The organism is Desulfovibrio sp. (assembly GCF_047607245.1).
Taxonomy (GTDB): Bacteria; Desulfobacterota; Desulfovibrionia; order Desulfovibrionales; family Desulfovibrionaceae; genus Desulfovibrio.
Genome location: NZ_JASGDK010000009.1, coordinates 1 through 45,902, shown reverse-complemented (window position 1 = coordinate 45,902; position 45,902 = coordinate 1). Strand labels below are relative to the sequence as shown.

General features: G+C 56.0%; 42 protein-coding genes. 21 read left to right on the top strand and 21 right to left on the bottom strand.

Translation table 11 applies throughout. The features are described from left to right. The 6 genes from QM579_RS01035 to QM579_RS01010 all read right to left on the bottom strand — a co-directional run. Window positions 1-520 (bottom strand): DVU0298 family protein (locus QM579_RS01035; protein WP_414997377.1); only part of this gene is annotated, 520 nt, incomplete at its 3' end. A gap of 144 nt (window positions 521-664) precedes the next feature. Further along, window positions 665-1,264, bottom strand: coding sequence for a lysine exporter LysO family protein (locus tag QM579_RS01030; RefSeq protein WP_414997376.1), 600 nt, complete (start codon window positions 1,262-1,264; stop codon window positions 665-667). Next, the gene (locus QM579_RS01025) at window positions 1,261-1,617 is read right to left on the bottom strand and encodes a LysO family transporter (RefSeq protein WP_414997375.1); all 357 of its coding nucleotides are present in this window, start codon (window positions 1,615-1,617) and stop codon (window positions 1,261-1,263) included. The genes QM579_RS01030 and QM579_RS01025 overlap by 4 nt, the downstream gene beginning before the upstream one ends. 461 nt (window positions 1,618-2,078) lie before the next feature. Further along, window positions 2,079-2,951: a hypothetical protein gene (locus QM579_RS01020; RefSeq protein WP_414997374.1), complete on the bottom strand. Its 873-nt coding sequence runs from the start codon at window positions 2,949-2,951 to the stop codon at window positions 2,079-2,081. Continuing rightward, window positions 2,933-4,186 carry a bifunctional phosphopantothenoylcysteine decarboxylase/phosphopantothenate--cysteine ligase CoaBC gene (coaBC, locus tag QM579_RS01015; RefSeq protein ID WP_414997373.1) on the bottom strand — a complete coding sequence of 418 codons (1,254 nt, stop codon included), beginning with the start codon at window positions 4,184-4,186 and terminating at the stop codon, window positions 2,933-2,935. Before coaBC ends, QM579_RS01020 begins: the two co-directional genes overlap by 19 nt. After that, a complete protein-coding gene (locus QM579_RS01010; RefSeq protein WP_414997372.1) occupies window positions 4,183-4,818 on the bottom strand; it encodes a hypothetical protein in 636 nt (211 codons plus the stop codon). The genes coaBC and QM579_RS01010 overlap by 4 nt, the downstream gene beginning before the upstream one ends. A gap of 128 nt (window positions 4,819-4,946) precedes the next feature. Between QM579_RS01010 and queA the strand changes: the two genes are divergently transcribed. From queA to QM579_RS00985, 5 genes are all read left to right on the top strand, one after another. Further along, on the top strand, window positions 4,947-6,044 hold the full coding sequence (gene queA / locus QM579_RS01005) for a tRNA preQ1(34) S-adenosylmethionine ribosyltransferase-isomerase QueA (RefSeq protein WP_414997371.1): 1,098 nt from the start codon (window positions 4,947-4,949) through the stop codon (window positions 6,042-6,044). A gap of 201 nt (window positions 6,045-6,245) precedes the next feature. Further along, on the top strand, window positions 6,246-6,470 hold the full coding sequence (locus QM579_RS01000) for an indolepyruvate ferredoxin oxidoreductase subunit alpha (protein WP_414997370.1): 225 nt from the start codon (window positions 6,246-6,248) through the stop codon (window positions 6,468-6,470). Next, the gene (gene vorB, locus QM579_RS00995) at window positions 6,467-7,582 is read left to right on the top strand and encodes a 3-methyl-2-oxobutanoate dehydrogenase subunit VorB (RefSeq protein ID WP_414997369.1); all 1,116 of its coding nucleotides are present in this window, start codon (window positions 6,467-6,469) and stop codon (window positions 7,580-7,582) included. Before QM579_RS01000 ends, vorB begins: the two co-directional genes overlap by 4 nt. Window positions 7,583-7,584: 2 nt before the next feature. After that, complete coding sequence (locus tag QM579_RS00990) at window positions 7,585-8,400, top strand: thiamine pyrophosphate-dependent enzyme (RefSeq protein WP_414997368.1); 816 nt, start codon at window positions 7,585-7,587, stop codon at window positions 8,398-8,400. Beyond that, a complete protein-coding gene (locus tag QM579_RS00985; protein ID WP_414997367.1) occupies window positions 8,393-8,932 on the top strand; it encodes a 2-oxoacid:acceptor oxidoreductase family protein in 540 nt (179 codons plus the stop codon). The genes QM579_RS00990 and QM579_RS00985 overlap by 8 nt, the downstream gene beginning before the upstream one ends. A gap of 428 nt (window positions 8,933-9,360) precedes the next feature. Here the strand turns inward: QM579_RS00985 and QM579_RS00980 are convergent, their stop codons facing one another. The 3 genes from QM579_RS00980 to QM579_RS00970 all read right to left on the bottom strand — a co-directional run bounded on the left by QM579_RS00980 (window position 9,361) and on the right by QM579_RS00970 (window position 13,774). Then, a complete protein-coding gene (locus tag QM579_RS00980; protein ID WP_414997366.1) occupies window positions 9,361-9,831 on the bottom strand; it encodes an OsmC family protein in 471 nt (156 codons plus the stop codon). Between the two features lie 12 nt (window positions 9,832-9,843). Further along, window positions 9,844-11,439 carry a sodium:solute symporter family protein gene (locus tag QM579_RS00975; protein ID WP_414997365.1) on the bottom strand — a complete coding sequence of 532 codons (1,596 nt, stop codon included), beginning with the start codon at window positions 11,437-11,439 and terminating at the stop codon, window positions 9,844-9,846. Between the two features lie 610 nt (window positions 11,440-12,049). Beyond that, window positions 12,050-13,774, bottom strand: coding sequence for a sigma 54-interacting transcriptional regulator (locus QM579_RS00970; protein ID WP_414997364.1), 1,725 nt, complete (start codon window positions 13,772-13,774; stop codon window positions 12,050-12,052). 645 nt (window positions 13,775-14,419) lie between these two features. Between QM579_RS00970 and QM579_RS00965 the strand changes: the two genes are divergently transcribed. Next, window positions 14,420-16,435, top strand: coding sequence for a methyl-accepting chemotaxis protein (locus tag QM579_RS00965; RefSeq protein WP_414997363.1), 2,016 nt, complete (start codon window positions 14,420-14,422; stop codon window positions 16,433-16,435). Between the two features lie 197 nt (window positions 16,436-16,632). Here the strand turns inward: QM579_RS00965 and QM579_RS00960 are convergent, their stop codons facing one another. The 9 genes from QM579_RS00960 to QM579_RS00920 all read right to left on the bottom strand — a co-directional run bounded on the left by QM579_RS00960 (window position 16,633) and on the right by QM579_RS00920 (window position 25,383). Next, the gene (locus tag QM579_RS00960) at window positions 16,633-17,307 is read right to left on the bottom strand and encodes a YoaK family protein (RefSeq protein ID WP_414997362.1); all 675 of its coding nucleotides are present in this window, start codon (window positions 17,305-17,307) and stop codon (window positions 16,633-16,635) included. Window positions 17,308-17,403: 96 nt separating this feature from the next. Further along, window positions 17,404-18,420 (bottom strand): type I glyceraldehyde-3-phosphate dehydrogenase, encoded by a 1,017-nt coding sequence (gene gap, locus QM579_RS00955; protein ID WP_414997361.1) that lies wholly within the window; start codon window positions 18,418-18,420, stop codon window positions 17,404-17,406. A 205-nt stretch (window positions 18,421-18,625) separates the two neighbouring features. After that, window positions 18,626-19,180, bottom strand: a complete 555-nt coding sequence (locus tag QM579_RS00950) for a GAF domain-containing protein (RefSeq protein WP_414997360.1) — start codon at window positions 19,178-19,180, stop codon at window positions 18,626-18,628. Window positions 19,181-19,383: 203 nt separating this feature from the next. Next, window positions 19,384-19,725 (bottom strand): bactofilin family protein, encoded by a 342-nt coding sequence (locus QM579_RS00945; RefSeq protein WP_414997359.1) that lies wholly within the window; start codon window positions 19,723-19,725, stop codon window positions 19,384-19,386. Window positions 19,726-19,750: 25 nt separating this feature from the next. Further along, window positions 19,751-20,857 (bottom strand): rod shape-determining protein RodA, encoded by a 1,107-nt coding sequence (gene rodA, locus QM579_RS00940; RefSeq protein ID WP_414997358.1) that lies wholly within the window; start codon window positions 20,855-20,857, stop codon window positions 19,751-19,753. A 103-nt stretch (window positions 20,858-20,960) separates the two neighbouring features. Then, window positions 20,961-22,877 (bottom strand): penicillin-binding protein 2, encoded by a 1,917-nt coding sequence (gene mrdA, locus QM579_RS00935; RefSeq protein WP_414997357.1) that lies wholly within the window; start codon window positions 22,875-22,877, stop codon window positions 20,961-20,963. Then, the gene (locus QM579_RS00930) at window positions 22,861-23,331 is read right to left on the bottom strand and encodes a hypothetical protein (RefSeq protein ID WP_414997356.1); all 471 of its coding nucleotides are present in this window, start codon (window positions 23,329-23,331) and stop codon (window positions 22,861-22,863) included. Before QM579_RS00930 ends, mrdA begins: the two co-directional genes overlap by 17 nt. Beyond that, the gene (gene mreC / locus QM579_RS00925; protein ID WP_414997355.1) at window positions 23,328-24,218 is read right to left on the bottom strand and encodes a rod shape-determining protein MreC; all 891 of its coding nucleotides are present in this window, start codon (window positions 24,216-24,218) and stop codon (window positions 23,328-23,330) included. The genes QM579_RS00930 and mreC overlap by 4 nt, the downstream gene beginning before the upstream one ends. A gap of 124 nt (window positions 24,219-24,342) precedes the next feature. Beyond that, complete coding sequence (locus QM579_RS00920) at window positions 24,343-25,383, bottom strand: rod shape-determining protein (RefSeq protein ID WP_183719210.1); 1,041 nt, start codon at window positions 25,381-25,383, stop codon at window positions 24,343-24,345. A gap of 243 nt (window positions 25,384-25,626) precedes the next feature. Between QM579_RS00920 and QM579_RS00915 the strand changes: the two genes are divergently transcribed. The 7 genes from QM579_RS00915 (at window position 25,627) to QM579_RS00885 (ending at window position 33,444) form a co-directional block, all read left to right on the top strand. Continuing rightward, entirely contained in the window at window positions 25,627-26,643 is a 1,017-nt protein-coding gene (locus tag QM579_RS00915; RefSeq protein WP_414997354.1) for a TIGR01212 family radical SAM protein, read from the top strand. A gap of 482 nt (window positions 26,644-27,125) precedes the next feature. After that, window positions 27,126-29,180 (top strand): TonB-dependent receptor, encoded by a 2,055-nt coding sequence (locus QM579_RS00910; RefSeq protein WP_414997353.1) that lies wholly within the window; start codon window positions 27,126-27,128, stop codon window positions 29,178-29,180. 60 nt (window positions 29,181-29,240) lie between these two features. Beyond that, complete coding sequence (locus QM579_RS00905) at window positions 29,241-29,849, top strand: class I SAM-dependent methyltransferase (protein ID WP_414997352.1); 609 nt, start codon at window positions 29,241-29,243, stop codon at window positions 29,847-29,849. A gap of 8 nt (window positions 29,850-29,857) precedes the next feature. Then, entirely contained in the window at window positions 29,858-30,676 is an 819-nt protein-coding gene (locus QM579_RS00900; protein WP_414997351.1) for a metal ABC transporter substrate-binding protein, read from the top strand. A gap of 10 nt (window positions 30,677-30,686) precedes the next feature. Continuing rightward, window positions 30,687-31,463 (top strand): metal ABC transporter ATP-binding protein, encoded by a 777-nt coding sequence (locus QM579_RS00895; protein ID WP_414997350.1) that lies wholly within the window; start codon window positions 30,687-30,689, stop codon window positions 31,461-31,463. A 40-nt stretch (window positions 31,464-31,503) separates the two neighbouring features. Continuing rightward, window positions 31,504-32,325: a metal ABC transporter permease gene (locus QM579_RS00890; RefSeq protein ID WP_414997349.1), complete on the top strand. Its 822-nt coding sequence runs from the start codon at window positions 31,504-31,506 to the stop codon at window positions 32,323-32,325. A gap of 267 nt (window positions 32,326-32,592) precedes the next feature. After that, window positions 32,593-33,444 (top strand): TonB family protein, encoded by an 852-nt coding sequence (locus QM579_RS00885; RefSeq protein WP_414997348.1) that lies wholly within the window; start codon window positions 32,593-32,595, stop codon window positions 33,442-33,444. 99 nt (window positions 33,445-33,543) lie between these two features. On the opposite strand, the gene QM579_RS00880 is transcribed toward QM579_RS00885, so the two are convergent. From QM579_RS00880 to QM579_RS00870, 3 genes are all read right to left on the bottom strand, one after another. Further along, window positions 33,544-35,349 (bottom strand): methyl-accepting chemotaxis protein, encoded by a 1,806-nt coding sequence (locus QM579_RS00880; protein WP_414997347.1) that lies wholly within the window; start codon window positions 35,347-35,349, stop codon window positions 33,544-33,546. A 296-nt stretch (window positions 35,350-35,645) separates the two neighbouring features. Further along, the gene (locus QM579_RS00875; RefSeq protein ID WP_414997346.1) at window positions 35,646-35,885 is read right to left on the bottom strand and encodes a hypothetical protein; all 240 of its coding nucleotides are present in this window, start codon (window positions 35,883-35,885) and stop codon (window positions 35,646-35,648) included. A 356-nt stretch (window positions 35,886-36,241) separates the two neighbouring features. Next, window positions 36,242-37,366 carry a TOBE domain-containing protein gene (locus QM579_RS00870; protein WP_414997345.1) on the bottom strand — a complete coding sequence of 375 codons (1,125 nt, stop codon included), beginning with the start codon at window positions 37,364-37,366 and terminating at the stop codon, window positions 36,242-36,244. Between the two features lie 155 nt (window positions 37,367-37,521). Here QM579_RS00870 and modA point away from each other — a divergent pair, with 155 nt between their 5' ends. From modA to QM579_RS00830, 8 genes are all read left to right on the top strand, one after another. Then, window positions 37,522-38,274 (top strand): molybdate ABC transporter substrate-binding protein, encoded by a 753-nt coding sequence (gene modA / locus QM579_RS00865; RefSeq protein ID WP_414997344.1) that lies wholly within the window; start codon window positions 37,522-37,524, stop codon window positions 38,272-38,274. 426 nt (window positions 38,275-38,700) lie between these two features. Next, entirely contained in the window at window positions 38,701-39,381 is a 681-nt protein-coding gene (modB, locus tag QM579_RS00860) for a molybdate ABC transporter permease subunit (RefSeq protein WP_183719200.1), read from the top strand. Continuing rightward, the gene (locus QM579_RS00855) at window positions 39,378-40,154 is read left to right on the top strand and encodes an ATP-binding cassette domain-containing protein (RefSeq protein ID WP_414997343.1); all 777 of its coding nucleotides are present in this window, start codon (window positions 39,378-39,380) and stop codon (window positions 40,152-40,154) included. Before modB ends, QM579_RS00855 begins: the two co-directional genes overlap by 4 nt. Then, entirely contained in the window at window positions 40,144-40,554 is a 411-nt protein-coding gene (locus QM579_RS00850) for a hypothetical protein (protein WP_414997342.1), read from the top strand. The genes QM579_RS00855 and QM579_RS00850 overlap by 11 nt, the downstream gene beginning before the upstream one ends. A gap of 247 nt (window positions 40,555-40,801) precedes the next feature. Next, window positions 40,802-41,647, top strand: a complete 846-nt coding sequence (locus QM579_RS00845) for a fumarate hydratase (RefSeq protein WP_414997341.1) — start codon at window positions 40,802-40,804, stop codon at window positions 41,645-41,647. Between the two features lie 9 nt (window positions 41,648-41,656). Beyond that, entirely contained in the window at window positions 41,657-42,220 is a 564-nt protein-coding gene (locus tag QM579_RS00840) for a Fe-S-containing hydro-lyase (protein WP_414997340.1), read from the top strand. Between the two features lie 745 nt (window positions 42,221-42,965). Continuing rightward, a complete protein-coding gene (gene alr, locus QM579_RS00835) occupies window positions 42,966-44,081 on the top strand; it encodes an alanine racemase (RefSeq protein WP_414997339.1) in 1,116 nt (371 codons plus the stop codon). A gap of 221 nt (window positions 44,082-44,302) precedes the next feature. Continuing rightward, a complete protein-coding gene (locus QM579_RS00830) occupies window positions 44,303-45,694 on the top strand; it encodes an amino acid permease (RefSeq protein WP_414997338.1) in 1,392 nt (463 codons plus the stop codon). Window positions 45,695-45,902 lie beyond the last annotated feature (208 nt).

Here is a 45,902-nt window from a genome sequence, read left to right as displayed (position 1 = left end):
TGCCCCGGCATATATTATCTTCGTCTTCCAGGCCTTTAATCAGCCATTTACGTGCGCCAAGGCACTGTTGCGGGCGGTCTTGCGCAAGCCGCCCGATGGCCCAGTAGCAGGAGCGGCGCAGGATGGCGTGGTCGCAAAAGTTGTCGTCGTGGCCGAGATCAATAATGTAGGAAATGAGGATGCGGTGAAAATCTTTGGCAAGGGGCTCGCTGGCTGCCAGAATTTCGCCAAAGGCGTCCGGGATGCCCCAGCCGATATTGCCGGATTCTTCATTGAGGTGCCACATGAGGCGGCGAATTATGTTTTTGGCCACTTCGGGCTGGCTTTTGGCAAGGCGGGCTGTCACCTGCCCCAGAGCCACGGCGGACCTGTGCATGGTCTGTGGGCCAAGCAGCAGGAATGAAAACAGCGGTCCTACATTTTCAAGGCCGCCTTGAGCAATTTCGTCCAGATGGCTGCGCCATTCCGGACTATTAATGCAATCCTTCAGTTTTTGTTTGGCTGAGCGCATTCGGGCCATGATCCATATCCTCCGGGGGCAGTGTTCTGGCTCCGCTTATATAGTTATAGTTTTTTTCCATTCTGGCAAGGCGGTGCGTCACATTGCGTTTATGACAGATGCCAGACCTCGCCGACGTCAGCGTAACTCCTGCCTGTTATTACCTCAAATGCCGCAAAAGAAAGTCACCCAGAAGGGCACGCTGAAGTCCAGCACCAGCGCATGTACAATGGCGATGAATATCCACTGGTTTCCGGCATAGCGTGTAATGACGGGCAGGGTTGTGTCCATTGTGGAAGCACCACCGCAACTGATGGCCGCCGTTGGGCCGATAAAACGCACCATAAGAGGTGTGAAAAGCAGCGTTATCAGTTCGCGGCTGATATTGCTGAGAAGGGCAATGGTGCCCAGTTCCGGCCCTTTGTACTGCGTGATGAAAATGGACGAGAGCGAATAATAGGCAAAGCCCGCGCCCACGGCCATGCATTCGGCGGCGCTGTATGCGAGAAAAAGGCTGACCAGGGCTGTTCCCGCAAAGGTGCCCGCCGTGGTGGCCAGGGGAAGCAACAGCACGCGTGGCCGCAGGGTGCGCAGCATCTCGCCAAGCCGTCTGTCCGACCCCATTGAAATGCCCACAAGAACCATAAGCAGCCACAGCACATAGAGCGTCATGTCATGCTCAATGAAATAATCAGGCACAAATCCCGCGCGGGCCAGTATCAGCCCTGCAATAAAAAAGCCCATAATAACGAGGCTGCCGTTCATGACCGCGCATCCTTGTTACTGGAGGCGGGCGAGGCGATGCCGCCAGAAGGCGCGTCGGCAGAAAGCAGCGTAAAGGCGGCAGGTTCCGGCGGCTGGCGGAAGAAGCGGCGGATGCAGAGCACGCAGACAAAAGACCCCGCTATGCCTGCAAGAGTCAGCACGATGGCAGTGCCGCCCAGTTCCGGCAGGGCGGCCATGAGGGCGCTGTTGCCTCCCACTGAAATGCCAAGGGCAAAAAGCAGTAGAATAATAGTTGGGGAAATGCAGCGCGCAAGCATGGCAGCCAAGGGTTTGCCGCGCAGCAGAAAGCCCACGGCAATGCCCATAAACATGAGGCCGATGGCAATAAACACAAAATCCTCCGAAACCTGAAAAACATTGACGGCAGCTTGCACCGAAAATCGCCGCAGGGCCGTGCCCGGTACCAGACATGCCTGCCTTTATGTGGCCGTGACTGAATATACGCGGGCAGATTAACGCTGAAATGCTTCACATTTCAACATTGTTGATCTGCGCAAAATGCAATTTTCGGCAAAATACTTGCGTGTTGCGACGCACTGCATTCTCATGCCGCGTTGGAGCATTAAAATTTTCTCAAGGGTAGCATGCTCCAGGCATGGCGCCACGGGCGGCCCGCTGGCAGAAGCTTCGCGGCCCGCCTGTTGGATCAAATCAGAGAATATTCATTTGAAAAAAACTGGCTTCGCAGTAGGTCATTTGGGAAGAACGTGATTTTCGCCCGGGGCATGCCCAGTCGGCTGGCGGCTTGCTAAAGTTGCTGCCGCGAACCGAACCCTTGAAAGGCTAAAATACGTTAGCGGGCGACCTGTCGCAGGGCCTGCCGCAGAAAGGCCAGCATGGAGGCATAGCGCTGATCTTCACGCTGCATATAGTCCACATCCCACAGCACCCACACCATATGCCCCTTGTAACGCGTTTGTTGCAGTGGGCGCAGGCCGGGGGGCAGCCCCAAAGCCTTCACCGCAGCCGAACCCATAACCACCACGCCGCGCGCGCCAAGGCCCGAGGCACCTGACCAGAAGGCGTCCGCATGGGGCATAAGGGCATCTTCCTGATCGGGCGTGCGGTCTTCCGGCGCGGCTGGCAGGCCAGCGGGCCAGAATGTGTGGGTTCCGGCAGGGTGCGCCAGATCCTGAAGCAGTTTTTGTAAAAAGCCCCTGCGTTCCAGACGGCCTTCGGCTTGAGGGTCGCTGAGGTCAAGGCCGAGATTCCAATACGTCCACAGGATCAGGCCGGGCCGGGTTTTTTCCAGTTGCTGACGCCAGGGGGCGGGCCAGACATGCGGCGGCAAGGGTTTCCACAGGCGGCTGTCAGACGCGGTTTCCGGCGCCGTGGCTTCAGTGCGGGGCGCAATGCCTGAAGGCGCTGTGCGGGCTGCGCCCTGAGAAGGCTGTGCGGCTCGGTGCGGCGGTCTCGCTGCCTGCCCGGCCTGTCCGGTTTGTCCGGCCGGGCCAGTTTGGCCTGCTTGCCCGGAGGCCTCGGGACGAGCGCCCTGCCTGCCAGCATAGGCTGTTGCGGTGCCTCCCGCAGCCCCGCGCACTGGCGGGCGGGCAACGCTTTCAGGCTGCGGCGCCGCAAAGGCGTCAAACCCTTGGGGCATGAGCAGGCTGGATAACCCGCGGCGCTGCCAGAGGGCGGACAGGGGGTTTACATACGCAAAAGCCACGAACATAACTCCCAGGCCACGTCGGCCTTGCTCTGGTTGGGCCAGATTTCTTCGCGCCCGTTGGCGTCCACCACAGCCATGCTGTTGGTGGGGGAACAAAAGCCGCTGTCTGCACAGTTAACAAGGTTCCCCGCCAGAAGGTCGGCCTTTTTGCGGGCAAGCTTGGCGTGGGCCAGGGGCAGCAGGGCATGCATGTCCGGTGCGGTTTCTGCGGCAAAGGCCAAAATTTTCTGGCCGGGCGCGCGTTTTTCCGCAAGGCTTTGCAAAATATCAGGGTTGGGCTGGAAGTCCAGGCTGAATCCCTGAGGGGCTTCGGCCTTTTTAAACTTGCGCCCGCCAATGGGCTTGGGCGAAAAATCCGCCACCGCAGCGGTGAACATGCCCACATCCATCTGCGCCCACAGGTTGGCGGCCACAGCATACATGTCTCTGGCGCTGACCACGTCGCGCCGGGCGATGCCCTGCGGCATGCGGGCACGGACGCCGGGGCCGCATATGGCTGTCACTTCCGCGCCGCGCAGCCATGCGCAGACGGCCAGTGCCGCGCCCATGAGGCCGCTGGAAGGGTTGGACCAGAAGCGCACGCCGTCCCAGGCTTCACGCGTGGGGCCAAGGGTGACCATAACGCGTTTTCCGGTCATGTCTTGCGGGGTCAGCGCCCGCAGGGCGGCCAGAAAAATGTCGTGCAGGGGGGCAAGCCTGCCCTCGCCTTCGTCGCCGCAGGCCGTGCCGCCGCAACCGGGCGCAACAACGCAGGCTCCCCGTTCGCGCAACAGGGCCACATTGGCCTGAGTGGCGGGGTTGGCCCACATCCGTGGATTCATGGCCGGGGCAATGACCAGGGGGCCGTCAAAGGCCAGAGCCTGTGCGGCCAGCATGTCGTTCGCGGCGCCGTGGGCAAGGCGAAAGAGCGCGTCAGCCGAGGCAGGGGCCACGACCATTGCATGGGCGTGCTGTCCCGGTTCCAGATGGGCGAAAATTTCCTGTCCCTGAGTGAACATGTCTTCGTAGACAGGTGTTGCCCCCAGAGATTCAAAGAGCATGGGAGTCACAAACCGCCGTGCTCCGGGCGTGAGTGTGGCCGAGACGTGGATGCCGATGCCGCGCCACGCCCGCAGAAGATCCGCAGCCCGGTAGCAGGCCACGGAGCCGCACACGCCGAGATGCAGCCGTTTGTGCTCAAAGCGGGTGCTGTGGTCAAAGGGCGTTTTCAGGCCGCTTTTCTGATCGTTCATAGGCTTCGCTCCTGTAGACCACCGCCGCTGCTGCTGTTGCCGCCGCCGTACGAACCGCTGCCCTGGCTCGAATGCCCGCCCTGCGGCGTGGTATTCATGCCGCCGGAATCGCTCGAGCCGCCAAGGCCGCCGGAATCGCCGCCGCCAGTGCCGCTGTTGCCCGTGTTGGCGGCATCCTGCATGGGCAGAGCCGCGCCGTCGGGCAGGCGGTCTGCAACCCAGATATTCAGTACAGTCAGCATGGTCTGGCTTTCAAAGGTCAGCACAGCCATAGTTGCGCCTCGGTCATAAACATAAACGGCGCGGGCCCCCTTGCGCAGGGCCATGCGCAATTGCCAGCCCTGACCTTGCAGGCCGGAGTACATGATCTGCGCCGCAAATCCTGTATCTACCTGCCCGCGCAGAACTTCCATTCCCTGACGTCCACCGCCGGGGCCAAAGTCCTGAAAGCCATGCGAGCCGTAGCGCTGCATGCCCGCAGGTGTAGGTACGCCAAGCAGCAGGCTTGTAGTAGTATCCGTGCCGCCAGTCAGAGGGTCGTTGGAAAAAGGATTTTCCAGCCCAATAGAGGCGCAGCCCGGCAGGGTAGCGAGAAGTGACAGTAACGCAAGGATGACAAGAGGCCGCCGCATGGCTATACTCCTTCCCTCCCTTCGTCATACCGAGGGGAGCAATCACGTCACCCTAGCCTCAACGCCCTGCGCTGACAAGAGCAGCAGGGCCGGAAAGGGCGGGAACATATAACCAAGGCTCGGAAGCCATGCATATTGAGGAAGCGGATTTTTTACTGGAAAATTATAATTTTGACCTGCCGCAAGAGCAGATAGCCCAGTTTCCCCCCGACGAACGGGGCGGTTCACGGCTTCTGGTCATGCCGCGCACCGGCGCACTGGATTTGCGCCACGAAAAATTCAGCGACTTGCCGGACTGCCTGCCCGAAGGGGCATTGTTGATAGCAAATAACTCCCGTGTCTTGCAGGCGCGTCTTTTGGGTACGCGCTCCACGGGCGGCAAGGTGGAATTTCTGTTGCTCACGCCCCTGCCCCTGGTGGTGGAACGGGCCAAGACCGACAAAAAGGGCGGCTTTTCCGCTGAGGCTGAAGGGCTTGTGCGTTCCGGCGGCAGCATTCGTGAAGGGGAATCTTTTGACTTTGGCGCGGGCATCAGCGTGACCGTGCTGGAATCCGGCCCGTTCGGGCAGCGCCGTGTGCGTCTGGCCTGGAAGGGGGATCTGGCGGCGGCCTTTGCGGCAACCGGGCATATTCCCTTGCCGCCCTATATCAAAAGGCCCGATGCCGAGGATGATCTGAGCCGCTACCAGACCGTCTATGCCCGTCAGGACAAGACAGGTTCTGTGGCCGCGCCCACGGCGGGGCTGCATTTTACCCCGCCCCTGCGGGAAAAATTGGCCGAAAGGGGCTTCCAATGGGCGGAAGTGACCCTATATGTAGGGTATGGCACCTTTAGCCCAGTGCGTAACGCCGACATCCGCAGTCACCGTATGCATCGGGAGTATGTGGAAATTCCCGAATCCACAGCCCTTGCCATCGCCGAGGCGCGCGCGCAAAAAAGGCCCGTCATCGCTGTGGGAACCACCAGCCTGCGCGCCCTTGAGGGCGTGGCAGAACTGTGCGGCCGCGTGCAGGCCTATACGGGCTGGACAGATATTTTTCTTTATCCCGGCAGGCCGTTTCGTGTGGTTGATGGTCTGGTGACCAACTTCCATCTGCCGGAATCTTCGCTGCTCATGCTGGTATCTGCCTTTGTGGGGCGCAAGCGCATGCTTGATGCTTACCAAGAGGCCATTGCCCAGGGTTACAGATTTTTTTCATATGGGGATGCCATGCTGATCCGCTGAAGCCCTTTGCCGCAGGTTGTTCGCTTTTCCGGCATGCCGGAACGGCGGCTGCCTGTGGCCGTTTTGCCTCACGGGGTTGTCCCGCCGAGGCATGACAGGGCATTGACGAGGCTTTGACGGCAAAGCTTCGCGGAACGGGCCCGTCGCCAGACTGTCCGTTTCCCTCCCCCCGCTGCGGGCAAGGCACCTCAAGGAGCATACATGTCACGAGTCGTTTTTCTGGAAGAACGCTGCAAAGGCTGCCGCCTGTGTGTGGAAGCCTGCCCCGTGCATATTCTGCGGCCTTCTGGCCGATTTAATCGTCAGGGTTACGAGGTTATGGAAATGGACGGGCGGTGCATTGGTTGCGCATCCTGTGCTATTATGTGCCCCGATGTGGCCATTCGCGTGTTCAAAGGTCCAAACAAAAAGGGAGACGAGGCATGAGTCAGGGCCAAAACTCCTCTGAACGTATTCTTATAAAAGGCAACGAAGCCGTGGCCTTTGGCGCTGTGGACGCAGGTTGCCGCTGTTACTTCGGCTACCCCATCACGCCGCAAAATGAAATTCCCGAAGTGCTTTCCTCACTGCTGCCGGAAAACGGCGGCCAGTTTGTGCAGGCCGAAAGCGAAGTGGCGGCCGTGAACATGCTGTTGGGCGCTGCTGCCTGCGGTATTCCGGCGCTCACGTCTTCTTCAAGCTGTGGCATTTCCCTTATGCAGGAAGGCATTTCCTACATGGCGGGCAGCCATATCCCCGGCGTTATGGTCAACATGCAGCGCGGCGGGCCGGGCCTTGGTGATATTGGCCCCTCACAGGGCGATTATTTTCAGGCCGTCAAAGGCGGCGGTCACGGTGACCACCGCAATCTGACGCTGGCTCCGGCCACGGCGCAGGAATGCTATGACTTCATGTTTCGCGCTTTTGCCCTGGCCTTCAAGTACGCCAACCCGGTCATGGTGCTTGGCGACGCCATTGTGGGCCAGATAAAGGAACCCGTGCGGCGTGTGGCCCCGGCTGACGCGGTATCGCCGGAAGCTCTGGCGGCCATGAGCAAGGACTGGAGGCTCGAAGGTTTTGGCAAGCGCGGCGCAGGAGCATCCCCGCGTCTGCTCAAGTCTGTGTACCTGGCTGAAGGTGCGCTGGCCGAGCGCAACCGCATGCTTATGGCAAAGCATGAGGCAATGAAAGCCGAATGCGCATGGGAATGCGTGGACGTTGAAGACGCCGAGCTTGTGGTGGTGGCCTTTGGCTCCATTGGCCGCATAGCCCGCAGCGCCATCCGCCAGTTGCGGGCCGAAGGGCACAAGATAGGCCTGTTCCGTCCCATCACGCTCTTTCCCTTTCCTGAAGAGGCCCTGCGCGCCATTGCGCCTGGCCGCCGCTTTCTGGTTATGGAACAGAATACGGGGCAGATGGTGGAAGATGTCCGGCTGGCACTCTTTGCCCAGCCCGGCATAACCGCGTCTTCCGTGCTCTGGCACGGCATCATGCCCGGCCTTTTCATCGGGGCTGACGCTTTGCGTGATCCCATGCTACAGGCCCTCAAGGAGAAATAGCCATGTCAGTTCAGCAAATAGACGCCCAATGGCTGCCGCAAGAGGGCGAAACTCTGGTTTTTGACGTAAATCCCGTGCTCAACGAGCGCCATACCCATTACTGCCCCGGCTGTCATCACGGCATCGCTCACAGGCTGGTGAGTGAGGTGCTGCACGAGCTGGGCGTGGCAGACCGCACCATTCTTGTGGCTGCTGTGGGCTGCGCCACCTTTACCTATGACTATTTCAATGTGGACGGTCTTGAGGCCCCGCACGGGCGCGCCTGCGCCGTAGCCACGGGTGTGCGCCGCGCCCGGCCCGAATCTGTGGTATTTACCTATCAGGGCGACGGCGACATGGCCGCCATCGGCATGGCCGAATCCCTGCACGCCGCCAACCGGGGTGAAAAGATCACAACTATTTTCATCAATAATACGGTGTACGGCATGACGGGCGGGCAGATGGCCCCGACCACCCTTTTGGGGCAAAAAACCACCACCACACGTCAGGGCCGCGACATCAACAATGAAGGCGGGCCCATCCGCATGGCCGAAATTATGGCCCAACTGGACGGCGTAGCCTATTCCGCGCGCTGCTCGCTGGATTCCGTCAAAAACGTGCGCGCCGCAAAAAGCGCTGTGCGCAAAGCTTTTGACGTGCAGTTGCAGGGGCTTGGTTTTGGTTTCATCGAACTGCTTTCAGGATGCCCTACCAACTGGCATCTGGACCCCATTGCTGCCAACAAACGCATTGCCGAAGCTATGATTCCTGTGTTTCCGCTGGGTGTGTACAAGGACGTAACGGCGGGGCAAACAGCCGGGGAGGCAGGCCGTGAGTAAGTACCAGGACGTTATAATCGCCGGGTTCGGCGGCCAGGGAGTCATGCTGATAGGCAACCTTCTGGCCCAGGCAGGCATGGAGCACGGCCTTGAGGTAAGCTTCATCCCTGTGTACGGCGCGGAAATGCGTGGCGGCACGGCCAACTGCACCGTGGTTATGGATGAGCACGCCATTGGCTCGCCGCTGGTGCGTGAACCTTTGTCCACCATTATTCTCAACGAACCCTCGCTGACCAAGTTTCAGCCCCGCCTGCACAAGGACGGGGTGCAGGTGGTCAATTCTTCTCTGGTGGACAAGGGGCTTCTGGACGCCGCCCTGCGCACAGTCTATATCCCGGCCAACGATATGGCGCATGAACTGGGCAATGTGAAAATGGCCAATATGGTGGCTCTGGGCGCATGGCTCAAGGCCACGGGCGGGTTGCCGCTTGCAGTAGTGCAGGAAGCGCTTAACCGCGTGATAAGCGCCCACTATGCCAAGCTTATTCCCCCCAACATAAAGGCTCTTGAAGCTGGCTATAACTTTGCCTGAGTATTCCGCGCAGAGCTGATCAACTTTGAAAATGTATATTCTTAAAGTTGATTTGCGCTAACGATACACTGCACAACAAAATCCCCGTGAATTTCACGGGGATTTTTTAGTATAAAAAACCGCCGCGCGTCCTTGTGCAGGAGGCGCGGCGGCGGGCCCGGAAAGACGGGGGCATGCATCCGGCAGATGTTGATGGCGGCAGGGGCTTAACTGCCGCCTGACGGGAGTCTGTCAGGCGTGGCGCTGCCGTCTTTCCGTGGTAGTGGTCCCGTACGGTTCTAAAGACAGTTTCAAAATAATTCTTTTGTCCAGCTGGCTGTATCAAAAGGCCATTCTTACTCTCGTCATGTACCGCAAAAGTACATTCCTTTCATAAAAAAGCCTTTTTCCTTGCCCTTGGCGCAAAACCATTTATTGAGAAACAGCCCCTAGCCCTTGGCGCTTTCCCCGGTGGTTTCTCCGGGCAGGGGGTAGGTATGGCGCTGGCCGTTAAGAACAAAGCTGTAGTTGATCTTGCTGCAAGCCTTGAGCATGTTGGCTACGGAGCAGTATTTCACCGCACCGAGTTCAAAGGCGCGCACAAATCTGTCAAGGCTTATGCTCTCGCCTTCAACAACGTACTCAACGTTGATTTCAGTGAAGATCTGGGGAATTTCTTCCCGGCGCACCGCATCTGCGGTGATATTGAAGCTTGTGTATTCAAGGCGCATCTTGTTCAAGGCGTGACCCACTTCAATACCCGTGCAGCCAGCCAGAGATATGAGCAGCATTTCCATAGGCCGCACGCCCTGATTGCTGCCGCCATAAATAGCCGAGGCATCCATGACCAGACTGTGGCCGTCTGAATCCTTGCCTTCGAAGGTCATGTTTCCTTTCCATTCCACGTGAATCTTGGGCATGATGCAATATCCTTATATCGTAGTGGTTTTTTGACGTTCTGTGCTGAATATAAGCGCAACCCAGGCGCAGAGGATGGTCAGGAAGGCTGTCATGCCCCAAAGGCCTGTCTGGTAGAACCACGAACCAGCCGCCATAAGGGCAATGCAGAGCACAATGGCAAGAACTACAGCGGCATTGCGCAATCCCTTGAGGGCGCCGGAGGGGCTTATGAAGCTCCAGCCCTTTTCCGCCAGCGAAACTATGGTCATGCCTATGATGTTGGCCGCCATAGCTACCCACACAGGATGTATCTTGAGGTAGAAGCTGTTGACGGCCCATCCGCCAAGCCAGTTCCAGACAAGACCTGCACCGCAGCCCGCGATAAGGGCGGTCAACGCGCCGCGCGGCGTTGCCACGCTCCAGAAAAGAGCCGCCACCATAGGAGCGAAGGTTGCGCCGTTGCGGGCTGTCCAGGCGAAAATATTCCACCACGCGGCCTGTTCTGAGCGCAGGTAGCCAAACAGGATCATAAGGCAGGTGAGAACCAGCAGCGAAAGGCGGGTAAGCTTGACGAGCTTGGCGTCGCTGGCGTCAGGCCAGATGGCCGAACCCACGTCACGTCCAAGGCTGGTCGCGCCGGAGAACTGGCAGGGCGCGCCCCAGCCCAGGGCGCAAGCCCAGATGCCCAGGGTAAACAGCCCAACCATCGGGGCAGGCAGGGTTTCCATAAGATACTTGGGCACGGCCACAAGGCCGCGCGCGTTGCCCGGCATGGCAATGGCTGCCGCAGCGCCCACAAGCACGCCCATAGCGATGAATATGACGTTGAAACCGCCAGCGATAAGCAGCCCCTTGCGGCCTTCGTCAGCGGTCTTGCACGAAAGGGCCATCTGAAACGCGGCCTGAGCCAGCAGCACGTTGATAAGAAAGGTGCCGAACCATGCCAGGATGGTTTGCAGGCCCACGCTGGTAAGGTTGCCGTATTTGGCGTCCTTGGTCAGCAGCTCGGTCACTGCGCCAAAGCCGGGGTTGACCCCAATGGCATAAATGGCCACGGCAAACATGATCATGAATACAAAAAAGTTGGCGGTCTGCGTCATAGCCACCGACCACATGCCGCCCGCGCTGAGAAAGACGTACATGAGCGCGGCCGTGAGAACTACGGAGAGCAGCATGTCCATGCCAGTGATGGCGTTGATGCACGAGGCGAAGGCCAGAGCCGTGGCCACCGACCACATGGGAAAGGTGATGGCCGTGATGCCCCCGGCAATGCCCTTGGCGGCCCTGCCGTACTTGTCGCCGATCAGGCCGGAAATCGTGACCATCATGCGCTTGCGGAAGGGGCCGATAAGCACCAGCGCTATAATGAGCACATGGGTCAGTTCGGCCACGCCATACCACAGGGAAGAAATGCCCGTGAGGTAGGAAAGCTCAAGAATGGCAATATAGGTAGAACCGGAAAACAGGCCCGTGATACAGAAGGCCACGGTCCAGCGGCTGAACTTTCGTCCGCCCACAAAGAAATCTTCACCAGCCTGCGCCTTTTTTTTGGCGATCTGGCTCATGACAATGAGCAAGAGCGTGTAGGCCAGGGCGAGCCCGAACATCCAAATGGCCGAAGATGACATGACTACTCCTCATATTTTTCACGAGCGTTTCAGCAGAAATACTCTGGCGTGTGCACACGGTGCGGCAATGCCCGCAACATTGGACCAGCAAGACATGCTTGCCGTGATGATGATCGTAACCCGAACTTGTTCTTGAATGGAATAATGACCGTCTTCAGGCCGCAGGGCGGCGCTCTTTTCTGATCATGGCCGTCCGGCATGTTGCCCCATGCCGGACGGTCTTATGACAACAGGACCTCTAAGCCCTCTCTGCTTCCTCCAGAGACGGATTACATCACCTCGGTCGGCTGCAGAAGTCTCTGGGGGCTCCGGGGATCCCCGAAAGCCAGATTCACGTTAGCAAACATTGTTCCAAAAAGTTTTATTAATGATTTTAGCGTGCTAAGGACCTGCGTGTGAGCGCAATATAAGGGTACTGGTGGTGTATAGTGTTTTGTGTATTCAATTATGTAGCTTGATTTATTGATGTTTTACAAAAAAGATCAGCGATGGAAAAAACAGGGCGATGGTTCAAAGACAAACCATGTGGTTTATTTTTGAACCACCGCCTTTGACGTGAAAAACAGAGCCTACAGCTAGGAACTGGCGGTTGGGAGCATTGTCTGGTGGTCTATTTTTGAACCATTATGTTGTGTTCCCGCATCTTGCGCAGCAGGGTCGCATGCGAAACGCCAAGCTCGCGGGACGCCCCCCTGATACTGGCTGCGTTACGCAGGGCGGCTTCAAGGCATTGCCGTTCAAAATGCCGCATCTGCTCACGCATGGAAGAGGTTTTGGAGGGATCAGGCTGGTCGCCTTGACGGGTAATGCTTTCCCATACCAACGCCGTATTGCCCGATGACAGGTTCGCAATGGTCAGGCGTTCCATAAAATTTGCGAGTTCGCGCACGTTGCCCGGCCAGGAATATTTAAGCAGCATTTCTTTTTCTTTTGAAGTCATGTGCAGATGGCAGGAGTATTTTTTGCCAAAGCAGGACAAAAAGTGCTGTGCCAGGGGCAAAATGTCTTCATTACGCTGGCGCAGGGGCGGCACGGCAAGGGGAATGACATTGAGGCGGTAGTAAAGATCCTCGCGAAAGGTGTTTTCGCGCACCATTTTGAGAAGATCACGGTTGGTCATGGCAATGATGCGCACGTCAAGTCTGACAGGTTTGCGCCCACCAATGCGGTAGATAACGCCTTCCTGAAGAGCGCGAAGCAGTTTGACCTGAAGGGGCAGATCCATTTCGCCCACTTCGTCCAGCATAAGTGTGCCCTCGTGGGCCACCTCCAGCATGCCCACGCGGCTGGCGTTGGCGCCGGTGAAGCTGCCTTTTTCATAACCAAACAGCTCTGCTTCCTGAAGATGCTGCGGGATGGTGCCGCAGTTGATCTGCACCAGCGGGCCGTGGCGGCGCTTGCTGTGGTTGTGGATGCTCATGGCCACAACCTCTTTGCCTGCCCCGGTTTCTCCTGTGATAAGCACTGTTGAATCCACCTCGCCCAAGCGGGCGGCTTCGTTCAGCAGGCGTTGCATGTCGGGATTGTGGGCGATGACCTTGGTGCCCTTGAGGCTGGCCTCTTGAAACGCGGCCAGTTTGCGGCGGCTGTTTTCTGCCTCTTCCTGCAAGCGCGTGATTTCCGTCATGTCCTGGGCAGACAGCACACAGCGGAAAAGCCGCTGGTTTGCGCCAAAGATTGGGGTAATGGTGAATACAACCTGCTTGCCATTGCACTCTTCCAGCAGGGTGCTGCCCGCCTTGTGCGAAGCAATGGTTTTCTTGAGCAGCCCGGTCACTGCCGTCATGGCTGGCGAGGCGGGATTTTGCATGTTGTCGCAGTCTGGCAACAGAGAGCGGATTTTATCATTGGTGTACAGGGGAATACCATCTTGGTCGAAGATGATGATTCCGTCGGTGGCGCAGTTGATGACCGCGTCCAGTTCCCTGTTATGGCAATCTACATTGCAGAAGGCGTTGTAGATTTTATGGATGAGCTCCTTCTTGGTCAGCACGCCAACCAGTTTGTCCTCATGATCGAGAACCAGCATCCTGTCTATGGGCAGGCTGCATGCCGCGCCAAAGGTTGCGTCGTTGCGGATGCTCACAAGGTCCATATCCATCACTTCGGCAATGGGGGTATCAAAGGACTTGCCTTGCCGTATGGCCTGCACAAGCCGAAAAATGGTAAGAATGCCGCGAACTCTTTTGTCCGTATCCAGAATGGGAACGCAGTTGACCCCGTGCCGCTCGTATACCGGCAGGGCATCCTTGAGCCTGTGTTCGGGCGTCAGGGTTTCCGGATTGTCGTGCATGACCTGTTCGACAAGCATGCTTTCTTCGGGCAGTGCGGGCATGGATTCTACCTGTGCTGTGGTGGCGGCGGACTGGGAAGGTCATCGGGCCGCGGCTGACCTGAATAAACCGAAGGTTGGCGGCGGTGCGCCCCACAGCCTTCAATGTGCCTGAAACGCATGTTGCCGGGTAAAAATGGGGCCGCACCTGTTCGAGGCAGGCGTGAGGCGTGCCTGCCCTGAATTTAGTGAAGCCTCAGCAAACTTGTAGCGCCTTATATTGGTTCTGTCATATTTGGATGTTAATTTCAAATTCTTTTGTGATCTATAGTTCTCATATGACAAGTGACTGTTTTTGTAATGCATTGCATGGCAGTTGATGCAAAAAATGGTATTTTAAAGAATAGACAAGATATATTTTTGATAAAAATTATATTGCATAATGTTATATTGTTAATATTGAACATTGAATAATGTTGTACGATTGCATCATGGTAGGATTATATGCAGATGCAATAAATAAAACTGTTTCTGATTATGTTGTTGCATTTTTGCAACTTGATATTGCACCTTTACATATTAGTCATATGATATTAGTTTTTTGAAATTGACAAAACTTCCCCTTTATCAAGCCTGTTCTTTTCGACAACCGTTGGTTGGCAATAGGTTGTCTCGTCATTTTTTTACACCAAGGAATGTGACGTAGTCATGAGCGCAAAAAGTAAGATAGTTTTAAGTGTTTTCGCATTTTTTTCGTTGGTTATTCTGGCCATGACGGTCAATTCGTACAGAAGCTTCAGTTCGTCATCCAACGACGCCAAAATTGAGCAGTTGGACACCATTTCACGGTCAGTGGGCAAGGCCGTTGCCGAAAAAATGGACGTGTATTTCAACATGCTTGAATTGTCAGCCAAAATGCTGGCTACCCCTGTGGGCGTGACTGGTGAAGACCAGTACGAATACCGCCGGAATGTGCTTATCCAGCTGTTGCAGCAGACAAAGCTTGTTGAAGCCTATTATTGCCTTGAAAATGGCGAAACACATAATAACAAGGGCATGATCCAGAACTTTAACGCCAAAAGTCTTGGCCGTGAATGGTATAAGCGCCTCTTTGGCGGTGAAAAGCGCGTTGTCACCACTCCTTATACCTCATCCATCGGGGCCACGGTTATGGCCGTGGGCGTGCCCATGCTGGACGGTAACAAAGTGATAGGCACGTTGTGCATCAACCTGGGGCTCACCGACATCACAACCTTTGCCAATGGTGTGCTGGATTTCAAAAACGTCTTTCTGACCCGCGCCGACGGCTACATCATGGCCAACAGCAATGAAAAGCGCATTGGCAAAAGCCTGTGGGAAGAGATTTCCGGGCTGGACAAGTATCGCAATCAGCGTTCGGACGGCAGAATATCCTTCACCCACAACAACAAGCAGTTCGAGGGCAGCCTTTACGTTATCGATGGACTGGACTGGAAGGTGTGGACCTACGAAGACGTGGACGTCATTCATCAGGATTCGGACAAGAACCTGCTGCACAGTTCCATCGCTGCGGTGGTGGCTCTGGTGCTTTCGGCCCTTATGGTAAATTTTCTTGTCTCGCGATTGATCTTCAAGCCTCTTGGCAAGTGTGTGGGCTTTGCCGCCTCAGTATCAGAAGGCAAGCTGGACGAGTCGCTGGACGTTAAAAGCAGAGATGAAGTTGGCGTGCTTGCCGATGCCCTGCGCACAATGGTGAGCAGACTCAAGGAAATGATAACCACCACAGAAGAAAAAGAAAAACTTGCCAATCAGGAAGCCGAACGTGCGCGCATGGCCGTGGCCGAGGCTGAAGAGGCCCGCAAGGAGGCCGAGCTGGCCACCCAGCGTGGCATTCTTCAGGCAGCTTCACAAATTGAGGGTGTGGTGGAGCGCATAGCCTCAAGTACCGAGGAACTGGCCGCACAGTCGGAGCAGATATCCAAATCCGCTGCAATACAGCAACAGCGCATGGCCGAAACAGCCACCAGCATGGAGCAGATGAGCGTGTCTGTAGTGGAAGTGGCGCGCAATTCAGGCGATGCCGCAACCAATGCCGTAAATACGCAGAACGAGGCCGGGCGCGGCGCGGATCTTGTGCGTCAGGTCATCACCTCGGTCAACCACGTGCAGGAGCAGAGTCTTGCAATGAAGGAAGATCTCACGGTGCTGGGGCATCAGGCCAACAGCATCGGAGCCATCATGGATGTCATCAACGACATCGCTGACCAGACCAACCTGCTGGCGCTCAATGCCGCCATTGAAGCGGCCCGCGCGGGCGATGCCGGGCGCGGTTTTGCCGTGGTTGCTGACGAGGTTCGCAAGCTGGCCGAAAAAACCATCGGCGCCACAAAGGAAGTGGGAGAGAACATTTCAGCCATTCAGGTGGCCGCACAAAAAAGCATCCGCTCTATGGACGCCGCAGTGGACGCGGTGGGCACAACCACGGGCCTGTCGCGGGATTCGGGAGCGGCGCTTGATAATATCCTCTCCTACGCCAAGGACAACGCCGATCAGGCGCAGTCCATAGCCACAGCGGCTGAAGAACAGTCGGCGGCTTCAGAACAGATTTCGCAGGCCATTGAGGAAGTTACAAGAATTACAGATGAAACCTCAAAGGGGCAGGCAGAATCCGCTCAGGCCATTCAGCAGCTCGCGGCCATGTCTGGCGATTTGCGGGCCATTGTGGATCAGCTGAAGAGGTCATAGGTCTGGCTGGAACATTTTTACTTTGAAATGTTCCAGTAACGGCCAAATATCTTTGTTGGACATAGCAAACAGGCCCGTTGCCGCACCAAGCAGGTGTGGCAACGGGCCTGTCGCATTACGGCAAGCGGATTAACTGCTCATCATGATGCAGTCAATCACTTCAATGGCAGGCTGCTCTGGCTGGAGGCAAGGCCCGGTTATGGGCGCGAAAAGAATCGGCAGCAAAGGGGCATGGCTGTGAGCAGCGGGGCCATAAGCCCAAGAACGCCCAGCACGCCATGATGGTATGTCAGAAAGGCTCCGGCGGCTCCGCCCAGCACAAAACTGCACAGCACCGTGGCGAACATGCCTCTGTCGTGCCTTTTGGCGGCGCTCTGCTCCGGCCCGTAGAACAGGGTGTTCAACAGGGAGGTCGTTACCCCGGTAATATAGGTGGTGTGCACCTTGGATGCTCCCACCGTGGCGTAAACGCCATTCTGTATGCCCAAAGCCAGGCTGAGGCAAAGGGCCAGCCCATAGCCGCGCAGGGATGCGTTCAGGTTTTCGTAAGCCAGAACGCCCATGCCCACCACAAGAATTTCAAGCCCAAGAGGCAGGGACATGCCGCGCGCGGTGCCAATGCGCCTGCGCCACAGCACTCCAGTGACAGTGCCGCTCACAAAGCCGCCCACAGCCGTGAGTATGGCCCACAATTGCGTAAAGCTGCCCTCAACAATGCTGATGCCGCTCAAGATGCTGTTGCCAGTGAGGTGCCCGCTGAAAACACCTAGCAGCACAAAAGAAGCCGCGTCTGCAAAGCCTCCGGCCAGGGCGAGGCTGGCAGCCAGAAAAAATGGCAGAAAGGATGGTGCTGCATCCTGCTTGTCGGGCATGGCGTGCTCGTTTCCGGTATAAAAAGCGCTTGCGGGCGCGCTTTGCGCAGGGCAGGCGCGCCCGCAAGGGGCTATTAGCTTTTGTGTGGTCCGGGCCTAGAGGCCTTTTTCAGCCATGAGGCAGGCAAGGTCGCAGACGCGGCAGGAATAGCCCCACTCGTTGTCGTACCATGCCACCAGCTTGACCATTTTGCCTTCCTGCACCGTTGTGTAGGAAGCTTCAAGGATGGATGAAGCTGGATTGCCCTTGAAATCCATCGAAACCAGGGGCTTGTCGTTGTATTCAAGAATGCCCTTGAGGTAGGTTTCAGAGGCATGCTTGAGCTTGCCCAGCAGGGTTTCGGTGTCGGTTTCCTTTTCCAGAATGCCGGTAAAGTCCACCACAGACACGGTGGGCGTGGGCACGCGCAGCGAATAGCCGCTGAACTTGCCCTTGAGCGCGGGTATAACCTTGGCCACGGCCTGAGCCGCGCCAGTGGACGTGGGAATGATATTGCACGCAGCGGCGCGGGCACGGCGCGGGTCTTTGTGGGCCATGTCCAGAATGCGCTGGTCGTTGGTGTAGGAATGGATGGTGGTCATGTTGCCGATCTGGATGCCAAACTCGTTTTGCAGCACCAGGGCCACAGGGGCCAGGCAGTTGGTGGTGCATGAGGCGTTGGACACGATGTGGTGCTTGGCCGGATCGTAGTCGTTATGGTTCACGCCCATAACGATGGTGATGTCTTCTTCCTTGGCCGGAGCGGTAATAATGACCTTTTTGGCTCCGTTTTCAATGTGGACGGAGCACTGGGAAGCCTTGCGGAAAATACCCGTGCTTTCCACAACGATGTCCACGCCGTAGTCGCCCCAGGTAAGCTGTTTGGGGTCGCGCTCGGCAAAGCAGTGCACTTTCCAGTCGCCAACGGTCACTTCAGTGCCGTCGATCTTGGCGTCCAGGTGGGCGCGCCCATAAACGGAATCGTATTCCAGCAGGTGAAAGTTGGTTTCAGCGTCAAACAGGTCGTTGATGGCTACCACTTCCACGCGGTCGCGATAGCTCTGGTGCAGAGCGCGAAAAACCTGTCTGCCGATGCGGCCAAAGCCGTTGATGCCTACTTTAATTTTGCTCATATGCGAAATCCTCACGAAATAGAGGGGGTGTCGTCTGGGTACCTCGCGCTGTTGCATGCGCAGGAACGTCATCTGCCGGGCACGGTTGTATGTGGAGAATCATTCTCCAACGTGGGCAGGCTGCTGACTTGCAGGGTTTGCTTGCGCTTCAACCGGCATACGCCGTTGGTTTGCGCCGAAAGCAAACAGGCCCGCCCGGTGCGCCCTAGTCTTCGTAGACCGAGTAAGCGTGCTTGGTCATCAGCTCGTAATTGTTGCGCAGTGCTTCATGCAGGCGCGCGTTTTCAATGGCCAGGGCCGAGATGGCGGCTACAGCTTCCATAAAGGTCTGCTCGTCGGCTGTGAAGTCACGTTCCTGGGCGGAGTATACGCGGATAAGGCCGATGGCCTTGCCGTCCACCATAAGCGGGGATGACAGAACGGAAACAAGGCCTTCTGCCTTGGCTGAGTCGGGATACTGAAAACGGCCATCAGCGGCGGCGTCTTTGAGGTGGATGGTCTTGCCAGCCAGAACCTCGCCGTCCATGCCGCTTCGTTTTACTTCTACCGAGCCCTTGCGCAGGTAGGTGGCGGAAAGGCCAAAGGCCGCGCTGGGCAGCAGAAAGCGGCCAGTGCTGTCCAGCAGGCGGATGGTGCTTGCCTTGCAGCCCATTGTAACAGCGGTCTGTTCCGTTATTTTATGCAGGACATCCTTGGGCTCAAGGCTGGAGTTGATAACCAGCGCAACATCTCTGAGAGCGCGAAAATAGTCTTGTGCCATGTGTGCCTCCTTGAAGAAAGCGGTGCAAAATAGTCTGCCTGTACAGTGACCAGGGGGTCACGAAGGATCATATCCGTATTGCAATATGCCAGACTATGAGTATGCGCTATTTTTCCAACCGGGGCAAATAGTGGCGGCGGCGGTCTCCAGACAGCCAAAATGGCGAATAATAAAACTTGCGGCGTCTTCTTCGGGTTTTGACCTCAGGCTTTGACCTTGCCAGAACTTTGCATGCTGACCTGCCCTTCGATTATGCCGCCTTCTTCCGTCAGCAGCACCGGGGTTTGCACATGGCCTTCCAATATGCCCGAACCATAAATCACCACACGGCGGCGGGCCGTAACTTCGCCGTTAAAGCGGCCGGAAAGCAGCAGTTCGCCCACATCAAGCGTGCCGGTGACCTGGGCGTCCTTGCCCACATTCAGCGTGCCTTCGCTGACGATTTCACCATTGTACTTGCCTTCAATGCGCACAGTGCCTTTGAAATGCAGCTTGCCTTCATAAACAGTATCGGAACCCAGGTAGGCTATTTCGTCCTTGGCCACAGTGGTCTCCCCATTGGATTTTCAATTATCCCTTGAACATGAATCGCCGCATGGACACATTGAGCACAATGCCCAGCAGCGTGAAATTGACCACGGTGGCGCTGCCGCCGTAGCTGATGAAGGGCAGTGGAATGCCCACCACTGGCATGATGCCGATGACCATGCCCATATTTATCAATATTTGCCAGAAAAAGTAGAAGAACACACCGACCACCAGCATGCTGCCAAAGCGGTCTTTGGCCTGTGCGGCGGTGGAAAATATGGAAAGCAAAAAGAGGCAGAACAGGGTCACCAGGGCCACGCAGCCCACAAAACCCCATTCTTCACCAAAGACAGCCACGGCAAAGTCCGAATGGCGTTCAGGCAAAAAGCGCAGCTGGCTTTGCGTGCCCTCTTTGAAGCCCTTTCCCCACAACTCGCCGGACCCGATGGCTATGCGCGACTGGATGATGTGGTAGCCAGTGCCGCGCGGGTCAGTGGTGGGGTCAAGAAACGTCAGGATTCGCTGGCGCTGATAGTCGTGCATGCCCACGAACCACATGAAAGCGCCCACGCAAGGTACGGCCAGAAGGCATGTTTTGAGCACATAGCCCCTGAGCCCGTGAAACAGGATCATGCCCGCCAGAATAAGCAGGATAAGCATGGTGGTGCCCAGGTCCGGCTGGGTAATGATGAGGGCGCAGGGCAGCAGACAGATAAAAAGGACGGACATGAAGTCCTTCCAGCCGAGGGGCTGGCTGTCACGCGCAAGCAGCCGGGCGGCCAGCACCAGTACTGAAAGCTTTGCCAGCTCGGAAGGTTGAATGCTCATGAAGCCCAGCGATATCCAGCGTTTGGCTCCGTAGACGGTTTTTCCCGCAATGGGCACGAGCAGTAAAAGAAGCATGGTAAGCAAAAAAAAGGGCCACGCCAGATTGCGCAACTGACGGTAGTCAAAGGTCATAGCCAGCAGCATGCAGGCCAGGCCGCACAGCCCCCAGATAATCTGCCGCTGATAGAAGCTGTTGAAGGCCAGTCCCGTCTCAACACGGGTGCCGCTGGCTGAATACAGATTGCCCACGCCTACAATATAGAGCAGGAGCATGCAGGCCAGCAGGCCCCAGTTGATGTAGCTGAGAAGACTTTTATCCATGCGGTTCTATCCGGTCAGAGCATGAGCCCTTACGGGCCATAACGCGCCTGGGCGCGTAAACAACGCCTGGCGCTGCGCAAAGCTTTGCGGCGATGCGGCGCGGTTAATCGGCCCGTTCTTCCGGGCTGGCCGGAGCCTGAACCACAGGAGCCGCCGGGGCGTTGGGGTCGGGACCAAAAAGGTGGTCGTATACTTTTCTTGCTACGGGGCCAGCCACACTGGAGCCGCCGCCGCCGTGTTCCACCATCACCACAACCACATAGGACTTGCCGTCCTTGACGCCCCAGGTGGTTATCCATGCGTGGTCACGCTGGGCATATTCCATTTCGTGGGTGCGCAGGCGGCGGTCGTTGGCGGCCATTTTGAGCTTGACCACCTGGGCTGTGCCCGTTTTGCCGCCCATATCGGCGTCCTTGCGGCCCACCACTCTGGCTGTGCCGCCACCCGCGGTTTTTCGCATGGCTTCAACCACAAAATTGAGCGTGGAGGCCTTGGCCGGTATGCGGCCTTTGACTTCGCGCTGGGCGTCGTCCAGCAGTTGCGGCTTGAGCAGTTCGCCGCCGTTGAGTATGCCTGATACGAACACGGCCATCTGCACGGGCGTGACCAAGGTATACCCCTGGCCAATGGAGACGTTGTAAGTTTCGCCTCGTACCCAGGGGCGTCCAAAGCGGCGTCGCTTCCATTCCTTGGAAGGGACTAGGCCGGATTTTTCGTGCGGCAGGTCAATGCCGGTGGGGCGTCCGAAGCCGCTAGCCTTTGCAAATTCTTCCAGCTTGTCAATGCCCATGCGCTCGCCCATCTGGTAAAAATAGACGTCGCATGAATTGATCAGGGCGTTCTGCATGTCCTGTGCGCCGTGCCCGCCACGCTTCCAGCAGCGGAATATCTGGTTGCCCAGTTTTACCTGCCCGCTGCACTGCACGGATTCGCGCGGGTTGACGCCGCGTTCCAGCAGCATGGCGGCCACCACCAGCTTCCAGACGGAGCCAGGGGGGTACACGCTCTGGATAACGCGGTTTTGCAGGGGATAACGGCTGTTGGTGCGCAAGGCGTCCCAGTCGCGCTGGGAAATACCCGCTGCAAAAAGGTTGTTGTCATAGGCTGGCGAGGTGACAAGCGCGCGCAGTTTTCCGGTGTCCGGCTCCATAACGACTACGCAGCCAGCTTCGCCGCCAAGAGCGTTCCAGGCGGCTTCCTGAAGATCTCTGTCCAGCGAAAGGCGTATTTCCTTGCCGCCGCGCGGTTCTTCACGCAAAAATTTGCCCAGCACGCGGGAGTGGGCGTCCACCTCAACGTCATAGAGGCCCTTGCGGCCACGCAGCTGTTTTTCGAGCTCCAGTTCCAGCCCCTGCTTGCCCACAAGGTCGCCCATAGCAAGGGCGCTGTCTGCCGCCATTTCCTGTTCGTTGGCTTCAGCCACATACCCCAGCACGTGCGCAAAAAGATCTTTTTCAGGGTAGCTGCGCTTGGTGCGTACCACGATTTCAAGGCCGGGCCATGCATAGATTTCTGACTCAATGCGCGCCACGAGATCAAAATCAATGTCAGTGATCATCAGGAGGGGTTCAAATGATTTGACCTTGAACCTGTCCTGCCGGAATTTGTCCCATATCTGGGGCAGGGGAATGCCTGACCATGCGCTGATCTGGGCAAGGGTGGCGGGGATGTCGGGGCAGTCTTCACGTACCAGTGAAAGGCCGTAGGCAGTGCGGTTGTCGGCGAGCACCTTGCCCTGATCGTCCATAATACGGCCGCGCGGGGCAAAAATGCGTTCGATGCGCAGGCGGTTGTTCTGCGCCTGCTGCGCAAAATCCGCCCCCCGGTGCATCTGCAAGTACCAGAAACGCACCACAAAAACGAAGAACAGCAGGCCAACCAGCACCTGCAAAAGGATGACCCCGCCGCGCGGGGGCTGATAGCCTTCACTCTCAACCTGGATTTTGAGCCAGGAGCGTATGCCTTTACGGGCGGGTTTTTCTCCCGCGCCGAGCAGACTTTTTTTAGTTTTCCGAAGCATGGCCCTTCCCGTGGCGGGTTGCCACCAGTATTTTCCAGGCAACGGGTATGAAGATTGCCTGGATCAGGCTTTTATCCAGTATGTCCTGCACATTGAAGGGCAGGTCCTGCAATGGGGCCATAAGCCAGGCAACGCCATAATACGCCGCGCCCAGACAGGCCGAAAGCAGAAAGATGAAAAGAAAGTTTTCCGCCTCAAACAGCCATCGGCCCATGCGAAAGAGCGCAATGACGGCTACATACCATACGATGACGCCGCCAAAGGTTCTTGTGCCCATTCCTTCCTGCAAAAGGATGAAGAGGGGCAGCAGCCAGAACATGTTTTTGTAGTCACGCTCTTGCAGCAGAATAATAAGGCCCACTGTCATGACGTCCAGCCCCGGAACCGCAGCCTGTATGCCCACGGCGGCAGCCAGAAAGCACAGCCACCAGATGATATTGCGCAGGGTGCTCATGAGCCGGGGCGGGGGGGCACAGGTGGCCCGTGAATTTCTTTGGGCGGCGCGCCCAGGTCGGGCGGCGGCGCTACGCCTGTGGGTTCCAGAAGCAGCACTTCTTCCAGATGGTGCAGGTCTACCAGCGGTTCAGCCTTGATGGCCATGAACTGGGTATAGTCGGAAGGGGCGACGCTGAGAACTCTGGCCACGGGTATGCCCTTGGGATATTTGCCGTCCAGGCCGGAGGTAATGAGTATTTCGCCTTCGCGTACTTTGGCTGCGCGCTGCACGAAGTTCACTTCCATCGGCTGGTCTGTGCCGTGCCCGGTGAGAATACCGGGGGCGCGGGTTTCCTGTGAGAATATGGCAATGCGGCTGCCCGGATCAGTGAGCAGCAGGGCGATGGCGCTGTGGGCGCTGGCCTTGAGCACGCGGCCCACAAGGCCGAGATGTGTTACGATGGGGGTGCCGGGGCGTCCGCCCGTACTGTAGCCGCGGCTGATCGTGATACTGTCGAGCACGGCATTGGGGCCCATACGCCCGGCCAGCACTCGCGCTCCAAGGGGCCTCCAGCTCTGGTCTACAGGCAGCTGGATGAGTGTGCGCAGGCGCTTGAGTTCGGCCATGTCTTCGCCGTTGGCCAGCAGGCGGGCCTCAAGCTCGTTGACGCGCTGCCTGAGGTCCTCATTCTCTTCACGAACGGCCACCAGGTCAAAATAGCGGTCCCACATGTCCTGACCGGAATCCTGAATGCCACGCAGAGGCTTGAGCACAGCCCCGGTCAGCTCAAGGCCAACTTCAGCCGCCAGGTCGTCAAGCGCGCGCGTGCGCTGGTTCCACGAATACATGGCCAGAAAAAGGATGAGCATGACGCCCGCAAGTATGAGAATGCGCCGCAGAGTCACAGGCAGGGGCTCCCGTTGAGCAGACCGTCTAAACACGAGAGACGCCGCGCTGGAATAGTTTCTTCCAGCGCGGCGCCGTCAGCAATCCGGCATTGAAGCTGGGTGCGCGCGTATGCCGCGCAGATTAGTCGATACACACTTCTTTAAGAATATGCAGGTTGTCCATAGCGCGGCCCGTACCCACAACCACGGTGGACAGGGGATCGTCCACTACCGTGATGGGCAGCGAGGTTTCTTCGCGCAAAAGCTGGTCCAGACCCTTCAGCAGCGCGCCGCCGCCCGTGAGGACGATGCCGCGGTCCACAATGTCTGCCGCCAGTTCGGGCGGGGTCTGTTCAAGGGCGATGCGCACGGCCTGCACTATGCTATCTACCTGTTCGGAAATGGCTTTGCGCACTTCTTCGGAGGTGATGATGATATTCTGGGGAATACCCGTCACAAGGTCGCGGCCTTTGACTTCAATCTGCTGTTCAGGATCAAGGGGGTACGCCGAGGCGATCTTGATCTTGATTTCTTCAGCGGAGGATTCACCGATCAGCATGTTATACTTGCGTTTGACGTGGGTCATGATGGCTTCGTCCATCTTGTCGCCGCCAACACGAACCGAGCGCGAGTACACAATGCCCGAAAGGGAGATGACTGCCACTTCCGTGGTGCCGCCGCCGATGTCTACCACCATGTTGGAGGTAGGTTCCTGAATGGGCAGATCCGCGCCAATGGCTGCTGCCATCGGTTCCTCGATGAGGTAAACCTCGCGGGCACCAGCGGATTGAGCCGATTCTTTCACGGCGCGCTTTTCCACCTGGGTGATGCCCGTGGGCACGCAGATCATGATGCGCGGGCGCACCAGCCGGCGGGAGTTGTGTACCTTGGCGATGAAGTGGCGCAGCATGGCCTCGGTCACTTCAAAGTCGGCGATAACGCCGTCCTTCATAGGACGGATGGCCCAGATGTTGCCGGGCGTTCTGCCGAGCATGCGCTTGGCGTCCTGGCCCACGGCGAGAACCACATTGTTACCGCGCTGGTCCTTTTTGACGGCCACCACTGACGGCTCACGCAGCACGATACCGTGTCCCTTGACGTAGACGCAGGTATTGGCCGTGCCGAGGTCGATGGCCAGGTCATTGGAAAACATGCCTAATGCGAAATCCAGAATTTTGGACATTACTCTAACTTGCCTCACTGTGCTGGTATGCGTATCTTCGTCTCAAGCGAAATTGTCCGTCAAGTTCAATAAAACAACGCCCCGCGCCCGGAGTGCGGATAAGGCGGAGGGCGGTAAAAATCGGTAACGTCAGGCTGAAAACTGTTCTGCTAAATCGGGCGTGAAGTCAAGATGGCTGGAGCGAGGTTCAAAATCTTTGTCCCCGCCGCCAGATGGCTTTTTTCGCCGTCAAGGCTTGTAAACATGCTGCGTTGGCATACTCTGGCCGTGTATTTTCGTCGTAAATACGGTACACGGGTGCAAAAAATTCCACTTGACGCGGGAGCCTCCTGCCCCAATCGCGATGGTTCGCTCTCGCGTCACGGCTGCACGTTCTGCAACGCTGCCGGATCTGGCTCCGGCCTCGGGGAACGCGGGTTTTCTCTGGCCAGCCAATGGCAGGCGTGGTTTGAAAAATACCGCGCAACCGACTCTGACAGGGCCTTTATGGCCTATCTTCAGTCCTACTCGAATACCTACGGTTCCCCAGAACGCTTGCAACATTTGCTCCAACAGGTCGCCGCCCTGCCCGGTTGCCTGGGCGTGGCCGTGGGGACGCGCCCGGACTGCCTTAGCCCGAGCAAGCTGGACTTGCTGGCCGCCTGTCAGACGGGCCTTCCCGTCAACGTGAGCTCTGAAGAACAGTATACGCAAAATGCGAACAGAGACAATGGGCATAAGCATGCCCTTGCCGAGGTGTGGCTGGAGTTGGGGTTGCAAAGTGTTCATGATGCCACGCTCCAGCGCATAAACCGTGGGCACGACGCCGCCTGTTCCGAGCGCGCCGTGCGTGAAGCCGCAGAGCGGGGACTTGCCGTATGCGGGCATCTTATGGCCGGGTTGCCCGGCGAGGATGAAAAAGATTTTCTTGAGAGTCTGGACTGGGCGCTTTCGTTGCCGCTGCGCGGGCTGAAGCTGCACAATGTTTATGTACCGCAGGGCACGGCTCTGGCCCGCCAGTATGAGGCTGGCGGCTATAGCCCCCTGGCCCGCGACGAATATGTGGACCTGCTCTGCGCAGCCTTGCCGCGCATACCTTCGGGCATCGTCATGCACCGGGTGCAGAGCGACCCGGCCCCCGGTGAACTGCTGGCTCCTGCCTGGGCTGCGGAAAAACGCGGCGTCATCACTGATCTGCGGCGTGCCCTGACCGCACGCGACCTGTGGCAGGGCAAGGCGGCGGATGTGCCGCTGGCAAGGCCGGAGTGGTATGGGGGGTAACGCTGCATATGATTTCGCGTGGTTGAACTCACTAATTGAGCATCCCTTTCCGGCACAGGCGGGAAGGGATGTTTTGTTTTCACAAGTGATTCACAGGCAGTTACGAAAAACTGGTTTCTAAAATTGCACACTTTTTTAGATATGGCTTGACGCGCGTTCATTGAATTTATAGTCTGTGTTACTTTTTTATAAAAAATAACACGAAGTGGCGTGTTGTCGGTACTGCCTTGCCGATTTTTTGAATAACCTTCTGAATTTAAAATATATCTATTGAACTTGTCCCGGTCAGTATGAGCTTTCATACTGAAAAAGTGCGCGCTACTGGTGTTACTTTTTAAAAAATAGTGCTATTGCGGGTGGGTTTGGGGACCCTCCTGCCAAAAATAAGCAACGAACAGAACAAGCCGTTCATCCATGCGAAAGGGAGGTTTCGGATGAGGAAAGTGCTTTTCATTGCAGGCATGCTGTTTGCGTGCGCTTGCATGTGGTGTCCTTCAACGCAAGCGGAAGATGCCTTGGCATCTGGGCAAGCCGCGTCACAGCAGAAGGGAGAGGAACGTAAAAGCGGTCTTACACAGGGAAGTCTGACCGCCTTTACGTTGCCAGCAATAACAGCGTACGGCGTGGCGGACCAACCCCCTTCGGTTCCCGTGCAGACCCGTTTTGGAACCCAATTCAACGTGGTGACCGAAGAGCAGATTAAAAGGCAAAACTCTCTGGATTTTTATGATGCCCTTCGCAACGTGCCCGGCGTCATGTACCAGAAGAAGAACATAATTGGCGGGCAGACGTCGCACAGTCTTTATATCCGGGGGCGCGGTGCAAGCCATCCCAGCCCTGACCTCAATATCTTTTTTGACGATGTGCCTCGCAGCGGGGTGCTTTATGGGCAGGCCCTGGCTGATGGTATTCCCGTATATGCTCTGGGCGGTATGGAGATATACAAGGCTCCGCAGCCTTCGCGCTTTGGCAGCGGTTATGGCATGATAAACTTTATTCCCAAGTATATGACTGAAGACGGGTATGAATTGCGAGTAGGTTCAGAAGCGGGCAGCTATGGAACCGTTGCGGAAAATGTAGGCATGGGGGCCAAGAAGGACAATGTCGACATCTACGCAGCGCAAAGCTGGATCAGCACCCTTGGGCACGTGGACCACAGCGCCGGGCATCAGGCCAGTTATTACGGCAATTTGGGCATTGCCTTTGGCGACAACTGGGGCATGCGGCTTATGGCAAACCGCGTGGATGCCAAAACCCAGGTTCCCAATAACCCCATAACCAACACGCGCACCACAGACCGTTATGACACGGAAACCAGCCTTGCCACGCTTTCACTGACCAATAGCTACAATAACGCCTCGGGTTATCTTAAAGGTTATTATAACAATACCTTGTTTCATATAAAAGGCGAGAACAGCGGTACAGCCATGTCTCGTCAGACCAACGATCTGTATGGCATACGCGGCCGCGAAACATTTTCCCTGTGGCAAGGAAGTGAATTTGTCGCTGGTTTTGATCTGGATATGTCGCGTCTGCAAAACTATCAGGAACAGTTTAAAACGCGTACGTCAACAAGCTGGGATTTTCCGGATCAGACGTTGTTTTCACCGTACTTTGCTGCTAGCCAGCTTTTTGGCAGCACAGAGGGTTTTCATGTAACGCCCTCAGCCGGTGTGCGCATTTACAGCAGTAATCTTTTTGCAGACCATACGGCACCGCAGGCAGGCCTTGTACTGGGATATGCCAATACCGACCTGAGTTTTAACTATTCACGCGGCGTCAACTACCCTAGTCCGGTAGTATTGCAAAACTTTCTGGCCAATAAATCCCTGCCTGGCAGTTTCGATACTAAAGACATCAAACCGGAAGTCATAGATCACTATGAAGTGGCGTTAAAGCACACTATGCCCGGAGTCTTCAGCGTCAGCGCCACATATTTTCACGATGACGGCAGAGACAGGCTGCGGGCATACATGTTTGGCCCGTCTCCCACTGCGTCATTTTTCAATTCTTCTACCGCCGAGTACAAGACCGATGGTTTTGAACTGGCTGGTTCCGTAACTCCCATCGACGGTGTTGAAGTTTTTGCGGCTGGGACGTGGATCAAAGCCTGGGCCAAAGGCGACAATGGCGAAACTACAGATGAATTGCCCTATACCCCCAGCTTTGCTTTGCAGGCAGGCTTCAAGTGGGATTTTCTGGAGCATTTTCGCTTAAGCGGCGACTATCAGCATTTGCAGGATGTCTATGCGGGCACGCTGGCCCGCACATCGGCAACAGCCAACCCGGCCAGCAATTTCACGAAGCTCAAGGAAATTGACAAACTACCTGAAATCAATGTGGTCAATCTGCGGCTGGACTACATGTTCAGCTATGACGACCTGCATCTGGAAGAAGGCAAAGTTTACGTGGCTGTGAACAACATTTTTAATACGCCCTATGCTTACGCTATGGAAAAAACGGGCGACGGCAAGGACAGGCAGCTGTATTACATGCCGGGAACCACATTTATGGTAGGTTTTGAGCTCAAGTTTTAATGCCAGTGCTGCGCCCTATGCTGACAGGCACCGGGCGCAGCATACTTTTTGGAGGACTGTATGGCTGAAAATGATGGACGCGATTTACAGCGGGGCCGCTTTTTTGATGTACACGCCTGCCAGTGGGAAGAACGAAATTACACGCCTGAAAAACTCGCTCAAGTGGATCATATGGTTGCCGGGCTGGCTCTCAGTAACGGCATGAACATCTTGGATGTTGGCTGTGGCGAGGGGGTACTACAACCATTTTTGCGCAAGCATGCGGGCAAAGACGCGCAGCTTTTTGCTCTGGACGCTTCCAAGGTCATGCTTGAAAGCGTCTCTGCTCGTTTTCCCGATGTTCAGACATTTCATGCCAAAGCCGAGTCAATGCCTCTGCCAGACGCAAGCATTGACGTTTTGATCTGCTTTTCTGCCTTTCCCCATTTCAGCGACAAGCCTGCGGCAGTCAAAGAGTTTTATCGCGTGCTGAAACACGGTGGAAGGGCCTATGTCCTGCACATTGACGGCAGGGAAAAGCTCAATGCATTGCACGACAAGCACCATGCGGTAGAGGGTGACCACTTACCCTGCCCAACGGGTATGCGAATTCTTTTTCTTGAGGCTGGTTTTGCACTTACCAATGCCGATGAAACCGCCAACCATTATTACTTCTTTGCCATAAAATAGGAGGCTGCATGCGCCGCTTGATTTTTGCCCTGCCCAGCATCCTTTTATTAAGTATTTTTACCTTCACGGCGGCCTTTGCTGCTGAACCGCTGAGGGTCGTCGCAGGCACTTCGCTGATAACTGATATTGTCAATGATCTCACAGCTGGCGACAGTGAGGTGCTTACCATCATTCAAGGCTCCAGTTGCCCCGGCCACGAAAATGCCAAAACCCAAGATTTTGTCTTTGCCGCCAAGGCTGACCTTGTGCTGATACATCCCTTCCAGCGTCACATGTTGCAGGTAACCGCCATGCTGGATGCTGTGGACAATGCCTCGCTAAAGCTCATCGTCATAAGCCCGAAGGGAAGCTGGATTATCCCTGAAATACAAAAGCAGGCAACGCTGGAGATAGCGGATGCCTTGTGTGCTGCTGCTCCGCAGAAGACAGAAGCCATTCAGCAAAGAAAGCGGCTGCGCATTGAAAAAATTGCTCAGACAGAACAAGAATGCCGGGAACACCTCAAGGCGGTGGCGGGCAAATCCGTTATTGCGGCCGCCATGCAAGCGGAATTTGTGCAATGGGCGGGCTTCAACGTGTTACGCTCGTTCAGGCGTGTTGAGGAAATAAACGCCCGCGAGTTGGCCTCCATCATGTCGGACGTGAAAGGAAAGGGCGTTTGCGGCGTCATAGACAATTATCAAAGCGGAATGGACGCCGGACTTCCGCTGGCGCTGGAATTAAATGTTCCGCATGTGGTGCTTTCCAACTTCCCCGGCTCCAGTGACGACGTGCCAGACTATTTCAGCCTGCTACAGGCTAATGTGACGCAGTTGTCCAAGCTTTAAGGGAATAAATGTGCCGGAAAATCTCGCGGTTTTGCAGAATGTGTACGTCAGCTATGAGCGTCGCCCTGTATTACACAATATCAGCTTGAGCGTAGATACGGGCGAATTCTGGACGGTGATCGGCCCCAATGGCGCGGGAAAGTCCACCTTGATCGGGCTGTTTAACGGCTTGACGCAGTACGATTCTGGTGAGGTTACTTATGCGGGCAAAGCCGTCACCCCCCAAAACGCCAGGCATGCACGCCTGAAAATAGCTCATGTTTTTCAGGCCACCGACCTTGATCCCAAAATGCCGCTTTCTGTTTTTGCTTCTGTGTTAAGCGGAACCTACGGCCGCCTGGGGCTTTTTCGCCGCCCGGGGCAAAGGGAAAAGCATCTTGCCATGCACGCGCTGGACGTTGTGGGATTGGCGGATCTGGCGTCACGGCCCATAGGCCAGCTGTCAGGCGGCGAACGCCAGCGTGTGGCCCTTGCCCGTGCCCTCGCACAGGAACCGGAAATGCTGCTGCTGGACGAACCCACAGCGGCTCTTGACTGGCGCGCCCAGAGGGACATCTGCACGACGGTGGCTGCCCTGCGGCAAGAGTTTGCCCTAACCGTCATTATGGTCACCCACGACCTCAATGCCGTGTTCAGCCTCGCACAGAAAGTAGCCATGCTGCGCGAAGGCCGCCTGCTTTGGCAGGGAAAGGTGCAAGATGCCATGCGGCCAGAGCTTTTAAGCACACTGTATGATGTGCCCATTCAGATCGCGGACTGTAACGGCAGAAAAGCCGCGCTGTTTTAGAGCTTTTTATTTCTGAAACAGTCCGCTCAAGGACGTCGCTATGGAAGACTTTTTTCACTACGCCTTTCTGCAAAGGGCGCTTCTCATGGCCCTTATCGGCGGCTGCGTCTGTGGCTCCTTGGGAGTCTTTGTGGTGCTCTGGCGCATGAGCCTTGTGGGCATGTGCGTTTCACATGCCGCATTTGCCGGGGCGCTTCTGGGGCTATGGATGGGCGTGCCGCCACTGGCAGGCGGTCTTGTGGCCAGCCTGGGGGCGGCTTCGGCTGTGGGCCCGTTGGCAGAACGGCCGGGATTCAGCCTGGATACCGCAATGGGGGTTGTCTTTGCTGTGGTGATGAGTCTGGCCATGCTGGCGCTGGGGCTCATGCCGGGGGCCAGGACCGAAGGGCTCAGCCTCATATGGGGCAGCCTGCTTTCCGTCACTGTTTTTGACTTGCAGCTTATGGCAGGAACAGGGCTATTGATTTTTCTGTTTATATTCCTGTTTTTTAAGGAAATTGAAGCTATTATAGGGCAAAGGCACGCTGCCGCGGCATCCGGCATTCCTGTACGCGGCATATACTATGCCTGCCTTGTTCTGCTGGGGCTGGGGGTGGCGTTCGCCCTCAAGGCCATTGGCGGACTGCTGATTTACGCGCTTATTGTCACGCCAGCGGCCACTGCCCTGCAACTGACCTACAGCTTAAGCTGCATGTTCTGGCTTTCTGCCTTGTTTGGCGCCATCGCATCTGTGCTGGGGCTCGGCCTTTCATTTTATCTGGCCGTGCCACCGGGCGCAGCCATCGTGCTGCTTTCCGCCGCCATACTTGTTATTGCCATGTGTCTTTCGCCCAAAAAACAAGGAGCCCGTCTTTTTCGTTAGAAAATCTTTGCACTGGCTTGTCGCTTTACCCGGCGGGCAAGCCCGCCATCGCTCAGGGGCTGACCATGCCGGGATTTGTCTGACGGCGCCAGACTCCTTTCATGCGCAAGAACTATTTTAGAGCAATTTCAAAGTGAAGTAGCTCTGGCGACTGCGGGAGCAGACACCCGCACCGCTATTTGAGCGTTCAAGCACCGAGCGAACGTGCCTTAAACATCTGCTCTAATGCTGAGCCGCTTCAGTATCAGAACGGTACGGGGTTACAATATGGCTGAACTGTCAATATTGCCTGAACAGGCGTTCGTAGTTAACCCAATAAGAATACGTGGCTTTTGGGGGGTAATCTGTTCGCTGTGCCTGCACGCTGTACTGGTGGGGGCGGGTTTGGTCTTTTGGGGCGGTACAAAAAGTCCGCAAGTGGGTGCACACCACATTGCCCTTGTGGACGCGTTTCATCTGGGAAGGGCGGCCACTCAGGAAAGTGTTTCTGCAGTTGGAGCGGCATCTGGCGTTGAACTCGCGACTGAGGTGAGGCGCGAGCCGGAAGTGGGCGGCAGGGGCCTTCCCGCAGCATCTGAAGTTGTGCGGTCTTCCATAGAAGAAAAGTCCGTGCCCGTCAGTGCAAAGAAAAGGAAAAAAGACCCGATGCCGTCTGCGCCCAAAGCGGTGCGGCCCAGTAATGAGGACAGAAACCCCTCTTCCTTTGCTGGCGGTGAGACAGGACGTGCTGGTGAAAATGTCAGCACAGCTCCACCGAGTTTGTACCCTCAAGGAGATGTTGCAGGGGACGTTTCCAGCCCACAGACGATATCTGCGGGAGGGGTTACGGCATATCAGTCTGGGGTGGTCGACAGCCCTCCATCTGTCACCAGGCGCGTTGCGCCGCAATATCCCCTCAACGCCAAACGCAAGCGCATTCAGGGGGCTGTGGTTGTGCAGATAGTGGTAGACACATCTGGTCTGCCCCATCAGTGTAAGGTGGTTTCCGCAAAGCCCGAAGGATACTTTGAAGATGCATCGCTGGAAGCAGCCAGGCGGTTGCGCTTCAAGCCGGGAAAAATTAAGGGAGTTGTGGTCAACACGGTGGTCTTGCTGCCCTTTGATTTCCAGCTACGCTAGCAAGTCTGAATTGTTAGAAGCATCGTTCATGCTCAGTTCCAAAGCGCAAGGGAATATTTGACCACACTGTGTTTTTTGTTCCTATGGGCGGAGGCGGCCTTAGGCCTGCTTCATCTCCCTGATCAGTTCCGTAAGCTTCTGGGCCTGTGCTGCAAGGTCGTTAACGGCCTTGGCGGCTTCGGCCATTGCAGCGGCGGTATGCCGCGACACGTCGTTTACCTCAACGATGCTCCGGTTAATCTCTTCACTGGCGGCAGACTGCTCTTCACTGGCGGTGGCAATGGCGTTGACCTGGTCCGCCGTGGCCTCCACGGTGGTTACAATCTCCCGCAGGGCTTCGCCGGATTCTCCCGCCAGTTGCGTGGCTTCGCCAATGGTGCGAACGGCGTTTTCCACGCCTGCCATGCTCTGCTGCGTGCTCTGCTGGATGGCATTGATGGCCTGGGCCACGTCTTTGGTTGAGCTCATAGTTTTTTCGGCCAGCTTGCGCACCTCATCTGCCACAACAGCGAAGCCGCGTCCGGCGTCGCCTGCCCGTGCGGCTTCAATGGCCGCATTGAGCGCCAGCAGGTTGGTCTGATCCGCGATGTCCGAAATGACGTTCATGATATTGCCGATAGCCTGAGCGTGTTCGCCAAGGCGGTTCATGTCATCCTTCAGCGCCAGAGAGTGCGTCTGCACCTGGGCGATGCTGCGTACGGCATCCTGAACGACATTGGCTCCTGCCAGCGCCTTGTCGCGCGTTTCTGTGGAAGCGCCCGACGCCATGCCGGCGTTTCTGGCTACTTCCTGCACGGTGGCGTTCATCTGGTTCATAGCCGTGGCCGCTTCAGCAAGGCGCAGGGATGAGTCGGAAGCGCCACGGTCAGACTGTTCAATCTGGGAAGAAAGCTCGGTTGAAGCGGAAGAAATAATTTCAGCAATACCTTCAAGCTGCCCGGCTGCGGCAAGCATGCCGTCTTTACGGGCGGTTTCAGCCCGGTTTTGGGCTTCTTCAGCCCTGCCTTGCGCAACCTTGGCCTGTTCAAGAGCATCTGCCGCTTCACGTGTTTTTTGCGCGGCTTCGTCTACGCGGGTTTGCAGGTTGGCGATCATGATACCCAAAGAATTATGCAGGGCGCGAATTTCCAGCGGGCTTGAACGCTGTATGCCTGTCAAATGGTCCAGACGGCCAGCGGCCACTTCTCCCGCTTCAGCGGTAAGCTGAAGCAAGGGCGGGCAGATGAGCCGGGTGACTCCCCAGGAGATGGCAAGAATAACGGCAAGTATGCCTGCGGCAAGGCCAAGCTGGATGCGCCCGTAATGGTCAAGGCTGTCGGTTATCAACCCGTTGATGCGAGCGCGTTCCTTGTCAATGCCGTCAATGTACACTCCTGTGCCAATCACGACATCCGTGCCGGGAATAAGCTGGGCATAACTCAGCTTGGGCTGTATGCCCGCGCCCGGTTTGTCAAAGCGGTAGAGAACGAAACCTCCGCCCTTTTTTGCGGTCTCGATAAGCTCACGGACAAAGTATGCGCCGTCCGAATCCTTCAGATCCATGCAGTTTTGCCCATTCTGAGATTTGTTAACGGGTACGTTGATGCGGGTGCCGTCAATTTTGTAGGTAAAAAGATAGCCTTCGCCACCAGGGAAAAAGCGTTGAAAGTCCGTCAGCTTTTCTATCAGGGCGTATTTTTCTTCAGGATTGCTTATGCCGGAGAGGCTGTGCCCGAGCGTCTGGGCAGCCAGCTCAACCGTGTGCTTGAGCCCGTATTCATATTTCGATTTTAACGTATCGGATACCTGTGGCAGGGTTACATCATCGAGCACCAATTTTGATATATAGGCATTGGTAAAAAACAGCGCGCCCATGCCCAGCGTGAAGATACAGCAAAGCGTGATGAGCCACATTTTTACATTCATTTACTACCTCGTTGGGATGCTGTGCTGCATTGTCGGGAAAAATATCATGTCGTTACGCACGTTAAAAAAATGAGTGGTGTGTCTGCATTCGATAGCTGCGTCTGTTTTTTAACAATGATGCCATAAAATTATGCGGGAAGATGAAAGGGCGATTTATTTAACAGCTTGATATTACACTTGTTTACGTATGCATATTTACGATAATTGTTACAGACTGGCTTGTATCAAGTCAATTTATATTTGAAAAAAATGTGCAATGCACAGAAGAAGTTTTGCCGGTATGACAGAGACGCTGTTTATATCATACCATAATAATAAGTTAAAATAGTTGCTGCACTTCCGCCAGCAGTTACTGTTGAACAGAAAAGTGAATCAACACTCCTAAGAATGGCAAAACATACAATAACAAAGGCGTTATTGTATGTTTTCAGATGGCGCAGGGCAGATTTATGATGGGCAGGCTTACGCAGGGCCGGACTGGCAGAAAAGGCTTTGGACGGAGAGGGCAGAGCCGTTGTCCACAAAAAGCCTTTCATAGCGTTCAGTTATAGGTGGTTCACAATAAACTGGATTGTTGTTTGCTTTCGGCAAGAAGAATACTGTTGTGGGCGGCATACTATTTTTTGCCATAACAGCAAGCGGCCCTTTTTTCCGGTCGCGTACGCAGGGTACGCTTCCGGCATGAAAAGGGCCGCTTTTTGCTTCTAGCAAAATCTGCAAGTGGAAAGGCGCTTGTGGCGCCATTGGCTGGGTTGTTTCTAAATAATTCTTTTGTCCACCTGTCTGCGTCAAAAGGCCGTTTTTACGCCAGTCGTGTACCGTGAGAGTACACTTCTTCCGTAAAAAAGGCCTTTTTCCTTGTTCTTGGCGCAAAATTATTTAGAAACAGCACCTAGTCCAGGTTCAGAATAACCGAGAAGGATTTGAAGAGTACGGTGGCCTTTTGTCCGGCCTTGAGCGTAGATGACGAGTCCAATCCACAGCTCTGGATAGCGCATACAAGGCTGCCTTCGGGCAGAGCCACGACCACCTCGGCCACCATCTGGTCTTCGCGAACGCGCTCAACCACGCCCAGAAAGCAGTTTTCTGCCGGGGGCGAAGAGTTTTTTGGCAGTTCGCCCGGCGTAACAAGTACCCAGGGGGCCTTGACGCTGGCGTTCACCAGTTTGCCCTCAGCCAGGGCCAAAGTGCGACAGCTTTCATCCGTAATGAGGGAAACTATGCGCAGGCCCCCGGCTGTGCGCAGCACAACTTCCACCAGAATGCCGGTTTGCCGCAATGTGGTGATGCGCCCCTGAAAGACATTTCGCGCGCTGGTTTTCATTGGGCGCTCCCTTTGCAGTTGTTCTCGCAGAAGGCGCCGCGCCTCCTGCGGATCGCAGCGCACAATGCCGCTTTGTCCCGGCGCGGCGCGGCGCCCTAAAAAAATATCCACAACAGGCAGCGGCAGCCCCTGACGGCCAAGTTCAAGGGCGCGGCTGTGGCGCAGCGACCGCGCGCTCAAAAGCCCTTTGGGCAACCCGCAAGCCGCGCCGCACTGTTGCAGGCAGCGGCGCACATAGCTTGCATCGCAGCGCATAAGTTCCTGACTTTCAGGAAAAAGAGCCGGGTCTTCCAGCACGCGGCGCAAACGGCGGCTTACTGTCAGGGGCAGGGGAACTTCGCGCCCTTTGCTGCCATCGTTGGCAGGCACGTGTATAATGCCTTCCTGAAGATCCATGTGGGAGGGCTTGAGGCTGAAAATTTCCACAAGGCGCAGGGCGGCATAACGCAGCAGCATAAAAATGAGCCACATGCGCAGGCGCGGGCGTTTTTCACGCGGGCCCCGGGCCACGCTGGCTTTTTCCCATAACCAGGATTCCACTGCCAGCAACTCGCGCGGGCTTATGCGGCCCGTGTCCTGCAACAGGGCGGCGGAATCACGGCGCATAAGGCGCTGGCGAAGCCATGCCCGGTCTGCGGAAGAGAGGGTGCGCAGCAGCGCGGCCATTTCCTCACGGTTCTTGTTTTTTTCCATGCCGCATCCTGTCATTTTTTGTGTCTTATATCTACAAAGCGGGTATATTGTACAGTGTTCACGCTTTTGAATATAACCGGGACCTCCTTGCCCCCCCGTGCTGCTTCTGTATGACTAAATCAAAATTACCGCGCTGCGGCGCCAGGGAGAAGCCCATGAAAAAACCGTTCTTTTCACGCATTTTTCTTGCTTTGGCTTGTGTAGGATTGATGAGCCTGCCTGCCCAGGCAGCTGAGATGACTGTTTCAGGCGCTGCAAGCCTTACCAATGCTTTCACCGAGCTGAAAGGTATGTTTGAAAAGCAGCACCCTGACCTCAAAGTCAATGTGAACTTTGCCGCTTCCAACCCTCTGCTCAAGCAAATTCAGGAAGGCGCGCCTGTTGACGTGTTCGCTTCCGCCGACCAGGCGACGATGGACAAGGCCGTGGCCGCCAAGGTTGTGGACCCTGCCACGCGTATGAACTTTGCTGAAAATGACCTGGTGCTCATCGTACCGGCAGGCACCAAAAAACCTGCCAGCCTTGATGATCTCAAGAAGTTCAAAAAGGTCGCCATCGGCAATCCCGACTCTGTGCCCGTAGGCCGTTACACCAAGGACGCCCTTACCCACGCCAAACTGTGGGAAGCCGTGCAGCCTGCTCTTATTCAGGGCAACAGCGTGCGTCAGGTGCTGGATTACGTCGCCCGGGGCGAAGTGGACGCTGGCTTTGTTTATGCCACCGACGCCAAGCAGATGGCCGACAAGGTGGATGTAGTTATGGTTGTGGGCGGCCACGATCCCGTGACGTACCCCATTGCCGTGGCCCTTACGGGCACCAACCCCAAGATGGGGCAGGCGTTTCTGAATTTTGTGCTTTCACCGGAAGGCCAGGCTGTATTGGCCAAGTACGGCTTCTCCAAGCCGTAAGGCATTGAGCCGGATGCCCTGCCTTTGATTCTGAACGGATTTTGGCGGGGCATTTCATCAAAAGGCAGCTTTACAGCCAGAATCTCATGAGCAGTTGGCCCAGCCGCGCCGGGCGTTAAGCGTCTGGCGCGGCTTTGATTTCTGCAAAATTTGAGGGCTGTTGCACAAATTGATGGCGGATCCGGGCGGTTGCTGCGGCCTGGAATTTGCAAGATTTCCTATGACGGGCATTGTGCAGGCAGCGTTGCAAATCATGTTGGCAACGTCTTGCAGACAGGGGCTGCTTTTCCAGCCTGCCGCGCCTGAACGGTTTTGACGCTGTGCGGCGCAGGCGGCGTTGGGCCTGCTGGCAGATCAGCCGGAGCACGTAAAGAGGCCCGGCCTGAAAGGGTTGGTGGGCAGTAGTAGTGGAGGGGTGTTTTTCCAATGGATTTTGACGGCATTTCTATCTGGAGCCCGCTGGAGCTTTCACTCCGCGTGGCGGGAACAGCCACACTGGTGTCCTTTGTGGCGGCCACGCTTATGGCGTGGGGGCTGGCCCGAAAAAAAGGCCCCATGCCCGCCTTGCTGGACGCCCTGTGTACCCTGCCTCTGGTTTTGCCGCCCACCGTGCTTGGTTATTACCTTATCCTGCTGGTAGGCAGGCGTGGTCTTTTTGGCCACTGGCTGGCTGAACTGGGCATCAACCTTATATTTTCGTGGAAGGGTGCGGTGGTGGCGGCCACTGTGGTAGTGTTTCCGCTTATCTACAAATCCGCCAGAGCCGCGCTGGAACAGGTGGATTCGCACCTGGAAGACGCCGCCAGAACCCTTGGCGCTTCAGAGTGGCGCGTGTTCATCAGCGTATCTCTGCCACTGGCCTGGAAGGGGATTTTTGCCGGGCTTATGCTGGCTTTTGCGCGGGGGATGGGCGAATTTGGCGCTACCCTCATGATTGCGGGCAATATTCCCGGCAAAACCCAGACGCTGGCTTTGGCAATTTATGACGCTTTTCAGGCAGGCAACGATGCGCAGGCCACATGGCTTGTTCTTGTCACTTCACTGGCCTGTGTGGGGCTGCTCATGGCGGCGGAACTGCTGTTGAAATTGAAAAGGCGGCGGCGATGATTTCCCTGCGCTTATACAAAAGCTTCAAAAATGCGGCAGTGCCCTTCAGTCTGGATGTGAACTATGAAATCGGCGGAGAGCACAAAAATGTCGTGCTTTTCGGCCCTTCCGGTTCAGGTAAAAGCCTGACCATGCAGTGTCTTGCCGGGCTTGTGCGGCCAGATTCCGGCCATATCCGCCTTGACGGGCGCACGCTCTATGACGGCGGCAGCAATGTTTTTGTGCCCGCCCAGCGCCGCAAAATAGGCTATATGTTTCAGGATTACGCTCTTTTTCCGCACCTGACACTGTTGCAGAATGTGGCTTACAGCGGCACTGGCCTGTGGCCCTGGCGCGTGTGCGCGACCCAGCAGCAGCGTGCGCAGAGTGTGCTTGAGCGGTTCGGCATCGGACATTTGGCCCGCAGTCTGCCCTCACAGCTTTCCGGCGGGCAGCGGCAGCGCGCTGCTTTGGCCCGGGCGATCAACGCTGACCCGGAGCTTTTATTGCTGGACGAGCCTTTTTCGGCTCTTGATCCGCTGCTGCGCGAGCGTTTGCGCGAAGAACTGCTGGAGCTTATGGCTGACCTTACCATCCCGGCGGTCATCATTACGCATGACCCTGGCGATGTGGACGCCTTTGCTGGCAGCCTCATCCTGTACGACCACGGGCACGCCCGCATGGTGCCGAACTACGCCGATCTTCGGCGAGATTTCGACAGCCCTGGCTGCTGCCTGCGCCATTTGCAGGAACAGGGGCACGGAGCAGAGACTTGCCAGGGGCGTGTTCATTAGGGAAACGCTGATTTGTTCCGTTTGGCTGCGTTGCTTTACATTTTTTGAAACAGTCGAGGACGTAAGAGTCCACTCCCGCTTCAAAAAAAGATCGCGCTTGCCAAGCGAAATAACTGCGAGTTTTTCAGAAGGCTCTTTAATCAGTACTTCCTTAGGATCAGCCCTGACAGAAAGATGCGCCTTCACGGGCGCAGCAGCGCACAGCCAACGCGACTCCGGCTGTGCGCTGTTTTTTTGGTTTTTACAAAAAACAATGCGTTGTGATGCAGAATTTTGGAACTTTGGGCTTGTTTCGGTTTGTCAGCTTGTGGTTTTTTGCAGTATTTATATTGAAACAATTTTGTATCATCACGAAATTGGATTGCAGCCTTTTTGCGGTCATTCTGCCGGACAAGTTTGAAAAATGGGCCTGATTTGCAAGTTTTTCAAATCCCTTCATGCAACGGCCTGACAGTACATTTTTGTATCAAATCAGTACTATAATGTTGTTTGACAGTTTTTCCATTAAAGATATTCTGCGTGATGAAAAAAATCTTATTTTCCGGGTGGATGGGACTTGCCTTCACGGGCTGTTCCTGTTTTTCTTTCAGGTACGCCATGTGGTTATTGCCGTGAATGGCGCCCAAATCGGAAAACATACGTGAGCTATGAAAGAAATCGACGCTGAAACAATATCGCAGGCTGTGGCTCGCCTAGCAGTGCAGGCATGTTGCCAATTACCAGACGATGTTCTGGAGGCACTGGCCCGTGCTGGCAAGGAAGAGGCTTCGCCTACGGGGCGGGCCATTCTGGAACAGTTGATAGACAATGCCGCTCTGGCCCGGGCAGAGAATATGCCCATATGTCAGGACACGGGGCTGGCGGTGATTTTTGCGCATGTGGGGCAGGACGTGCGCATTGTGGGCGGAGATTTTGAATCAGCCATTCATGAAGGTGTGCGGCGCGGTTATACGCAAGGGTACTTGCGCAAATCGTGCGTAGCAGAGCCCCTTTTCGAGCGTAAAAATACTGGCGACAACACTCCTGCCGTTATTCATACCAAAATTGTTCCGGGCGACACCTTGCGCCTGCGGCTGGCCCCCAAGGGAGCCGGGTCGGAAAACAAGAGTCTGCTCAAAATGCTTGTGCCTGCCGACGGGCTGGAAGGCGTGCGCCGCGTTGTGCTGGAGGCCGTGCGCATTGCCGGGCCCAGCGCCTGTCCGCCCCTGGTGGTTGGCGTGGGTATTGGCGGTACGATGGAAGTGGCCGCTCTTTGCGCCAAGCGCGCCGCCGCGCGCGATATTGAAAGCCACAATGCCGACCCCCGTTATGCGGCCCTGGAAGAAGATCTGCTAGATATGGTCAACAAAACAGGCATTGGCCCGCAGGGGTTCGGCGGGCTTGTGACCGCGCTCAAGGTGCATGTGGAGTGGGCTCCCACTCACATAGCCTCCCTGCCCGTGGCTGTGAACATCAATTGCCATGCGGCGCGCCACGCCGAAGTGGAACTGTAGGAGACCGTTATGGCTGATCAGGATATCAAGCGCATCACGGCTCCCTTTGACGACACCACCGCCCGGTCTTTGCGCGCAGGCGACAGGGTGCTCATCAGCGGCACATTGCTGGCCGCACGCGATGCGGCGCACAAGCGTATGGTAGAGAGTCTGGAAAAGGGCGAAGCGCTGCCCGTGGATCTCAGAGGTGCGGTCGTGTACTACGTGGGGCCAAGCCCTGCGCGCCCCGGTCAGATTATTGGAGCAGCCGGGCCCACAACGTCGGGCCGTATGGACGCCTATACCCCGCAACTCTTGCAGCAAGGCCTCAAAGGCATGATCGGCAAGGGTTACCGCAGTGCGGAGGTGGGGGAAGCCCTGCGGCGCTATGAAGCCCCGTATCTTGCAGCCATTGGCGGGGCCGGAGCGCTGGTGGCCCGCAGCATCAAAAAATATACGGTGCTGGCCTATGCGGATCTGGGCCCGGAGGCGCTGGCTGCTCTGGAAGTTGAGGACTTTCCTGCCATTGTGGTTATGGATGTGGAAGGCGGTAATTATTATGAAATGGGTCAGCAACCCTTTAATCGTCTGTAACAGTGAAGTTTGCTGGCCGCATTTTCTGTCGCGCTTTTGAAAAGCTCTCAAGACGCCAGATTTGCGCTTATAAATGTCTGCAAATGTTTGAGTGATGAATGATCTGATAAATTTTGTACTTAGGCATGTTTAGCTGTAGAAAGCTGCTTACAAAAGTTTGTAAGCGATAAGTACACGTGTATATGGCGTTGCTGGTTGATTGATCGAACCGGGTGAACTTCAAGGCAGCCAGCAGTGCGGTTTTTTGCTGATTTGAACTGCTGCTGTAATTGACAAGCAAGAGATTTTTGGCGGGTTACGGCAAGGAAATTCTGCCGCTGATTTTCGGTCTATAACGTAAATTGAGTCGCAACGTACTGAAAAGTAATGAAGTTGCTATGCAGGGAAAAGTAATGTTCAAAAAACATGCTGCAAATTTTTTGCAAGCATGGACATAGGAGTTTTCTCGTGGTATCAATTGTATATATTATGACAACACCGCCTTTGCTGATAGGCGATATATAATCGACTTTTTTAGAGGGATTTTTGCGGTCAATGACAGATGCACATGTTTTAAAAAAACATCTTTTAATCTGGTAACGAGTTTTTTTGCATCTCCAGGGGCCGCAGCTAAAGCCGTATGACGGGTTCAGATTGCTACATATGTGATGTTTTGTGTTCGTAGGCAGTTTTTTATATGGGCAGGACAGCTCATATACTGAGAATGTCGGCCACGGGTACTGCGCTATCCGGGCAGGAGGACGTTGTGGTCAGTTTTGACAGGCCCGTGTGGGCGGAAATAAGTCTTTCGGCGCTGCGTCACAACATGCGCCAGATACGGTCGCTTCTTAAGCCTGGTGTAGTCTTTTGCCCCATTATCAAGGCAGACGGCTACGGGCACGGGGCCATCCCCCTCGCGCATGAAGCCGCAGCGCTGGGCGCAGGCTATCTTGGCGTGGCCATTCTTGACGAGGCTGCAGCATTACGGGCGGGGGGCATTACCCTGCCCATTCTCATACTTGGCTATACGCCGCCCCAGGCTGCCCCCTTTGTGGTCAGCAACCACATTACCCAGACCATTTTCAGCAAGGAACAGGCAGAGGCACTGTCTGCCGCTGCGGTGAATCTTGGCATGTCCGTCAAGGTGCATGTCAAGGTCGACACGGGCATGACCAGAATTGGCGTGCGCCCGGAAGAGGCTGCGGCTTTCTGCTCGTATGTTGCCAGCCTGAAAAATATCGTGCTTGAGGGCATGTTCACCCACTTTGCCAGTTCGGACAGCGCCGACCGCTCATACTGCCTCAAGCAGTTTGAGCGTTTTCAGGCCGCCGTGGCGGCGGTTGAGGCATCGGGCATACGCCTTGCCATCAGGCATTGCGCCAACAGCGCCGCCATACTCTCTATGCCGGAAGCCCAGATGGACATGGTGCGGGCAGGCATAATCCTTTATGGATTGAAGCCCTCTGACGAATGCCCCATTCCCATTGAACTGCGCCCTGCCATGCAGCTCAAGGCGCGTCTGGCCATGGTCAAACAGGTTCCGCCCGGCGTGGGCGTGAGTTATGGCAGCATTTTTCATACGCAAAAAGAAAGCACTCTTGCTACCATACCCATTGGCTATGCAGACGGGTACACACGTATGCTCAGCAAAAAGGCCGAAGTGCTTGTGCGTGGAGAGCGCGCGCCAGTGGTGGGGCGCATTTGCATGGACCAGTGCATGGCCGATGTGACCCACATACCCCAGGCCGCTGTAGGTGATGAGGTGCTGCTTTTCGGCGGCGCGGAACTGCCAGCCGATGAAATTGCCGCCCATCTGGGCACCATTAACTATGAAATCGTGTGTATGGTGGGCAAGCGTGTGCCCAGAGTGTATGTAGAATGAGCCATTTGCCATTCGCATATCGTCTATTTGCAATGTCTTGTTATTGAAAAGAATGCAGTAGTGTCCCGTGGTCAGGAGATTCAGGTCATATGCGGATGACCGGATCCCGCCCGAGATAAATACAACACACTCAAGAGGAAAAGGAGGCTCCCCCCACTCACAAAACCTCGTTGTCTAAGGACTAGCATTCAAATTCGTTCAAGGTTTTGCAAGGAGACCATATGTCGAGCGAAAATAAAGGTGTAACTGGCGAAAATCTGACCCGAGGGTTGGAATCAAGGCACATTCAGCTTATCGCCATCGGCGGAGCTATCGGCGTTGGCCTGTTCCTGGGATCGAGCACGGCCATCAGAACCGCTGGCCCAGGGCTGCTGTTGTCCTATCTTATCGGCGCGGCTGTCATCTTTTTTGTCATGCGCGCCCTGGGTGAAGTGGCTGTTGCCTATCCTGTGTCCGGTTCGTTCAGCGCCTACGCAAACATGTTTATGGGCCCGCGTATGGGCTATATAACTGGCTGGACCTACTGGTTTATGTGGATCATCACCGGCATGGCCGAAATTACCGCTGTGGGTGTGTACTGCACCTTCTGGTGGCCAGATTTGCCACAGTGGATTCCGGCATTGCTGTCACTGGTGGCGATGACAACCGTCAACCTTATTTCCGTAAAGCTTTTTGGTGAATTTGAGTTCTGGTTCGCCCTCATCAAGGTTGTTGTCATCATTGCAATGATAGCCATCGGTCTTGGCATCATCCTGTTTGGCTTCGGCCACGGCGGCATACCCACTGGCATCAGCAATCTGTATGCTCTTGAGGGCGGCTTCCTGCCCAATGGCATGACTGGCGTATTTATGGCCCTTTCAATGGTCATGTTTGCCTTTCTTGGCATTGAGCTCATCGGAGTAACAGCCGGTGAAGCCTGCAACCCCGAACAGTCCATTCCTTCAGCCATCAACAAGGTGCTGTGGCGTATCCTTGTTTTCTACATCGGCGCACTGTTCGTTATCATGAGTATCTTCCCCTGGAATGAAATCGGCGTGCAAGGCAGTCCCTTTGTGCTGACCTTCAAAAATATCGGCATCGCCGCAGCAGCAGGCATCATCAACTTCGTGGTGGCCACCGCCGCGTTGTCTTCTTGCAACAGCGGCATCTACAGCAACGGACGCATGCTTTACAACCTGGCTCTGCAAAAACGTGCTCCCCAGTACTTTGGGCAGACCAGCAAGGCCAACGTGCCCGCGCGCGGCATTCTGGTGTCATCGTGCATCATGCTTATCGGCGTGTTCCTGAACTACATTGTGCCTGAACAAGTCTTTATCATCGTAACCAGTATCGCCACGTTCGCAGCCTTGTGGATATGGGCAACCATTATCATCGTGCAGATGAAATCCCGTTCTGGCAAGACGCCGGAAGAAATAGCCAGCACTGCGTACAAGATGCCCTGGTACCCCTATTCCAACTATTTTGCCCTGGCTGGTCTCGCTTTCGTGTGCGTTGTCCTTACCATCGGCGAATCCACACGCATAGCAATGATAGTTGGGCCGCTCTGGATCATAGGCATCAACATTGTTTACAACCTGCTTGGCTGGAACAAAAAAGACAGCCAGAGCGCATAACACTTCCAGTACAGTGTGGCGACAACCTCGCATAGGGCGCTGGCTGCCGCACAAACGATAAAGCAAGAGTACCTAAAGTCTCAAGGAGTCCTATAATGAAGTTTCAGGGAATGACCATCGGTGTGCCGACAGAAATCATGCACGGCGAACGCCGCGTGTCTTCAACTCCTGACACCGTCAAGAAGATGGTTGGCGAAGGCGCGACGGT

Bases quoted from the DNA above. Each gene is read 5' to 3' on its own strand.
- QM579_RS00975 (WP_414997365.1), bottom strand. From the start codon at position 11,439: ATGTCATCTTCGGCCATTTGGATGTTCGGGCTCGCCCTGGCCTACACG.
- QM579_RS00950 (WP_414997360.1), bottom strand. From the start codon at position 19,180: ATGGCACAAGACTATTTTCGCGCTCTCAGAGATGTTGCGCTGGTTATC.
- modA (WP_414997344.1), top strand. From the start codon at position 37,522: ATGAAAAAACCGTTCTTTTCACGCATTTTTCTTGCTTTGGCTTGTGTA.
- gap (WP_414997361.1), bottom strand. From the start codon at position 18,420: ATGAGCAAAATTAAAGTAGGCATCAACGGCTTTGGCCGCATCGGCAGA.
- QM579_RS00980 (WP_414997366.1), bottom strand. From the start codon at position 9,831: ATGCCCAAGATTCACGTGGAATGGAAAGGAAACATGACCTTCGAAGGC.
- QM579_RS00970 (WP_414997364.1), bottom strand. From the start codon at position 13,774: ATGCCCGCACTGCCCGAAGAAAGCATGCTTGTCGAACAGGTCATGCAC.
- QM579_RS00880 (WP_414997347.1), bottom strand. From the start codon at position 35,349: ATGAATGTAAAAATGTGGCTCATCACGCTTTGCTGTATCTTCACGCTG.
- QM579_RS00910 (WP_414997353.1), top strand. From the start codon at position 27,126: ATGTGGTGTCCTTCAACGCAAGCGGAAGATGCCTTGGCATCTGGGCAA.
- queA (WP_414997371.1), top strand. From the start codon at position 4,947: ATGCATATTGAGGAAGCGGATTTTTTACTGGAAAATTATAATTTTGAC.
- QM579_RS01030 (WP_414997376.1), bottom strand. From the start codon at position 1,264: ATGAACGGCAGCCTCGTTATTATGGGCTTTTTTATTGCAGGGCTGATA.
- coaBC (WP_414997373.1), bottom strand. From the start codon at position 4,186: ATGAACGATCAGAAAAGCGGCCTGAAAACGCCCTTTGACCACAGCACC.
- QM579_RS00830 (WP_414997338.1), top strand. From the start codon at position 44,303: ATGTCGAGCGAAAATAAAGGTGTAACTGGCGAAAATCTGACCCGAGGG.
- QM579_RS00990 (WP_414997368.1), top strand. From the start codon at position 7,585: ATGTCAGTTCAGCAAATAGACGCCCAATGGCTGCCGCAAGAGGGCGAA.
- QM579_RS00845 (WP_414997341.1), top strand. From the start codon at position 40,802: ATGAAAGAAATCGACGCTGAAACAATATCGCAGGCTGTGGCTCGCCTA.
- QM579_RS00870 (WP_414997345.1), bottom strand. From the start codon at position 37,366: ATGGAAAAAAACAAGAACCGTGAGGAAATGGCCGCGCTGCTGCGCACC.
- QM579_RS00920 (WP_183719210.1), bottom strand. From the start codon at position 25,383: ATGTCCAAAATTCTGGATTTCGCATTAGGCATGTTTTCCAATGACCTG.
- QM579_RS00960 (WP_414997362.1), bottom strand. From the start codon at position 17,307: ATGCCCGACAAGCAGGATGCAGCACCATCCTTTCTGCCATTTTTTCTG.
- QM579_RS00900 (WP_414997351.1), top strand. From the start codon at position 29,858: ATGCGCCGCTTGATTTTTGCCCTGCCCAGCATCCTTTTATTAAGTATT.
- rodA (WP_414997358.1), bottom strand. From the start codon at position 20,857: ATGGATAAAAGTCTTCTCAGCTACATCAACTGGGGCCTGCTGGCCTGC.
- QM579_RS01000 (WP_414997370.1), top strand. From the start codon at position 6,246: ATGTCACGAGTCGTTTTTCTGGAAGAACGCTGCAAAGGCTGCCGCCTG.
- mrdA (WP_414997357.1), bottom strand. From the start codon at position 22,877: ATGCTTCGGAAAACTAAAAAAAGTCTGCTCGGCGCGGGAGAAAAACCC.
- QM579_RS00915 (WP_414997354.1), top strand. From the start codon at position 25,627: ATGCTGCGTTGGCATACTCTGGCCGTGTATTTTCGTCGTAAATACGGT.
- QM579_RS00890 (WP_414997349.1), top strand. From the start codon at position 31,504: ATGGAAGACTTTTTTCACTACGCCTTTCTGCAAAGGGCGCTTCTCATG.
- QM579_RS00855 (WP_414997343.1), top strand. From the start codon at position 39,378: ATGATTTCCCTGCGCTTATACAAAAGCTTCAAAAATGCGGCAGTGCCC.
- QM579_RS00965 (WP_414997363.1), top strand. From the start codon at position 14,420: ATGAGCGCAAAAAGTAAGATAGTTTTAAGTGTTTTCGCATTTTTTTCG.
- QM579_RS00905 (WP_414997352.1), top strand. From the start codon at position 29,241: ATGGCTGAAAATGATGGACGCGATTTACAGCGGGGCCGCTTTTTTGAT.
- QM579_RS01010 (WP_414997372.1), bottom strand. From the start codon at position 4,818: ATGCGGCGGCCTCTTGTCATCCTTGCGTTACTGTCACTTCTCGCTACC.
- modB (WP_183719200.1), top strand. From the start codon at position 38,701: ATGGATTTTGACGGCATTTCTATCTGGAGCCCGCTGGAGCTTTCACTC.
- vorB (WP_414997369.1), top strand. From the start codon at position 6,467: ATGAGTCAGGGCCAAAACTCCTCTGAACGTATTCTTATAAAAGGCAAC.
- QM579_RS00885 (WP_414997348.1), top strand. From the start codon at position 32,593: ATGGCTGAACTGTCAATATTGCCTGAACAGGCGTTCGTAGTTAACCCA.
- QM579_RS00930 (WP_414997356.1), bottom strand. From the start codon at position 23,331: ATGAGCACCCTGCGCAATATCATCTGGTGGCTGTGCTTTCTGGCTGCC.
- QM579_RS00875 (WP_414997346.1), bottom strand. From the start codon at position 35,885: ATGAAAGGCTTTTTGTGGACAACGGCTCTGCCCTCTCCGTCCAAAGCC.
- QM579_RS00840 (WP_414997340.1), top strand. From the start codon at position 41,657: ATGGCTGATCAGGATATCAAGCGCATCACGGCTCCCTTTGACGACACC.